Origin of the sequence: Nocardia sp. NPDC049190, assembly GCF_040648115.1 — a bacterium.
Lineage (GTDB): Bacteria > Actinomycetota > Actinomycetes > Mycobacteriales > Mycobacteriaceae > Nocardia.
This window is the reverse complement of record NZ_JBEZDE010000012.1, coordinates 82,470-139,332: the sequence shown is the minus strand read 5'-3', so window position 1 is coordinate 139,332 and position 56,863 is coordinate 82,470. Positions and strand designations below refer to the sequence as shown.

Below are 56,863 nucleotides of genomic sequence, written 5' to 3'. Positions count from 1 at the left end.
CCTCGGCGCCGTCGTGGACGACGTCCACGGCAAAACCCTCGGCGGACAACCCCTTTGCGAGGGCGAGAGCAAGGCGCTTCTCGTCCTCCACGATCAGCAGACGCATCCACCTAGCGTGGCAGACCGTTGCTGAAACGGGCTTCAGCCGGGTTCAGCTCTGCTTCAGCTTCGCCTTGCCGCAGTGGTGACCGATCCCAGAGCAGCACTCCCGCAGGAGGTTTCACCATGACTACCGTTCTCCGCCGCGCATTCGCCGGTCTTCGTTGGGTGATTGTCGGCGCTACCGCCGCTGTTGTCGTCGCCGGCGGGAGCCTCGCCCTCGCCGCCTTCGCGACCGGCGGCAATTACTGGAACACGGTCTCTTTCGAGCCGTCCGAATCGAACTGGTCGCTCGTCGCGAACTCGACCGTCACCCGGCAGCAGGCCATCGACACAGCGGTCGACGCTGTGCCGGGCGGCCGGGTGACGTCCGCCGAGATCGACAAGGAAGCCGGCACCGCGGTGTGGGAGGTCGAGCTCACCAGCCCCGATGGTGTGGAGCACGAAGTGATCATCGACGCGAGCAGCGGCAAGGTGCTCTCCACTGTCAACCACGACTGATCACCCCGCGCGGGTCGGTAGGCCCCCAACCGATCCGACAGCATTGTCGAGCCGCCGTGCGGCCGAGACCACCGCAGGAGGTCATCGGCTACTCGAGACCCTGGACTCCGGTCGGTGACGGGACTGTCACCGACCGGAGTCTCCGGTTTGCCGTGTCGTAGCTGATTTCGCACTCATGTGCTCCGCGCGGGGGTAGCCTCAAAGAGTCCGCTCGAGGAATCGGGGCTGCGATGCACGAAATGGCTATCACCCAGAGCGTCATCGAGGCAGTGTGCGAGCACGCCGCGGGACGGCAGGTGCGTTCGGTCACCGTCGAGGTCGGCGCGCTGTGCGCGGTGGTGCCCGAGGCGATGCGCTTCTGCTTCGATCTGGTCGCCGAGACGACGGTGGCGGCGGGGGCGGAGCTGATCCTGGTGGAGATTCCGGGCGTCGCGGCGTGCCGGACCTGTGACGCCGAATTCCGTCTTGCCGATCCGATCCTGCTCTGTCCCTGCGGTAGCGCCGACGTGGAGATCCGGTCCGGGCGCGAGCTTCGTATCCGATCGATGGAGGTGAGCGAGACATGTGCGCAACCTGTGGATGTGGCGACAACGCCGCAGCGGTGATTCGCGTCCCGCACGACCGGCGCCATGAGGACGGCCACGACCACTCGTCCGGGCACGACCATGGTCACCACGACCACGACCACGCGCACGGCCCCGGCGCCGACCATGTCCATCTGCCCGCCACCGAGACGGTCAACTTGGAGTTGAAGGTCCTGGCCAAAAACGACGAACTGGCGCAGCGCAACCGCGCCTGGCTGGCCGATCGCGACATTCTCGCATTCAATATGACCAGTTCGCCGGGCGCGGGCAAGACGACGCTGCTGGAGCGGACCATCCGTGAACTCGGCGAGACGCCGATCGCGGTGATCGAGGGTGACCAGGAGACGCAGCTGGATGCCGAGCGGATCCAGGCGACCGGCTGCCGCGTCGTCCAGGTCAATACCGGCGCGGGATGCCACCTCGATGCCGAGATGATGTCGCACGCGCTGGAGACCCTCGATCCGGCGCCGGGCACGCTGCTGTTCGTCGAGAACGTCGGCAATCTGGTCTGCCCGGCGCTGTTCGATCTCGGCGAGCAGGACAAGGTCGTGGTCATCTCGGTGACCGAGGGGACCGACAAGCCACTGAAATACCCCCACATGTTCCAGGCGGCCGGCCTGGTGCTCGTGAACAAGATTGATCTGCTGCCCTACGTCGATTTCGACCTGGACAGATGTCGTGCCTACGCCGCCTCGGTACACCCCGGTATCGAGGTCATCCCGCTCTCGGCGACCACCGGAGAAGGGTTGTCGCGCTGGTACGACTGGCTCGCGGCGAAGCGCCGCGCAGCCAGATCGGCGGCTCTTGAGGAAGCCGCCGGGCGGGCCTAATATGACGTGACCAGGATCACAATCTTGGGCGGCCGTCTTCGAGAAAGGGGAGATCGGCTCCCGGTGGTCCACTGCGGAAGGTGGCAGTCAGATGCCCACTCGAGAAGCAGTACAAGCCGAAGACACACTGATCCACGTTCTCTGGATCAATGCAGGACTCAGCTGTGACGGTGACTCGGTCGCCTTGACCGCGGCCACCCAGCCGAGCATCGAAGAAATCGCTCTCGGCGCTCTTCCCGGTCTACCGAAAATCGCGGTGCACTGGCCGCTCATCGACTTCGAGTGCGGCCCGAACGGTGGCGCCGACGACTTTCTGGAGTGGTTCTTCAAGGCCGACCGTGGCGAACTCGATCCGTTCGTCCTGGTGGTGGAGGGGTCTATCCCGAACGAGCAACTCCACGAGGACGGCTACTGGTGCGGGTTCGGCAATAATCCTGCGACCGGCCAGCCCATGACGACCAGCCAGTGGCTGGACCGTCTCGCGCCGAAGGCGACCGCCATCGTGGCAGCCGGCACCTGCGCGACCTACGGCGGCATCCACGCGATGGCGGGTAACCCGACCGGAGCGATGGGTGTGCCGGATTATCTCGGCTGGGAGTGGAAGAGCAAGGCGGGAATTCCGATCGTCTGCGTTCCCGGCTGCCCGATCCAGCCGGACAATCTGTCGGAGACGCTCACCTATCTGCTCTATATGGCGACCGGACAGGCGCCGATGATCCCGCTCGACGAAGCGCTCCGGCCCAAGTGGCTGTTCGGCGCGACCGTGCACGAGGGTTGCGACCGCGCGGGTTACTACGAGCAAGGGGAATTCGCCACCGAGTACGGCTCGCCGACCTGCATTGTGAAGCTGGGATGTTGGGGCCCGGTGGTCAAGTGCAACGTGCCCAAGCGTGGGTGGATCAACGGCGTCGGCGGCTGCCCGAACGTCGGCGGCATCTGCATCGGATGCACCATGCCGGGTTTCCCGGACAAGTTCATGCCGTTCATGGACGAACCGCCCGGCGGAAAGCTCTCGTCCACCGCGTCCGGGCTCTACGGATCGGTGATCCGCAGCCTTCGGCACATCACCGGCCGCACGGTCGACAAGGAGCCGCACTGGCGGCACAAAGGTCAGAAGCTCGACACCGGCGCGACTCGAACCTGGTAGGAGGATCTCCGATGACACAGATCATCCCCGAGCCGTCGCACCGAACGATCGATCCGGACCGTCTTGTCGAGATGGCCTGGGACCCGATCACTCGCATCGTCGGCAGCCTCGGCATCTACACCAAGATCGACTTCGAGAACCGGGAAGTGGTCGAATGCCACAGCACGTCGTCCATCTTCCGCGGCTACTCGATCTTCATGCGTGGCAAGGATCCGCGGGACGCGCACTTCATCACCAGCCGCATCTGCGGCATCTGCGGTGACAACCACGCGACCTGTTCGTGCTACTGCCAGAACATGGCCTACGGGGTGAAACCGCCGCATCTCGGCGAGTGGATCGTCAATCTGGGCGAGGCCGCCGAGTACATGTTCGACCACAACATCTTCCAGGAGAACCTGGTCGGCGTGGACTTCTGCGAGAAGATGGTCGCCGAGACCAATCCCGGTGTGCTGGCCAAGGCGGAGAACACCGACGCGCCGCACGCCGGTGACCACGGCTACCGCAAGATCGCCGACATCATGCGCGCGCTCAACCCGTTCACCGGCGAGTTCTACCGGGAGGCGCTGCAGGTCAGCCGCTATACCCGGGAGATGTTCTGCCTGATGGAAGGCAGGCACGTGCACCCGTCGACGCTCTACCCCGGTGGCGTCGGCACCGTCGCGACGATTCAGCTGATGACCGACTACACGTCCCGGCTGATGCGCTACGTCGAGTTCATGAAGAAGGTCGTGCCGATGCACGACGACCTGTTCGACTTCTTCTACGAGGCGTTGCCCGGTTACGACCAGGTCGGCCTGCGGCGTACGCTGCTGGGTTGCTGGGGCTCGTTCCAAGACCCCGAGTTCTGCAACTTCTCCTACAAGGATATGGAGGACTGGGGCCGCAAGATGTTCGTCACCCCGGGTGTCGTGGTGGACGGCAAGCTGCTCACCACGTCCCTGGTCGACATCAACCTCGGCATCCGAATCCACCTGGGCAGTTCGTATTACGAGGACTGGACCGACCAGGAGATGTTCGTCTCGAACGATCCGCTCGGCAACCCGGTGGACCGGCGCCACCCGTGGAACCAGCACACCAATCCCCGGCCGCAGAAGCGCGATCTCGAGGACAAGTACAGCTGGGTGATGTCGCCGCGCTGGTTCGACGGCACGAACCACCTCGCCCTGGACACCGGTGGCGGCCCGCTGGCGCGGCTGTGGTCGACGGCGTTGGCCAATGTGGTCGACATCGGCTATGTGAAATCGACCGGGAACAGCGTGCAGATCAACCTGCCCAAGACCGCGCTGAAAGGTCCGGTCACTTTGGAATGGAAGATCCCCGCGTACGGCAGCAACACCATCGAACGCAACCGGGCCCGCACCTACTTCCAGGCATACGCGGCGGCGTGCGCGTTGCACTTCGCAGAGAAGGCCCTCGCGGAGATCCGGGCCGGCCACACCAAGACCTGGGAAAAATTCGAGGTGCCGGATGAGGGCATCGGCTGCGGCTTCACCGAGGCGGTGCGCGGCGTGCTGTCCCACCACATGGTGATCCGGGACGGGAAGATCGCGAATTACCACCCCTACCCGCCGACGCCGTGGAACGCCAGCCCGCGCGACAGCTATGGCACGCCGGGTCCGTACGAGGACGCGGTGCAGGGCCAGCCGATCTTCGAGGAGAACAACCGCGACAACTTCAAAGGCATCGACATCATGCGCACCGTGCGCAGCTTCGATCCCTGCCTGCCCTGCGGCGTGCACATGTACCTCGGCAACGGGCAGACGTTGGAGAAGCTGCACTCCCCGACACAGACGCTGACCGGGGAGTGAGTCCATCGGGCGAAGCGACGGGAGGTGACGGTGGACGATCCACGCAACGATCACGATGACGCGACGACCGACGACCGTTGGCGCGAGGCAGGTGATCGGATCGAGACCCTGCTGGAGGCGACTGCGGCCGGTGGCACCTCGGCCCGTGAGCGTGCCGAACGGTTGGTGCGCGAGGTCGCCGAACTCTACGGAGCGGGCCTGACTCGGATAGTCCGGGTGCTGGACCCGGCGGCGATCGAGCGGCTGACCCGTGACGATCTGGTCGCGAGTCTGCTGCTGGTGCATGGGCTGCATCCACACGACGTGCACACCAGGGTGCGCACGGCGCTGGATAGCGTGCGCCCGTACCTCGGGTCGCACGGCGGCGATGTCAGCTTGGTCGACATCGTCGACGGCGTGGTGCGTCTGGAGCTGGCGGGCAGCTGCCGCAGTTGCCCGTCGTCGTCGGTGACACTGGAGCTGGCGGTCGAGGACGCGGTGCGGGCGGCGGCGCCGGAGATCGAGTCCATCGAAGTCGTTGCCGCGCAGGCGGAGCCGACGGGGCTGATCGCTTCCGACTCGCTGTTCTCCCATGTGCACGCGGATCACCAACAATCCGGCAGCTGGATCGCGGCCCCCGAACTGGGCGAGTTGGACCCCGGCGAGGTGGGCGGGTACGCGATCGGCGGGCTTACGGTGCTGGCCTGTCGGGTGGGTGACACGGTGTTCGCCTACCGAGACCACTGCCCGGCGTGCGATAACTCACTCGCCGGCGCCGTGCTGCATCGCCGCCTCGGCTTCGCGGTCGGCGACGCGGTCCTGCGCTGTCCGACCTGCGGCGCGCACTTCGACGTCGTGCACGCCGGTGCGCGGGTGGATGGCGACGGACACCTCGAGCCGCTTCCGGTGCTCGTGCGCTCCGGCGAACTGTCGGTGGCGGTGCCGGTGGGGGTGCATGGGTGAACACACCGTTTCAGGTCCTGCAACGCATCACCGCGGACCGCCCACCCGCGCCGCGGGTGGGTGATCGGTGTGAGATGTGCGCCGAGCCGATCGCCGACGAGCATCAGCATGTCGTGAATGTCGAAGGCAGACAACTGATGTGTGTCTGCCGTAGCTGTTATCTGCTGTTCGTCGACCAGCAGGCCGCCCTGCGTTATCGGGCGGTGCCGGATCGGTATCTCGCGTTTCCCGGATTCACGATCAGTCAAGGGGAGTGGGACGCGTTGGAGATCCCGGTGGGCCTCGCGTTCTTCTTCCGCAACTCCATGCTGGACCGGACCGTCGCGTTCTATCCGGGGCCGGCGGGCGCAACCGAATCGGAACTCCCGCTGGCGGAGTGGAATTCGATTCTGGCTCGGCACCCCGAACTGGACGTGCTCGCCGCCGACGTCGAGGCGTTGCTGATCCGGGTGCCCGAACGTGGGACCGCGGCGGCCAGCTGTCTGCTGCTGCCGATCGACACGTGCTATGAGTTCGTCGGCCGGATGCGGATGCTGTGGCGCGGCTTCGACGGAGGGCAGGACGTGCGGCACTACCTGGACGAGTTCTTCGATACCGTGTCGGCCCGCGCTCGACCGGGTGGTGCGGCATGAGCCCGGTCTATTCGACAACATTCGCCGTGCTGGGAATGAAGCCGGAGCCGTACGCCGTTGCGCCGATCTTGTCCGCCCGGGTCGGTATCGCCGCGCTCGTGGAGGAACCCGTGCACGCGATCGCGCTGCGCGCGCAGGTGCGCATAGAGCCGTTCCGGCGCGGCTACTCGGAAGAGGAGAGCGCGGGATTGGTCGACCTGTTCGGTCCGCGCGAGCGTTGGCGCGACACGCAGCGATCATTCCTCTGGATGCACTGCGCCACGATGGTTCCCGGCTTCACCGGCGGCGCCGAGGTGGACCTGCCGATGCCGTGTACGTATGACTTCGAGGTAACCGGGTCGAAGTATCTGCACGCGCTGCGCGAGGGCACGGTGCCGCTGCTGTTCCTGTTCAGTGGCACGGTCTTCATCAAGGGCAGCACTGGATTCGCGATCCAGCAGATTCCCTGGGACCGTGACGACCGGTTCGACATGCCGGTCTCGGTCTGGCACGACCTCATGGCGGCCCACTTCCCGAATACCGGCTGGCTACGCCTGCACCGCGACACTCTCGGCGCGCTTGCCACCTACAAGGCCGGGCACGGCCTGCTCGGGTTCGACGAGACGGTGCACAAGCTGCTGGCCGCTTCGGCGGAGCTACCATGACCGCCGCCGATCCCCGAGTCAGGGCTCGCGCTGTCGCCGACGCGGTGCTCTACGAGGGCTATCTGCTCTATCCCTATCGGGCGAACTCGCGCAAGAACCAGTCGCGCTGGCAGTTCGGTGTGTTGGGACCGGATGGGGCCGCGGCGACCGGGCTCGGTGAGGAGTCCTCGATATCGGCGCAGTGTCTGATCGATCCCGGCGCGGACCCCGTGCTCACCATGACTATCCGGTTTCTCCAGCTACAACGGAGGCAGGTGGTGGACGGCGCAGGCACTCCAGTCTCGGAACTGAGCCTCGGCGCGCAGTCGTGGTTGTCCTGGGACGAGGCGGTCGCGCAAGAACTCGTCGTCGGCCCGCTGACGCCGGCAGCCCTCACCCGGCCACTGCAGGTGCCGGGTGGAACCGACACCGACGAGATCACCGACTCGTCAGGGCGGGCGGTAGGGGCATTCGTCCGGACCAGGCTGCCGCTCGCCGGCGAACTCGAGCTGGCGGTCGACCACGACGGCCGGTATCGCCGGCTCACGGTGACGGTCCGCAACGTGGGCCCGGCCGCGACCGACAAACAGGACGCCATCGCCCGCTCACTGATCGGCGCGCATGTCATCGCGGACATCGTCGACGGGCAGTTCGTCTCGCTGCTCGAACCACCGCCCGACGCAACGGCCGCGGCGCAACGCTGTACTCGGCACCGCTGCTTTCCCGTGCTCGCCGGACCGCCTGGCGATGACAGCGTGCTGCTGATCTCGCCGATCATCCTCTACGACCACCCGGAAATAGCCGAGCAGAGCGAGGGACCGTTGTTCGACTCCACCGAGATCGACGAGATCCTCACCCTGCGCGTGATGACGATGACCGACGAGGAGAAGGCACAGGCGCGCGCGACCGATCCGCGCGCCGCCGAGATCATCGACCGCTGCGACAGCATGACGCCCGAGGCGATGCGGCAACTGCACGGCGTCCTGCGTGACCCGCATCTCGACCGGCCGCAACTGATTCCGGAGATACCGGACGGCATAGATTGGTGGGACCCGTTGGCCGACAACGCCGTTCGTCCCGATTCCGATGCGGTGGCGGTCGGGGGCGTGCTGGTGCGCAAGGGCAGCCGGGTCCGGTTGCGTCCGTCCCGGCGGGCCGACGCCCAGGATCTGTTCTTCGACGGCAAGCCCGCCCGGGTCATCTCGGTACACGAAGACGTGGACGGACAGGCGCACGTCGGGGTCGTGCTGGATGACGACCCCGCGGCCGATCTGCACGAGTGGTATGGCCGCTACCTCTATTTCGCGCCCGACGAACTGGAACCACTCGACAGCCCCGAGAAGTGAAAGGAAGTCCGCTATGGAAACGGTGGGAGTGATCTCGACGGCCGTTGTGGCCGTGCTGGCGGTGTCCGGTCTGTACCTCGGCTTGCGTTCGATACCGGATATCCGGCGCTACCTGAAGATCCGACACATGTAGCGGTCGACCGGAAGGGAATCACCATGGGTAACCAACGAGAAGAGCCCCAAGCCGCACGCGGCGAGCCAGGGTCGCGCGACACCGGCTCGGACACCGTATCCGGCGGCCCGAGCGGTCGCGAACCGGGCGATATCGAACACGAAGAGACGACCTCCGCGCACGGCACCGACGATGAACGCCGGACGGAGTTCACTACGACGCCCTCCTCCGGCGCCGGGTCACCGACCCCGCCGTACGAGGGACGCAAACAGACCGCGAACGATCCGAGCGAGACGGCGACCGGCAAGGTCGACGACGCAGATGTCGGCGGTGCGACGGCGCCGACCGACGGGGAGGGGTGAGCCGACGGCCAGGGTGCTGATCGCCGGGATCGGCAACATATTCCTCGGCGACGACGGATTCGGACCCGAGGTGGTGCGGCGGCTGCCGCACCACCCCGACCTCGACGTGCGCGTGGTGGACTACGGCATTCGCGGTATGCACCTCGCCTACGACCTGCTCGATGCCTGGGACGCGCTGGTGCTGATCGACGCGCTGCCCGATCGTGACGCGCCGGGCACCGTCGAGGTATTCCGCGCCGTCCCCGAGGATGCCGACACCGCGCAACTCGACGCGCACGCCATGACCCCGGCTGCCGTGTTCGCGGGGGTGCGGGCACTGGGCGGCGCGCTGCCGCCGACCGTCGTCGTCGGCTGCCAGGTCGCCTCGGTGGCGGAGGGGATCGGCCTGTCCGGGCCCGTCGCCGCCGCGGTGGACGCCGCGGTGGACGCCGTCGGCCGTGTGCTCGCCGACCTGGTGTCGGTCGATGGTCGGCCCGGAGCGACTGCGCAGGTCGGCGCGGCCCCCGACTGCGAGACGCCGCCGTCACCGGCCACGGTGCGACAGGAGGAATGACCGATGTGTCTTGGCATCCCGGGACGAGTGGTGGACATTCCAGACGGCTACCACGGCCAGATCGCGCTCGTCGACGTGTCCGGCGAGCGGCGAAAGGTCAATATCGGCCTCCTCGACGACGACCCGGCGCAGCCGGGGGACTGGGTGATCATCCACATGGGCTTCGTCGTGGAGAAAACCGATGAGGCGGGCGCCGCGGCGGCACTGGACGGCCTGCGTCTGCTGCAGCGCGGAGACCAGCCATGACCGTCGAGCGGTTGCGCCGCCGCTTGCTCGTGCGTGGCGTGGTGCAGGGAGTCGGATTCCGGCCGTTCGTCTACACCACCGCCGCTGAACTGGCGCTGTCCGGCAGCGTGGGCAATGACAGCAGCGGCGTGATCATCGAAATCGAAGGCGCGCGAGCGGCTCTGGACGCCTTCGCGGAGCGGCTACGCCGGCGGCCGCCGTCACTGGCGGTAGTCGAATCGGTCGACCAGACAGATATTCCGGTGCGCGGCGGTACCGGATTCCACATTGCCGACACCACCCACGACGGCGGTGGACGCACGCTTGCCTCACCCGATGTCGCGCTCTGCGTGGACTGCGAGCGTGAACTACGCGATCCGGCCGATCGCCGCTACCGCCACCCGTTCGTCAACTGCACCAATTGCGGCCCGCGGTTCACCATCATCGCGAGCTTGCCCTACGACCGAGAACGGACTTCGATGGCGGACTTCGCGATGTGCGAGCGCTGCGCTCGCGAATACGCGGACCCGGCCGACCGCCGTTTTCACGCCCAGCCGATCGCTTGCCCTGATTGCGGCCCGACGCTGGCGTATTCGGGGCCCGGCTCCGGCGATCCGCTGTCCGCCGCGCGAGAGCTGCTGCGCGCGGGCGGAATTCTCGCGGTCAAAGGTATCGGTGGCTATCACCTCGCGTGCGACGCCGGCAACGAGGCGGCGGTGGCCGAGCTGCGCAGGCGTAAACGCCGCGGCGACAAGCCCTTCGCGGTCATGGCTCCCGATCTGGCCACGGCTCGAACCATCGTCGCGGTGGACGATGCCGCCGCCGCGCTGCTGACCGGCCCGGCGCGGCCGATCGTGCTGCTTCCCCGCCGGTCGGCGCCCGCGGGAGTCCGTCGGGCCGACGACGATCCGGCGGCCTCCGGGTACGCTGCCGAATCCGTGGCGCCAGGCAATCCGGACCTGGGCGTACTGCTCGCTTACACCCCGCTACACCTGTTGCTGTTCGGCCTAGCCGGTGATCCGCCTGGTCCACGGGTATTGGTGATGACATCGGGCAATCTCGGCGGCGAGCCGATTTGTTATGCGGACGGCGACGCGCGCACTCGACTCGCCGGGTTGGCCGACGGGTGGCTGTCGCACAACCGGCGGATCCTGGTGCCCTGCGATGACTCGGTGGTGCGGGTACTCGACGGCCACGAGCTGCCCGTTCGTCGTTCGCGCGGTTACGCGCCGCTGCCGCTCGCGCTGCCGGTCGCGGTGGCGCCGACGCTCGCGGTCGGCGCCGATCTGAAGAACACCTGCGCCGTGGCCGACGGCCGCTACGCCTGGCTGAGCCAGCACATCGGCGATATGGACGACCTGGCCACGCTGCGGTCCTTCGATGCCGCGCAGCGGCATCTGGAAGAGCTCACCGGGGTGCGCCCGGTGCAGTTGGTCGCCGACGCGCATCCGGGATACCGCTCCGCCGCATGGGCGCGCAGGCACGCGGGCGAGCGCGCGGTGTACACCGTGCAGCACCACCACGCGCATATCGCCGCCGTGATGGGCGAACACGGACTCGCCGCCACCGACCAGGTCGTCGGCATCGCCTTCGACGGCACCGGATTCGGTCCGGACGGCGCGGTGTGGGGCGGCGAGGTCCTGCTGGCCGGCTACAAGGGGTACCGGAGGCTGGCCCACCTGAAATACGTGCCGCTTGCCGGGGGAGATCTCGCGGTCCACCGGCCCTACCGTATGGCGTTGGCGCATTTGTGGGCGGCCGGCCTCGACTGGACCGAGGAGATTCCCGCGGTCGCGGCCTGCCCGGCCGAGGAAAGGCGGGTGCTGGCTCACCAATTCGAGACCGGGCTGGGCTGCGCACCCACCTCCAGCATGGGGAGGTTGTTCGACGCGGTCTCCTCGGTGATCGGGGTGCGGCACGTGGTGGACTACGAAGCCCAGGCGGCGATCGAGTTGGAAGGGCTGTCCCGCGGCGCGGTCGCGGGCGCGACCGACTATCGGTTTTCCTACGGCGCGGGCGATCCCGCCGTGCTCGATGCCGGGCCCGTAGTCGCGGCCGTATCAGCCGATGTCCGCCGCGGCGTGCCCGCCGCCGTGGTCGGCGCGCGGTTTCATGCGGCAGTCGCCCGGCTGGTGCTCGACTTGGCGCTGCGCTACGCCGCGCCTGCGACCGCCGTCGCGCTGTCCGGCGGCGTCTTCCAGAACGCCCTGCTGCTCACGCGGTCGTGTGCGCTGCTGCGAGACAACGGATTCACCGTGATCAGCCATCGCCGAGTGCCGCCCAACGACGGCGGCCTCGCGTTCGGCCAACTCCTCGCGTGCGGCGCGGGATGAGGGAAGGAGAGCAACGATGTGTCTAGCGGTACCAGGGAAAGTGCTCAGCCTGCACGAACGGGACGGCACGTTGATGTCGGTCGTCGACTTCGGCGGCGTGCACAAGGACGTGTGCTTGCAATACATCCCGGACGCGGCCGTCGGCGACTACGTCGTGGTCCACGTCGGCTTCGCGATCCAGCGACTGGACGAGGAGTCCGCGCTGAAGACACTGGCCGAGTTCGAGCACCTCGGGGTACTGAATGAGGAATTCGGCGACGGCTTCGCCATCGCCGCCAAACAGGCGGGTCTCGACAATCCAGCGGCCGAGCCGCGAAGCGAGCGACCAGAGGTGACGCCATGAAGTATCTGGACGAATTCAGCAATCCCGAGCTGGCCCAGCGTTTGCTCGATCGGATCCGCGCCGCGACGAGCAGGCGCTGGGCCATCATGGAAGTCTGTGGCGGGCAAACGCATTCGATCATCCGGCACGGCATCGACCAGTTGCTGCCCGATCAGATCGAGATGATTCACGGCCCTGGCTGCCCCGTGTGCGTCACGCCGCTCGAGGTGATCGACAAGGCGCTGGAGATCGCCGCTCGGCCCGGCGTGATCTTCTGCTCGTTCGGCGACATGCTGCGCGTGCCGGGCAGCAGCAAGGATCTGTTCCGGGTCAAGAGCGAAGGCGGTGACGTCCGGGTGGTCTACTCGCCACTGGACGCGCTCAACCTGGCCAAGGAGAACCCTGATCGCGAGGTCGTGTTCTTCGGCATCGGTTTCGAGACCACGGCACCCGCGAACGCCATGACGGTCTACCAGGCGAAACGGCTCGGCATTCGGAACTTCTCGCTGCTGGTGTCGCATGTGCTCGTGCCGCCGGCCATCGCCGCGATCATGGAGTCGCCCAGCTGTCGGGTGCAGGGATTCCTCGCGGCCGGGCACGTCTGCACCGTGATGGGCACCGCGGAATACCCACCGCTGGCCGAGAAATATCGGGTCCCCCTGGTGGTCACCGGATTCGAGCCGCTGGACATCCTGGAGGGCATCCGCCGCACCGTGCTGCAACTGGAAGCGGGTCGGCACGAACTGGAAAACGCCTATCCACGGGCGGTCGCCGCGGCGGGCAACCCGGCCGCGAAAGCCATGCTGCAGGATGTGTTCGAAGTGACCGACCGGGCATGGCGCGGCATCGGAATGATCCCGAGCAGCGGCTGGCGGCTGTCGGAGCGCTATCGCGAGTTCGACGCCGAACACCGCTTCTCGGTAGGCGACCTGCACACCGCCGAGTCCTCGATCTGTCGTTCGGGCGAGGTGCTGCAGGGACTCATCAAACCGCACGAGTGCGCGGCCTTCGGTAAGCAGTGCACGCCGCGAAACCCGCTGGGCGCCACCATGGTGTCCTCGGAGGGCGCGTGCGCCGCGTATTACCTGTACCGCCGGCTCGATCTCCCGGCGGAGGTGGCGCATGCCTGAGCACGGCACGGCTCCCGTCGCCGTCGACATGGAGGGCTGGGTGTGCCCGATGCCGCTGCGGGATTCGCCGACCATCGTGATGGGACACGGCGGTGGCGGTGCGATGTCCGGCGAACTGATCGAGCATCTGTTCCTGCCCGCGTTCGGCTCGGCGGCGCACGCGGAGATGGGCGATTCCGCGGTGGTCACGCTCGGCGGTGCCCGGCTGGCGTTCTCCACGGACTCGTTCGTGGTCAAGCCGCTCGTGTTCCCCGGCGGCACGATCGGCGAACTCGCGGTCAACGGCACGGTGAACGACCTGGCCATGGCCGGTGCGCGGCCCATGGTGCTGTCGACCGCGTTCATTCTGGAGGAGGGCACCGCGCTGGCCGACATCGCGCGTATCGCGCAGGCGGTGGGCACCGCGGCTTTGGCGGCAGGGGTCCAGTTGGTCACCGGGGACACCAAGGTGGTCGACGCGGGTCACGGTGACGGGATCTACCTCAACACCGCGGGCATCGGTCTGGTCGACCCCGGTGTCGACATTCGTCCGCAGCGCGCGACACCGGGCGACGTCGTGCTGGTCAGCGGTGACATCGGGGTACACGGTGTCGCGGTGCTGAGCTGCCGTGCCGGATTGGAGTTCGGCACGACCGTGCTCAGCGACACCGCTGCTCTGCACGGATTGGTCGCGGCGATGCTGGCGACCGGCGCCGACGTGCACGTGCTGCGCGATCCCACCCGCGGCGGCGTCGCCGCGTCGCTCAACGAGATCGCTCGGGCCGCGAAGGTCGGCGTGGCGCTGGATGAGCGGCAGCTTCCGGTTCCGGACGGGGTGCGCGACGCGTGCGGGTTGCTCGGGTTGGACCCGATGTATGTGGCCAACGAGGGCAAACTCCTCGCGTTCGTCGCCCCCGAGGACGCCGATCGGGTGCTCGCGGCGATGCGGGAACACCCGCTGGGTGCACAGGCCGCGGCAATCGGTCGTTGCGTCGACGAGCATCCCGGGATGGTGGTGGCCCGCACGGCCCTCGGCGGCACCCGTGTGGTGGACCTGCCCGCGGGAGAGCAGCTGCCGCGTATCTGTTGAGACGGCGGGCGTCGCCGTTGGGAGCGAGAAGGCGAGGTGGTGGTCATCGTCGAGGTCGCCGACACTTCTGCGGCGCCGCGTGTCGCGCCGGCCGGGCTGGACCGGTGGCGCGGTGGCGCGGTGGCGATCGTCGTCGTCGCGCTCGGGATCGGCGCACAGCGGATGAGCTCGATCTTGGCCGGCCGACCCGGCGACACCGACAGTCGGGCGGCGTGGATCGATGCTCTCGATCTCGGTGCGCTCGGTCTGCTCGTCGTTGGCCGTTTCCTCCCTACCTGGGTGATCGCTCCTACCTGGGTGATCGCTGTCCGCGCGTGGCGATTCGGCGTGCCGCAGCAGCGGCGGTGCGTCTACCGCGGCGACCTGGGGCGGGACTGATGACAAGCGGCGGAGCGGAGATGTTCGCCCGGTATGCGTATGCCCCAAACCGGCTCGGTTACTGCGGGCCGCCCGATGCGGCGGCGCTGCGGGACGGGTCGGACGACGAGGTGCGGGCGCTGGCGCGGCATTTCACCGGTGCGTGGCCGTACCTGCGGGCGATGGCGACGATGACCGGGATCGCCGACCCGCTGGATCGCCGCCTTGTGGAGTCCTACTGGCTGGGTGGCGGCATCGGGGTGGACCTGGACCCCGCCGAGTTCACCGCCGAGTTGCTGGCATTACTGGGCCCGGCTGCGGGCGGGTACTGGACGCATCTGGGTCCGGAGTTGGCCGACGAGGCCGCGGCCAACCACTGCTTTCACGTCTTCGGCGTGTACCCGTGGTCGCGGCTGGTCGGGCAGGGCAATGGACATCCGGTGCACGTGCTCGACAGTTGCCGGATCACCTGGGGGACGGTGCTGGATAGCACCGAGACCGAGATCGCGCTGCGCTGTCGTGGTCTGAGTTGGGATGGACGGCGGCTGGGGCTCTCGGCGGAAACGGTGCGGTCGGTGCCGGTCGGGGTGGACGGCTACCCGGCGGCGCCGGTCTCAGCCGGCGATCAGGTCGCGCTGCATTGGGGGCGGCTGTGCGGACAGCTGGACGACGCCCAAGTGCGCGCCCTCGCGGCGAGCACGGAGCGTCAGTTGGAGGTCACCAATCGGCGACTGGCGACGCGCTGAGCCGAGAGGTCGGTGGCCGACCACGGGACAGTGACACCGATCGCTACAGCCTTACCGGTGATCTCGTCACCGCGCTGTACCGGGGACGCCGACTCCGATACTCAGGGGCGGGCTGCCGCGTAGAGGATCTCGCGCATGCCGGGCAGCGATTCCTGGTCTGCTCGCCAGACCAGCCGCAGGCTGAGATCCGGCAGTGGGATGTCGAGGGGGACCAGGGTGCCGGCGCGGAGACTGTCGTCGACCGCGAACCGGGGAAGTAGCGAGATTCCGAGTCCGTGCTCGGCCCATGCGCGCATCACCGGGACTCCGCCGACTTTGATTCGCTGGGGACCGGAACCGAGGATTTCGGTCCCCGCCATCCAGAACGAGCACTCCGGGACGTTGACCAATAGTCGCTCGTTGTCGAGGTCGCCCGGGATCAGCCCGACTCGCGCAGCCAGCGGGTGGGTCGGTGCGGACACCAGGACGAGGGGGACTGGGTCGAGGTCGAGAAAGGTGAGTGGTTCCACGGGTGCGGGGAAGCCGAGACCGCCGATGTCAGCACCCGAGTCCAGCAGCAGGGCCGCGTCGAGTCGTCCCCCGATCAGGTCGGCGAGGAGTCCGTCCCGGGCGCGTTCGGAGTGGATCTCGACGTCGATATCGGGTCGGCGTTCGGCGAGCCGTGCGAGGACATGCGGCACATGCGACCCGGCCAGGGTTTCCAGTGCGCCGAGCCGTAGTAGCGGCCGTTGGCCTCGGACATCGCGGATGGCCTGCGCGGCCTGGTCGAGCAGCGACCGTGCCCAGACCTGCAGCCGTTGCCCGGCCGGGGTCGGCTGCATTCCCTTGGCACTGCGCACGAACAAGGCGACGCCGAGTGCACCTTCGAGGGTCCGGATCTGCTGGGAGACGGACGAGGGTGCGAGGTCGAGCGCGACGGCGGCGTCGGTCACGGTCCGGTGCCGCACGACAGCTTCGAAGGTCTCGAGATGGCGTAGTTCCACGCGCCATGGAACTGCGCCGAGCATTCGGAAATTCCGAACGGCCTGTGCAGCCCTCGCGGTGGAGTCACCGGTCTGCCGAAATGCACAGTGAGTCCCGTGATCCCACCACCTGTGTCTTCGGGAGCTGTCTCAGACATGATCAATGTGAATACACCCGCGCCGGTGTCGTCGAATCCCCGTCCCGGAGGGGGTCGTACCCGCATGCTGGCGGGCATTTCGCTCGGCTACTTCATGGTGCTGCTGGATATGACGGTGCTGTCGGTCGCCGAGCCTGATCTGGCATCGTCGCTACGCACCTCGATGGCGGGGCTGCAGTGGACGACCACCGGCTACACCGTGGCGTTCGCAGCGCTGCTGCTGTCGGCCGGGGCCGCGGCGGATCGCTTCGGTGCCGAACGGCTCTTCCGGGCCGGGATCACGGTCTTCACCGCCGCGTCCCTACTCAGTGCGTTCGCCCCTGGGCTGTGGGGCTTGGTCATTCTGCGTGCGCTCTCGGGCGTTGCCGCGGCGGTGTGCGTGCCCGCGTCGATGGCGATGATCGCCCAGCTCTATCCGGAGTCCGCGGCGCGGGCGCGCGCGGTCTCGACGTGGACCGCGATCAGCGGTGCGGCCGTCGCGGCCGGTCCGATCGTGGGCGGCGCGCTGGTGGCCGTCGCTGGATGGCGGTCGGTCTTCTTGATCAACGTGCCGATCGGTCTGATCGTGCTGATCTCGACATTCGGCCGGGCAGTGGCCCGTTCGCGCAGTGACCGCCGGATCGACTGGCCCGCTCAGTTGGCGGCAGCCGTAGTGCTGGCCCTGTGCACGGACACGCTGATCGCTGCCGGCGCGCAGGCATGGACGCACGCCGCATGGTCGTTGGCGGGGCTCGGCGCCTCGGTGCTGACGTTCCGGGGCTTGGAACGCCGGAGCGCGACACCGGTGCTGAATCGGGCTCTGCTGCGGTCCATTCGGGTGCGGGCGGGGCTGCTTGCCGCCGCGGTGGTGAACTTCGCGCTGACCGGAGCGCTGTTCGTCCTGCCGCTGCTGTTACAGCGGGAAAGGCACCTGGACCCACTGGAGACCGGACTTGCCTTCCTGCCGCTGACTATTCCCTTTGCCGCCAACCCGCCGTTCACGGGCAAAATCGTGGCGCGAGTCGGTCCTCGTCGTCCGATTCTGGCCGGTCTTGCGTTGCTCGCCGGTGGAGGCGCCGTGCTGGCCGGTGTGGTCTTCGCCGACGGGAGCTACCCGTGGCTCGCGGCAGGCCTGTTGCTGACCGGCCTCGGCGTCTCCTACGCTTTGCCCGCTCTGGTCGTGGCCATGGTCGACGTTGCACCGGCCGGGACGGCCGGTGCGGTCGGCGGCCTGCTCAACGCCGTGCGCCAAGTCGGTGCGACCGTCGGTGTCGCCGTCATGGGTGCCGCGGTCGCCGCAGGTACCGGATGGGCTCTGCTGCTGTCGGCCGCGGTCTGCACGGTCGGCTGGTTCGTCTTCGCCATCGCGGGCCGTGCTGAGAGGAGCGGATGAGGCCGAACCGGGACGAACGGAGCCATTGATTCAGCAACGCCCCGCGCCTGCGCGCGTGATCAGTGCATTGATTCCCTGAGTCTTCGGCGAGACGAGTGGCCGTCCACGACAGCGCATCGGTCCGCGAAAGTCGACGGGGTTGTCCACGATGTCGCGCCAGCAGGCGCGACGACGCACGACGTCGGCCGCAGTCGCGATCCGGGTGAGCCGGGCCTCCCGTCGAGGCGTTGCTTGCCAGCGACCCGTCGACGCGCGCGGTCCCCCTGTCCGAGGGGTATGGCGCCGGTGCTGCCATGGGACTTGCGAGCCGAGCGAGAGCGCCACGGCGGTCCGCTCGCGTCCCCCGACCGAAGGTCGGGCACAATGCCGCTGCTCGACTTGTAGCGTTCGCCGCCGCGTCGAGTGACCGGCGTCCAACAGTTCCCCGGCAAGACACGGGCGCGTCTTGGACTTGTCGTCATCGATGGCCATGACTCCCAAGCCTGTCGCGCACCGCAGCCGGTCAGTGAGACGGGCCAGTCAGGTCGTAGACCGCGACGTTGCCGATGTGCACCGATGCGTAGTGTGCCGAGACCCAGTCGGCGATGTCCTTGTGCCCGGTCGGCCGCCACCATCCGTCTGACTGGTCGGTCCGCCCCGCGCCGGGTAGAGCTGTCGACTGAGCATGCACGCGCCACGAGTCGGGCAGCCGTACCTCCTGCACGAGATAATAGGTCACCTGGTGGGTGCGGACCATGGTGCGGAACTCGTCTAGCGTGGGAACCGGGTCGTCGGAGGTGAAGCCGCCGATCGCAATGACCGGGGTACGGCTGGCGAGTTCCAGGGTCGCGGCGACCGAGGAGCGGTCCACTGCGGCGGACCAGGTGGTCGTGGTGGCACGCAGCAACGCGGCCAAGGGCGGTTCGGTGTCTCCGTTCACGAACGACATCACCTCTTGGCGCGGATCATTCACCCGATCAGGCCGATCGGGCTCGGCGGGACCGACCGTCGGGTTGCCGCCGGTGTGCGCCTGCGGCAGGGTGGCCGCGGCGTACGCGGTCGAGCCGCCGATCCCGGCGAGCACGCCGACGACGACCAACACCGAGACCGACCTGGCCCGCACCCGCCGCGACACGGCGGGGAATGCGGTGGCGACCAGAGTGAGAGCCACCAATACCGAAACCACCGCGAGCGCCCAGCGCAAGCACGGCAGCCAGGTGGCATTGCGGTTCAGCAGCACGAACGCCCACAGGCCGGATGCGAGCACCAGTGCGGCAGCACCGATTCGGCCGAACGCGTCGTCGCGCCGACGCCACGCCTCGGCCACGCCGATCGAGAACATTCCGGCGACGGCGGGACCGATCGCCAGCGTGTAGTAGGCGTGCATGCCACCGCGCATCGTGGTGAACGCGACGCCGTCGATGATCAGCCACAGTCCGAACAGCAGCGCGGCCCCCCGCACCAGGTCGGTGCGCGGTGCGCGCCCGCGCGAGGCGAGGACCAGCGCGAAGGCGATCAGGGCAGCGGGAAGCAGCCAGGAGATCTCGAAGCCGATCTCACCGGTGAACAGCCGGGCCGGACCTGGCGCGCCGAATCCGCCGAACCCGCCGCGCTGCCCGACCGTGTGCGGCATCTCGTACCCGGCCGGCAGTGCGAATCGGTTCCCGCCGTGGTGGTTGTGCCCGAGGAAACGGGCGAAGCCGTTGTAGCCCAGTACCAGATCGAGGAACGTGTTGTTCGTCGACCCGGCCAGATACGGCCGCGACGACGCGGGCCACAGGATCGTCAGCAGCACGTACCAACCCGACGAGATGACCAGTGCCACCGCGGCGGCGAGCACATGGAGCAAGCGGTTTCGCAGCGAGGTCGGCGCCACGATCACATAGGCGAGCGCCAGCGCCGGCAGCACCATGAGCCCTTCGAGCATCTTCGCCAGGAACGCGAACCCGAGCGCCACGCCCGCCAGCATCAGCCAGCGGGCACTCGCCCGGCGCAACGATGCGGTCGTGCAGTACGCGCCCGCGGTCATCAGCAGCACCATCACCGCGTCCGGATTGTTGAACCGAAACATCAACGCCACCACCGGCGTCGCCGCCAGCACGGCGCCGGCCAACAGGCCCGCGCCTCGGCGTGCGGTCGCGGTGGTCACCGTCGCGTACAGCAGCGCGACCGCGGCAACGGCCATCAGTGCCTGTGGCACGAGCATGCTCGCGCTGCTGAACCCGAACAGCTGCCCCGACACTCCCATCACCCATTGCGAAACCGGCGGTTTGTCGACGGTGAGGAAGTTGCCCGGATCCAGCGAACCGAACAGCAGCGCCTTCCAGTCCTGCGCGCCGGACCAGGCGGCCGCGGCGTAGAAACCGTTGCCCATGCCGTTGACCGTGATCCGCCACAGATACGCGAAGGCGGTGCCGATCAGGAGTGCCGCCAGCCCGGCGCGCTCCCACCGTCGAACCGGGAGGAGTTCGACGGAATCGGGACGTGCGGGTGTCGTCTTCGCGTCGGGCAGGGCCGCGCCGGCACTGATCGCTGTCACCGCGGCAGTTTCGCAGGCGTCCTGGTGGGTTCGCTGCGTGTCGGCTGGCAATCAGCTGTGAGGCGCCTAGTTCGTCGGCGTGGTGGCGGCGGGATCGGATGTGGCACAGCGCAAGACGGACGATGGCCGCGCGGATCAACCGAGCGGCCATCGGTCTGCACACCGTGGATCGTCAGATCTTGCGGATGACCGTGACGACCTTGCCGAGGATCTGAGCATCGTTGCCGGGGATCGGTTCGAACACCGGGTTGTGCGGCATCAGCCAGACGTCCTTACCGGTGCGCTTGAACGTCTTCACCGTCGCTTCGCCGTCGATCATGGCGGCGACGATGTCGCCGTTGTCGGCCACGTTCTGCTGCCGGACGACCACCCAGTCACCGTCGCAGATCGCCGCGTCGATCATGGACTGGCCGACGACCTTCAGCAGGAACAGCGAGCCGTCACCGACCAGTTCGCGGGGGAGTGGGAAGACGTCTTCCACGGCCTGCTCGGCCAGGATCGGCCCGCCGGCGGCGATGCGTCCGAGCACCGGAACGAAGGTGGGCACCGGGTGCGCGGCGTCGACGGTGCTGTCGGCATCGTCGACGCCGCCGTCCACCACGGCGCCGGGCAGACCGGTCACCGAACGCACCACCTCGTCCAGGCCGCGAACATCTACCGCACGTGGACGATTCGGGTCGCGGCGCAGATAGCCCTTGCGCTCTAAGGCGCGCAGCTGATGGGCGACCGACGAGGTGGACGTCAGGCCGACGGCGTCGCCGATCTCGCGGATGCTCGGCGGGTAGCCGCGCTCGCTCACCGAGGTGCGGATCACCTCCAGCACATTGCGCTGACGCACGGTGAGATCCGCCCCGGTACCCGCCGAGTCGGCGCCGCTTCCGGTCTCGTCACCCGTGTCGTCTGTGTGCCTCACCGCAACCGCCCTTCCTGCTGCGCCGGGTCGATCTCTGCCCGGCCTGTGTTGTCATCGCCTGTCGTGTCTTCGGTAGTTCGAATCTAGTCGGGTCAGGCCGCGGGATCAAACATCTGTTCGACGCATGTCGGGCGTTTCTGCTGACTTTGTCGGTGGGGCGTGGTAGAAATCGTACGCAAATCCTTCGAACACTTGATCGAATATGTGCGGAACTCGTGTTCGAACAGGAACACCGCCTCGAACAGCTCGAACGGCTCGAACGATGACGGAGCACCCACCCTGGAGGTTTGTCCGATGAGCACTGCGATCAGCGACACCATCACATCGATCGGCGCGGCAGAAGCGGAGTTCGATCACCGTGCCGCCGCGGCGGTCGCGGCGGGAGTCGGTCCCGGGTACGACTCGATCCCGCGCCGACGGCGCGGCGGCGTGCACTCGCAGGCCCTGGGGTCCGCGCGTCGATCCGCCGTCGATCGGCGCCCGGGCCGCGCGCGTCCCGCGGGCGCCGCGATCGGATACGACCACGGCGCACGACCTTCCGCGGTCCGGAGGGCACAGGGTGTGCATCCGATGGCGCGGGTCGAGCAGGCGCAGGTCGGTTTCGCCGTGCTTGCCGTGACGGCGCTGCTGACCGCCATCGTGGTGTCGGGGCTGATCGTGGTCGCGCACCTGCGGGCCGGCGACTTGGGTGGCCGGCCGGAGGGTTCGGTGCCCGCCGTGATCGACGGCCGAAGCGGGCTGGGCGGCGCGGACACGCAACCACCACGCTGAGGGCGGAAGGTGTAGTCGACAGTCCTGATCCGCAACTGGAACATGTTGCTATTGTGCTGAATACGTGATCAGGGCAGCACAGCCCGAACGATGTCGGGGGGGTCGTTCCGAATTGACACTTCTCGCTGCCGGATCGGCCCGAGTTTTCGTCCGGGTCGCCGGGTTGTCACTCTGCCTCGTCTTCGGGCTCGGTGCGCACCCGGCCGCCGTACGGGCCGAACCGGCATATGGCGCCTATCTCGATCTTCCGGTCGTCAACGGTGACGGCATGGCTGGTGGCCTCAATGCGGTTCCGCCGCTGGATGAAGCGGTGCTGTCGGAGGCGGTGCAGCGGGCGCGGGCCGACGGTGTGACGCCGCGCCGGTACGCCACACTCCTGCATCAGTATTGGCTGGTGGGTCGCCACCAGTGATGCCGGCATCGATCTTGCGCAATGGGATCCGCAGCGAGGGGCGCCGGCCGACGAACGTGCCTTCAACTTGGTGTATGTCAACTATTTCCGGCTCGCCACTCAGCATCCCGAGTTCTACTGGTCGGGATCGGCGGATATCGCGGGCGGATCGTTTGTGACTTGCGGCAGAAAGTGGCGGTGTTCTCGCGCCGTCAAGTGGCGTATCGGTGACTGCGGTCAGGTTGTGCCGATGACGAGGGTGCTGCGGGCGGTTTCGACGACGTCGGCGGTGATGGTGTGGAGTTCGTTGATTTTCATGATGCGGTGGATTCGGGCGAACAGTCGTTGCAGGAGGCGGAAGTTGCCGCTGGTGATGCGGGCGACGGCGGCGACGGCTTGGGCGTCGGTGAAGTCGTCGGGGTCCAGGTCGAGGCCGAGTTTGCGCCAGTGCCGGGTCAGGACGAAGGTGAGTTCTTCGCCGGTCAGGGGCCGGTAGTGGTGGGCGAATCCGACGCGACTGTAGAGCTGCGGGTAGCGGGAGAAGGTTTTCTCGATACCGGGCATGCCGATGAACAGCAGGCCGTGGTCGCCGCGGTCGTACTGGTCGCGCAGGTGTTCTATGGCGGTGCCGGTCAGGCGTTCGGATTCGTCGATGACGAGCAGTTCGATGTAGTCGGCCGGCCGGTACTTACGGACACCGGCGTTGATGTGCTGGTCGATGCAGATATTGACCCGGTTGTAGAGCAGTTTGAGATCGTCGCGTAGTTCGCGCAGGGTCGCCGGCGACGGTGGGGGTGTAGAACACGGTGCGCGCGCGGGCCAGCGCGGCGTAGACGTCCTTGTCGGAGTCCTCGCGGGGACCCCAGGTGCGTAGCAGGTGCCCGGCTTTGTCCCAGCGCGCGTAGCGGGAGGCGGACAGGGTTTTCCCGATTCCTGCTGCGCCGTAGCAGATTCCGATGGTCCGGTCGCGGCGGACGGTGTCGGCGAACTCGACGAACCGGCGGTGCTCCTTGGTGGCGATGAACGGCCAGTTCCGTGGCGGCGGCATGGTCAGTCCTCCTGGTAGGCGCGTAACCGCGGCCGGGGCGCAGCCGCCGGGGCCAGTTCCGGCGGTGCGGGTGCGGATCCCTGTGTGGGGAGGTAGTCGGTGACCACGGGGATGCGTTCGTTGATCTGCTCACGCAGCCGGCGCCGGTAGGCGCGGCGGGCGGCCTGGATGTCTTTGAGCCCGATGGTGTCTCCGGCGTGGTCGGGACTGACGGCCTTGCACAGGAACCGGATCTTGTGGAAGACGCGGATCTCGGTGATGTCGCGCGGGTCGTAGCGGACGGTGACCGGCTCGCGGACATAGGCGGCCAAGGTGGGATGCAGGTAACGCAGGCCCTGGAAATGGATACCGTCACGGTGCACCACGCGCGGCGTGGCGACCGTGACCAGCAGCAGATCGCGCTGTTCCAGATCCTCGGGCATGCGCGGCAGCCACCCGTCCGCGACCCACGCCTGCTGGGGTGAGACGCCGATCTCGGAGTGAACCCGCGGGTGGTAGACGCCGGTGATATACCGCCCGATCGCCTCGTCGAACTGGCGCAGCGAGAGTGCCGGCGCGGTGACAGGTTTGCCACCGAGGAGATGGCAGGGCACCTCGGTGAGCAGTTCAGTGTTGATGCTGCCAAACAGCCGTTCCACTTTCCCACGGCCCTGCGGCCGGGCCACGGTGGAATGCACGATCGCGAACTTCAGATCGGCCGCGACCTGGGCGAGGTGGTCGCTGATGAAGTCACTGCCGTGGTCGACGTAGAGGATCTCGGGGATCCCGCACATCGGCCAGCCCGGATCGGATTTGGTCCAGATCGCCTGCCGCAACGCCAATGAGGTGTTCAACGCCGACGGCGCACCCAGGTTCACCGTGTAGCCGGGCACCGCGCGGGAACAGTCGTCCAGTACCACGGTCAGCCACGGGCGCCGGTGCTTGCCGCCCTCGACAACAAGGATGTCGAGTTGGGTGTGATCGGCCTGCCACATCACGTTCGGGCGCTCGGCGCGGCGACGGTACACCAACTCGTAAGTGTCTCGGAAAACCGCGGCACCCTCGTGGGCCAGGGTGAGCATCGCCGGGTCGAGAGCGGTGACGATGGAGCGGACGGTGGTGTAGGACACCGGAACCCACCCCTGCTCAGCGGCGACGCGGGCCGCCCGGCGGGTGATCACCGCCAGCGACGGACGCGGCCGCCGCAAAGCCATGCCCTCGATCAGCCGCACCAGCTCCGGGTCGGTGCGCCGACCGGTGGATTTGCGCCGGGCCGGTGCCAGCGCGGCCAGGCGTCCGGTCCGGTAGCGGTGCGGCCACCTCTGGGCCGTTTGTAACGACACACCGGTCTCGGCGGCGGTGCTGGTGAGCGGCACATCGTCTTCGAGGTGAGGCCGCAGCACCTCGAACCGGCGCATCGCCTGCCGCCGGTCGGCCTCGGTCAACCCGGTCAGCCAGCTACCCGCCACGGCTCACCCCACTTCCGCGTGCACGCGAACTCACGTGCCCTGGGTCACATTGTCGCGCCCGAGGCGGACAGATGCCGGTAGATCGTGGGACGAGTGACACCGAACTCGGCGGCGATCTGCGCGACGGTGTAATGGCGCTTGCCGGCCTGATCGAGTTCGTCGTACATCTGCCGCGCCAGCTGTACCTGCTGCGGCCCGAGTTTGGGTTTCTGCCCACCGGTGCGGCCCCGGGCGCGGGCGGCAGCCAGCCCGTCGCGGGTGCGCTCGCTCATCAGAGCATGCTCGAATTCGGCTATGGAGCCCAGGATCTGGAAGAACATCCGGCCCAGCGCGGTGGAGGTATCGACTTTCTGGTCGAGCACCACCAGATCCACCCCACGCCCCTCAAGGGTCCTCGACAGATCGATCAGGTGCTCCAACGAGCGGCCGAGTCGGTCGAGTTTGGTGACGACCAGTTGATCGCCGGTGCGGTTGGCCGACAGCAGCGCCTTGTCCAGTTCCGGCCGGGTCGCGAGCTTGCCGGACGCCTTATCGACGAAGATCTTCTCGCAGCCGGCCGCGGTCAACGCGTCGTGTTGTGCTTCGGGGTGCTGATCGCGGGTGGAACCCGCCCGTAGCCGATTCGCATGGCGCGGAGTGTATTGCGAACCCCCGACAGATTGACATGCCGCGTACACGGCAACCGTTACAGAACTAGCCTGCGGAAACGTCATGCCGCGCAGGGTGTCTCGCGAACGATCGTTATCGACCCACCCCGGCCGCACGCCATACGGAAGAATCGGACATTCGCCGACACGCCAAGCGGCACGGGGTGCGTTTCGCTTCGCTACAGGTGATCAACCACGAAAACCGTTGTGAAAGATAGTGATCAACGCCTCTGGTCGTATCGTCTTCGGTCGGTCGCTGACCTGCCCATCGCCGAGTTCCACCAACCGCCATACTCCATCAGCACGTAGAGCGAAGTCAGCTGTTACGAACGGGAGACCAAGACGAGCGATGGCATGCCCGACCACGGTCGGATCGAGTTCAGTAGCGGGCATGTCCTCCGGGGTGTCGGGGTGCGGTCCGATCAACCGGCATCTGCCGTCGACCCACCACGTACGAACCTCGGCCGAGAGGAAATTCTCGAACTGACGGACAACGAATCCGCCTGTCATGTCTTCTCCGCGAAGCTCGTGGAATCTGTTCGCCACGCGCCAGGCACCGTCTGCGTCGCCCACCTCGGGAACGAACGCCGCCTCGTGCCAGTAATGCTTCATCGACTTGGTGTAGTCACGGAGCACGGCAGGCCCGGATCCCAGTTCTCGCAGCGCGCGGTCGAATGCGGTGCGATCATTCCCGGTGGTCCATGCCGACCGAGGTGTCAGGCCGGAGAGCTCGGAGTACCAGCGAGGTAGCTCATGGGCGTGCCGGTACTGCTCGGCGCTGGTTCGCAGTATGACGTTTCGACATCGCAATGCTTGATCGAATGCTGCGTACTGGTCGCTGCGCAGCATCCAGCCGCGGTAAACCGCCTCACCTTGTGCTCGAACGCGGCGAACGGCTTTGTCCGCATCATCTGGACGGGTCAGCGCATCATGGTCGACCAAAGCCACATCCATACCCGCAGCGCGGGCGGCATCCGCCTCAGCGGTGAAATGCTCATCGACACGGGATGCGTGTATCACGTCGGCCGGCACGAGAAGAATCACAGAACGTAGCCTCCCACTCACCCAGCCCACCTCCAACCGGTTTCCGTGTTCGGCGTACCCCGCGAAGGTGTCTGGAGCTTCGACAGCCTCCCGCGTTGGAAACGCCGCGCACCATCGCGCCAGGCCACCGATCCCGCAACCATCGGCATTACCGGATGTCCGAGAACGCCTGCATCCTGACACAGGGACCGCACCCGGCCAGATTTACACTGCGGCTCGGGGCCACGGACCTACGTTCGGCCTCGTCTGCGCCACCTGACAACGCGAAATCACCGCCACTTACCGCTGCGAGTCACAGGATCGTTCGCCTCAGGGGTCTTCGATATGAGCGATGTGGGTGTCGCGTTCGATGTCCCCGGTATGCACCGGCTCGGCGTGGCGGTCGTTGACCTGTAGCGTGGCGCCCCGGAGGAATTGGCGGCTGCGTTGCCGGCGGACCTCCGACTGCTGGCCACCGCGGGTACTCGGCTCAGCGCCGAGGACATCGTCTGGTACCGGGCCCGACTGATGATCATGCAGAAGCACATCTTCACCGACCTGGTGCCGATACGCGAGGCCTACGTCGCACCCGGCCTGCGCGGGATCGACGAACTGTACGCAGCGGGTGTGCTCGACGACGACATGCGCACCGCCTGGCAGTCCCTCGCCACGAATACCTGTGACGGCTCTGTCGACGCACTGATCCGAATGATCGACCCTGAGCAGAACCAGGTCATCGCCGACCAATGGGACGCGATATCGGCCGGGCGCGCGCCAATCGGTCGCGTACTCACCTACGTCAGGACTCTCTTCGGAAAGCCCGCCGTCCCCGGGGCCCGCGCTCCTGGCGTCTTCGCCTCGACCGTGGTCCGCGCCGACGTCGCCGGTCGCAGCCTTGCGCTGCGCACTTCGCTGCCCGACTTCAACTGGGCCGACCGCGACAGCAGATGGACCTACATCATCGGTGACCTGGTCCCGCGTCACGTCGATCTGGAGACCGACCCGGCGCTTGCGGCGGCCGCACTGGGCGAGTCCTTCGGGGCCGTACTCGCCCGCGGCCGCGTTGTGGCGCGGCTGCCGGACCTCCTTGCGGACCTGACCGCGCACTGGGAGATCGTCGAATGATCAGGTGACTCGGCGGTAGCGCGGGGTGAGTGCGACAACTAGAGGACTCGGACGGGTATCCTCGAACTGTTATGCAGGTATTTCTCGTTTCGATGGGGAATACCTGGTGCCGAGGTGCAGACCTCGGTACAGATGCTCGCCGGATCGGAGGCGGTCCGGACGCGAGCACTCGCATCGACGAAGGATTTCTCGGATGCATTGCCCGTACTGCCGACACCCCGACTCCCGGGTGGTGGACTCGCGCGAGGCCGACGAAGGCGCGGCCATCCGTCGTCGTCGCGCCTGCCCGCAGTGTGGGCGGCGGTTCACCACGGTCGAGACCGCCATCCTGTCGGTGGTCAAGCGCAGCGGAGTCACCGAGCCGTTCAGTCGCGAGAAGGTTATCCGGGGCGTACGTCGTGCCTGCCAGGGCCGTGAAGTCGACGACGATGCGCTGAACCTGCTCGCGCAGCAGGTGGAAGACGCGGTGCGGGCCAAAGGCTCTCCTGAAGTACCCAGCCACGAGGTCGGCCTGGCTATTCTGGGCCCGCTGCGTGACCTCGACGAGGTCGCCTATCTCCGGTTCGCCTCGGTCTACCGGTCGTTCACCTCTGCCGAGGATTTCGAACGTGAGATCGAGGAGATGCGCCAGGCGCGCGCCGCGGCGCTGACCCCCGCCGACTGACTAGCGCCGGACGGCGGCGATCGCTTTCTCGATCCGCTTGGCGGACACCGGGAACGGGGTGCCGAGTTGTTGGGCGAACAGACTGACCCGGAATTCCTCGATCATCCACCAGATGTCGGTGACCGCCTGCGCATTCCTGCGCTGCTCCGGCAGTGCCCCGATCAGGCGGTCGTAGCCGGCCAGCGCTCGATCGAGTTCGGCCATACCGTGGCGATCGCGGACCGCCGAGCCCGGCAACGCCGCCAAACGCATCATCGCTGCCCGCAGATAGCGGGGTAGCTCGCGTAACCGGGTGCCGCCCCACTCGGAAACGAAGCCGCGGAATACCAAGTTGTCGAGCTGGTCGGCGACATCGTCGGCGATGTCGCGCTCGCTGGTCTCGGTGAGCGCGGCCGAAACCTGGTGGGCGCCGGCCAGAATCGGTACGACCAAGCGCACGAGGCGGGTGACGGCGGCGGCGAAATCGGGGCGGATCCGGGCGACGAGCGCGTCGAACTCCGCCGGGCCGCGTACTGGACCGCCCGCGGCCTCGATGAGTTCATCGGCGGCCGCCGCGCGGCAATCCTCGACGAGCGCGTCCAGCGAACCGTACGGATTCTGGGTCAGCGTGAGACGATCCGTCGCCGAGAGCCCCCCGGTGACGGACCGGGCCGAGGTGGGCAGCGCGTGCAGCACCAGCGCCCGGGTACCCAACCACATCGCCGCCGCCTGCTCGGCGGGGGAGCTGAGCACCCGGACCGCTACACCGTCGCCCTCGGCGACCAGCGCGGGATACCCGGTGACGGTCTGTCCGGCCACGTCGCGGCGCACCGTCGGCGCGACGTGGCCGAGAGATTCCGCGGTCCACACCCTGGCCGGCGGGCGTTCGGCGCCCGCGGTGGCGCGGGCGACCGAGGCGGAAACCTGGTCGGCCAGCGCGGTTTTCAACGCGGCCAGGCTCTTACCGCGGGCGAGGGTTGTTCCGTCTGCGTCGACGGCGGCGAAGGTCATGCGCAGGTAGTCGGGCAGCGCGGACGGATCGAAGTCGGTGGGCGCGATGGGGACCGAACCGAGCCGGGACAACTCGCGCGCCAGCCCGGTGCGCAGCGGCTCCGCGCGCGGGGTCAGCGCGGTCAGCGCAGCCGCGGCGAAGTCGGGCGCCGGAACCACGCTGCGGCGCACCGTCTTCGGCAGCGTCTTGATCAATGCGGTGGCCAGCTCGTCGCGCATGCCGGGCACCAGCCAGTCGAACCCGACGGCACGGACGTGGGCGAGCTGTTCGACCGGGATGCGCACGGTGACGCCGTCGTCCTCGGTGCCCGGTTCGAACTGGTAGCCGAGGGGAAAGCTGAGTTCGCCTTGGCGCCAGGAGTCGGGGAAATCGGAGGGGTCGAGTGCGGCCGCTCCCTCGTTGACCACGGTGGTGGTCGAGAAGTCCAGCAGCGTGCGGTCGGTACGCCGCGCGGTGCGCCACCAGCTGTCGAAGTGGCGCACCGACACGATGTCCGCGGGCAGCCGTCGGTCATAGAACTCGAACAGCACCTCATCGTCGACGAGGATGTCGCGGCGGCGTGCGCGGTGCTCCAGATCGGCGACATCGTCGAGTAACTCACGATTGCGGTGGAAGAACTCGTGCCGGGTCTGCCACTCGCCCTGCACGAGGGCGTGGCGGATGAACAATTCCCGGGCCAGCTCCGGATCGATTCGTCCGTAGTCGACGAGTCTGCCGGTGACCAGCGGGATACCGTAGAGAGTGACCCGCTCGTAGGCGCGCGCGGCGCCGCGCTTGGCCGACCAATGCGGTTCGGAGTACGTGCGTTTGACCAGATCCGCGGCCAGCCGCTCGGCCCACTCGGGTTCGATCTCGGCGGCCATCCGGCCCCACAGTCGTGAGGTCTCGACCAACTCGGCGGCCATCACCCAGCGCGGCGGCTTCTTCGCCAGCGAGGAGCCGGGAAAAATCATGAACTTGGCGCCGCGCGCGCCGAGGAACTCGCGCGTTTCCGCTTCCCGGACCCCGATGTGCGACAGCATGCCGGCCAACAACGCCTGGTGAATGGCGGTGGAATCCCAGCGGGCGCCCTCCGGCTCGGTGACCGCGGGTGGGCTACCGGCCTGTCCGCGCTGGGATGATGACCGCGGATCGGCGTCGGGTGCGCGCGAGTGCTCGGTGCGGCGTGCTCGCCGGTCGCCCTTGCGGCTCCGGTTGTCGGCGCCGCGGTCCGGCGCCGCGGCGGCCGGACCACTGTGTGTGCCCTCGTTCGCCACCGCGACCGACCAGCCGAGGCCCTTGGCGATCGTGCGCAGCTGTCCGTGCAGGTCCTGCCACTCCCTGATCCGCAGGTAATGCAGGAACTCCTCTCGGCACATGCGCCGAAACCGATTGGACGACAGGGATGTGCGTTGTCCGCCGAGGTACTCCCACAGTGTCAGGTAGCTCAGGAAGTCCGAGCCCTCGACAGTGAACCTCGCGTGCGCGGTATCGGCAGCCTGCTGATGCTCGGCAGGCCGTTCGCGGACATCCTGAATCGAGAGCGCCGCGACGATGACGAGCACGTCGGCCAGGCAGCCGGTGCGATGGGCCTCCACCAGCATGCGCGCCATCCGGGGATCGACCGGAAGCTGGGCCATCTCGCGCCCCGTCGGCGTCAGTGCCAGCGCGGCATCGTTCTCGCGGGTGCTCGCCGTGGTGTGACTCACCGCGCCGGAGGCGCCATCCGATCGTGTGACGTCCTGCGCCACCGCGATATCCGCCCGCGGCCCGGGCCTCCCGGCACGTCGTACCAGCGCGCCGAGCTCTTCGAGCAAGGCGATGCCGTCGCGAATGGCGCGGCGGTCCGGAGCCTCGACGAAGGGGAAGTTCTCGATATCACCGAGCCCGAGCGCGGTCATCTGAAGGATGACCGCCGCCAGGTTGGTCCGCAGGATCTCGGGTTCGGTGAAGGCGGGCCTGGATTCGAAGTCGTCCTCGGAGTACAGCCGGATGCAGATGCCGTCGGCGACCCGACCGCAGCGTCCGGATCGCTGGCGCGCCGAGGCCTGCGATACCGGTTCGATCGGCAGCCGCTGCACTTTCGTCCGCATCGAGTACCGCGAAATGCGCGCCGTCCCCGGGTCGATGACATACCGGATTCCCGGCACTGTCAGCGAGGTCTCCGCGACGTTGGTCGCCAGGACCACCCGCCGACCGGTGTGCGGAGCGAACACCCGATGTTGCTCGGCGGTGGACAGTCGCGCGTACAGCGGCAGGATCTCGGTGCGCGGCAGTCGTAGATCGCGCAGCGCGTCGGCGGTGTCGCGGATCTCGCGTTCGCCGGACAGGAACACCAGCACATCGCCATCGCCCGAGGCGAACAGTTCGGTGACCGCCTCGCCGATCGCGTCCACCGGGTCGCGGTCGACGATCCGAGTGTCCTCCGCATCGTCGTCGTCGGCTGTCTGGAGTTCTCGCGCGAGCGGCCGATACCGGATTTCCACCGGGTATGAGCGACCGGAGACTTCGACAATCGGTGCGGGAACGCCGTTGTCGTCCGCGAAGTGCCTGGCGAACAGCTCCGGATCGATGGTCGCCGAGGTGATGATCACTGTGAGATCGGGTCGCCGTGGCAGCAACTGCCGGAGGTAGCCGAGCAGGAAGTCGATGTTGAGGCTGCGTTCATGCGCCTCGTCGATGATGATCGTGTCGTAGCGGCGCAGAAGCCGATCACGCTGGATCTCGGCGAGCAGGATGCCGTCGGTCATCAGTTTGACCAGCGTCTGCTCGGAGGCATGGTCGGTGAATCGCACGGTATAGCCGACGACGTCGCCGACTTCGGTGCCCAGTTCCTCCGCGATCCGCTCGGCGACGGTGCGCGCGGCCAGCCTGCGCGGCTGGGTGTGCCCGATGGTGCCGCGGATGCCGCGGCCGAGTTCGAGGCAGATCTTCGGAATCTGGGTGGTCTTGCCCGAACCGGTTTCGCCCGCGACGATCACCACTTGATGCTCGGCGATGGCGGCGGCGATATCCGCCCGGCGCGCGGTGACCGGCAGCTGCTGCGGGTAGCCGATCTCCGGCACCGCGGCGCGGCGAGCGGCGACGCGCTGCTCGGCCGCCGCGATCTCCGCTTCGACCTCGCCGAGGTCGCCACCGCGTGCCCGGTCCAGTCTGCGCCGCAGTCGGTGTTCGTCGCGGAAGGAGAGATTCGCCAGGCGGGTGCGGAGCTCGCGGGGATCGGTAGCTGCTGTCCTGGTCATTGCATCGACAAGCCTAGCGAAGCCCGCCACCGGATATTTCGGTCAGGCGGTCGGACGGTGTTTGCCAATCGGATGCTGCAGGCTCGTGATCGTCCAATCGCCGGCCGCTCGTATGCGAGGATCGTGGCATGAACGCGGAGGCGGGCACGGCATGGGTGGTGCGTGGTCTGCGGATCGTTTTCGGGGTCCTCGGTGCGGTGGCGCTGGCCTGGATTCCGCTGCGTAGCGTCGACATCGACAGCTTTCCGATCGCGAACTATCTCAGCTACTTCACTGTCGAGTCCGCCGCGTTCGGTGTGCTCGTTCTGCTCATCGGCGGCCTGCGCGACCCGCGGGGCCGACGCTGGCAGCTGATTCGGGGCGCGAGCACTCTCTACCTGCTCACCACCGGCGTGGTGTACGCGGTGTTGTTGTCCGACTCCGCCATGATTCTCGCCGATCGCTGGATCAACGACGTACTGCACGGAGCGCTGCCGCTCGTGCTGGTAGCCGACTGGGTGCTGGGTGCCGGACGTGAACGCCTCGGCCCGGCCGCGGGCGTGATCGGTGCCTGGTTGGTCTATCCCGCCGCCTATGGCGCCTACACCCTCATCCGCGGCCTCGTCAACGGTTGGTACCCGTACCCCTTTTTGGACCCCCGCCAACGGGGGTACGCGTCGGTGATCACCGGGCTGGTCGCCCTTGCCTGCGTTTTCGTCTTCTCGGCTGTGGCTGTCGCCGCCGTCGGCGGGATGCTCCGACGCCGCGTGGGCAACACCCGAAGTGGACGGGGCGGGCTCGTTGCCGACGCGGCGCGCGAAATCCGGTAAAGGTGGAAGACATGAACTCGCTCTGGCATGGATTCGCCGACATGGGCGCCGTCGAACGAGACGGGGCGTTCGTGGTCGCCCGCGGCGAGGGCAGCTATATCTTCGACCAGGCGGGTAACCGCTATCTGGACGCGACCGCGGGCCTGTGGTTCACGAATATCGGACACGGCCGCGGCGAGATCGCCGACGCGGTCGCCGCCCAGCTGCGCACGATCGCGCACTACTCCAATTTCGGTGACATCACCGAACCCGCCACTCAGGAACTGGCCGAGCGGCTCGCGGCGATGGCTCCGGTGTCGGGCAGCAAGATCTTCTTCACCTCCGGCGGCTCCGACTCTGTCGAGACCGCGACCAAGCTCGCCCGCCGGTACTGGCACGAGCTCGGACGGCCCGGCAAGACGATCGTGGTCGGGCGGCGGATGGGCTACCACGGCATGCATGTCGCGGGCACGGCGCTGGCGGGTATCCCGGTGAACCGCGAAGGCTACGGCGACATGATGCCGGAAGCGCGCACGGTCGAGTGGAACGACGCGAAAGCGCTGCTGGCCCTGATCGAGGAGGTCGGCGCCGAGCGCATCGCCGCCTTCTTCTGCGAACCCGTCATCGGTGCGGGCGGGGTCCACCCGCCGCCGGCGGGCTACCTCGCCGAGGTGCGGCGCGTGTGTCGCGACAACAACATCCTCTTCGTCGCCGACGAGGTCGTCACCGGTTTCGGCCGGATCGGCGGAGCGTGGTTCGCCTCGAGCCGATTCGATCTCGCACCCGATCTCATGACCACCGCGAAGGGTCTGACCTCGGGCTACCTGCCGATGGGTGCGGTATTCATCGCGCCCCACATCGCGGAACCGTTCTTCGCGGGCGGTATCTGGTGGCGGCACGGCTACACCTACGGCGGCCACGCCGGTGCCGCCGCCGCACTGGCGAACTTGGACGTCATCGAGCGCGAAGGTTTGCTCGATGCCGCCCTACACCTGGAATCCGGCTTGCACGAACGGCTTTCGGTGCTGGCCGACCATCCTCGGGTCGCCGAGGTGCGCAGCGGACTCGGCGCGGTTGCCGCGATCCAGCTGGTTGCTCCTGCCGAAGCTCCTCCTATGGTCAAAGCCCTACGCGCGCAGGGCATCTCCAGCCGCGCGGTCGGCCAGGGAGCACTGCAGGTCTCCCCGCCGTTCATCATGACCGACGACCAGGTCGGCGAGCTCGTCGCCGGGTTCACCCGCGCACTCGGCTGACGCTCCGGGCCCCGGCGATCACGAGAGCGGGAACTGCGTTCGCCTCATGCCATCGTTGTGCGGTCAGGCGGTAGTCGGTCAGCCGGGAAGTCGTGATGACGCCCACCCGAGTACGACGCACCTGCGACGTCGGGCGTCGCGATGGTGCTACACCACCTCCGCTGTCGTATCGGGTGTTCCGCTGGTCCGCGGCCGCCCGCCCGCGACCTTCTGGGCCGTGCGTCCGGGGCCCCATGGGAGAAAAGGGCACCCTTATCGATTCGGGATGCGAGCATGGAAGGGCGACGACCGCGGTCGCCGTGTCGAGAGGTGGTGGGGTGTGGCGGAGTTCGTGCAGGAGTACGCCGTCTTGCGCTGGACGGTCGCGGCGGCGTTCCTGATCGCGTTGGGGGTCGTGTTGGCGCGGTTGCCGGCGCCTACGGTCTCGGTGGTGCCTGGTCGGGATTCGATCCCACCGACCCGGGAAGCGTCGAAATGACCACGCAGCGACCGCCTATCTCGATTACCACCGAACACCCCGAGTCCGATGCGGCGCACCTGGTGATGTGCTTGGTCATGCTCGGTATGCTGCTGTTCCCCTCGGGTGTGCGTCCGGCCGCGCTGCGCGGTGTGCTGACGGCGCTGATCGTGGTCTTCGCCGTCCTCCTGGTGACCCGGATCCTGGAGTCTTCCGCACATCCTCGTCCGCGTCCGATCGACCGGATGGTCCCGCTCGGCTATCACATCGTGGCCGCCGCCGCCATGCTCTACGCGATGTCCGGCCATTCGGCCTCCGGTCACGCGGGCGGACCTGCAGTGGGTCCCGCGCTCGGCCTCGCGGTGCTGTTTCTGCTCGACGCACTCCTCGTCGCGCTGGCGGCACTCGCGGGCGGGACGCGCGGGGACCACGTGGAGTTCTGGTGCGCTCCGGCGGATGCGTGGCCGCCCTTACCGGCGCTGCCATACCGTGGGCGGCGGTGCCACACGTGGTGATGGCTACCGGCACTACGTACATGCTGGTGGCCGCAGTCTGGACTTGATCGGTCCGCAGACCCATCCGCTTCCCTGTGCATACCGAACCCCTGTCTATGCAGGCAGGGGATTCGGCCATGAGAAATGAGGACGGTTCTGCTTCAGCACATCGATTCGGCGATCCGGTGCCGGATAGGGACGACGACAAGGCACTCGCGTGCCCAGTACCCACCGGATACGAGCGACGGCGGGCAACACTCGCCACCCGCAGGCTGGTCGCCCTGCTCGTGGCGACCGGTGCGGGTGACCGGGCTGCGTTCACGGAGTTCTACCAGCTCACCAGCCCGCGAGTGTTCGGGATCACGGTGCGCATCCTGCGTAGCCACGCCGCCGCCGAAGAGGTCACCCAGGAGGTCTACCTCCAGGTGTGGTCGATGGCCGACCGCTACGATGCCACGCTCGCCAGCCCGCTCGGCTGGATCCTGATGCTCGCGCACCGTCGCGCGGTGGACCGAGTGCGCGCGGAGAGTTCAGCCACTTCCCGGGATCTGGTGTACGCGCACGCGCACCTGGGTCGCGACCACGATGTCGTCGCCGAGTCGGTGGCGCAGCGCATCGAGGAACAGCAGGTGGCAGGATGTCTGGACGCCCTGACCCCGACGCAGCGCGAGGCGATCGCCCTCGCGTATTACAGCGGGTACACCTACCGTGAAGTGGCCGATCGCCTTGCGGTTCCGCTGCCCACCGTCAAGACCCGCATCCGTGACGGATTGAAAAGATTGGAGAAGTGCTTGTCCGGGGAAGGCGCCGATGGCTGACACTCCACCGCGATCGGATACCGATCTGCTGGACCTTGCCTATCCGTGCGCGCTGGACGCGGTCGCCGATATCGAACGCAGACACATCGATGCCCGCCTGGCGTCCGCGGACCCCGCCGTGCGGCGGGAGTTCTCCGACACCGTGTGGCAGGTGCGCGAGGTGATGGGACGGCTCGCGGTGCTCGACGAGCTGGCGCCGCCTCCGGGCTTGGAGTCTCGGATCCTGGCGGCATTGCCCGACACCGGTACCGCTGCCGTCAGGTCGGTCACGCATCCCCTGTCCCTTCGGCGGCTGCGATGGGCAGTGCCGATGGCTGCGATCACCTGTCTGATTTTCGGCGGAAGCGTGGTCGCTGAGCGGGTCGCCGACCATCCGCCGATTCCGCCTGTCGTCGAGCAGATACACGGCCAGCGAGATGTGCGGACCGTACTGGAGCCGGTCAGCGGTGGTGGCTCGCTCGTGGTGGAGGCCTCGCTGCGGCTCGGCCGCGCGGTGATCGCGTTCGATGGGGTCGCACCCCCGCCCACCGATCGGGTCTATCAAGTATGGCTGGTGACCGCTGCGGGGCAGCCGCGGTCTGCTGGAGTCCTGGCCGACTTGCCATCGTCGGATCGCCCTTTCGTGACGCCGTACCAGTCGGGTGAGTTGCTGGCGGTGAGCGTCGAACCGCCTGGTGGTTCGGACACGCCGAGCACCGAGCCGATCGTCGGGGTGGCGCTGCCGTGAGTGAGCAGGTCTAGATCTCCAAGGATTGGTCGGCGACGACCCGCCCACCCAGGCGCACCCAGCCGTCGGAGTCCCACTCGGTGAACAGCTGCGAGCCCTTGCCCTGCGTGATGACCAGACTCTGCCGCAGCAGCGCTGTCAACGCGACGGCCGCCGCCCCGGTCGCCTCGTCCTCGGCGACGCCCATGGTCGGTGCGAACATGCGTGCGCGCAACGCGCCGCGGTGCTCGTCGGTCCACGTCCACAGATAATGGGGTCCGCCGGGGAACTCGTCCGGTCGAACGGTCGCCAGCTCCGGTACGTCGGTCAGTTGGTGGAAGGTGAACGGCGGCGCCCATTCGCCGCGAGCGGTGATCCAGGTCAGTCCGTCGATGAGTTGCACCGCCACGGGGCCGGCAGGGACGTCCAGTGTGTGCACCGGGATGCTGCGTGCCGCGAACCACCACGCGGTCCCCACCGACGGGTGCCCAGCGAAAGGGAGTTCCACCGCGGGGGTATAGATCCGCACCCTGGCGACCTCGTCCACCGGCTCGTCGACCACCACCGTCTCGCTGTAACCCACCTTCGCCGCCAGCGCCTGTGGGTCGACTCGGGCCACGTCCGCGGCCCGAGCGATCCCCAGCTCGTTCCCGAACCGTCCGGCTGCGTCGGTGAACACCCGCACCACATCGACCCGTGTCCCCATGGTTGCCGAGCCTACCCGGGCGCACCACGCCGAGTTGTCGCTTGGACCAACACCGGGAATACGACGAGGCCCCGTCCGACGGACGGGGCCTCGGTCGATCGGCGATCAGATCGTGGCAGCGCTCAGGGCCTCCGTCGACTGCACCGCCTGGCCGACACCGGCCACGATGGCGGCGGCACGCAGCGACTCGAAGATCACCTCGCGGGACACGCCAGCCTCGCGCAGCGTGTGCTCGTGCGCTTCCAGACAGTGTGCGCAGCCGTTGACCGAGGAGACCGCGAACGACCAGAGTTCGAAATCGACCTTGTCGACGCCAGGCGTGCCGATGATCTGCATGCGCAGCCCCGCCCGCAGGTCGTCGTAGCGACCGCCGAGGAAGGACTTGCCTCGGTAGAACACGTTGTTCATGCCCATGATCGAGGCGGCGCCGAGCGCGGCGTTGTACGCTTCCGCCGACAGCACGCCGGCGGCTTCCTCGCCGATCTCGCGCAGCGTGGTCGTCGACCGGGTCGCGGCGGCCGCCGCCAGCAGGGTGCCCCACAACTGCTGCTGGTTCAGCACCGTGGTGCGTGCGATCGATGACAGGTTGAGCTTGAGGTCCTTGGCGTACTCGGGGAGGGAGTTCTTCAGGTTCTCAATGCTCATTCGGCGTTCCTCTGTTCGGATCGGTCCCGGAGGTGTCCCGGGGTAGGTTGGTCGTGTTGTCGATGGTGACATCGCCGCGCCCGAATTCTCGGGCGCGGCATGGCTTGTCAGACGCTGGCAGCCAGCAGCTCACCGGCGTTGATGGTCGGGTCGCCCTTCTTCCAGTTGCAGGCGCACAACTCATCGGACTGCAGCGCGTCCAGCACGCGCAGTACCTCGTCCACGTTGCGACCCACCGAACCCGCGGTGACCGAGACGAACTGGATCTCGTTGTTCGGATCGACGATGAAGGTCGCGCGGTCGGCAACCCCGTCGGCGTTGAGCACGCCGGTGGCCGTGGCCAGTTCGCGCTTCAGATCCGAGAGCATCGGGAACGGAAGGGTCTTGAGGTCCTCGTGCTGGGCGCGCCACTGGAAGTGCACGAACTCGTTGTCGACCGACGCTCCGAGCACCTGCGCGTCCCGGTCCTCGAACTCCTCGTTGAGTTTGCCGAACGCGGCGATCTCCGTCGGGCACACGAAGGTGAAGTCCTTCGGCCAGAAGAAGACGATCCGCCACTTGCCGGCGTGGTCGTCGCTGGTGATCGTGGTGAAGTAATCGTCAGGCTGCTGAGCGTCGACCTTCGACAGGTCACCGCCGATCACAGCGGTGAGGTGGTATGCCGGGAATTGGTCGCCGATGGTCAGCAGGGCCATGCTCATCTCCTCGTCATGTTGGTTTGCTAGCGCGTGTGAAAAGCTCACAGGCGATCTTGCCGAAGCGTCGGTGAAAGGTAAAGGTGATCAGTCGCACTACACTGATAGGCGTGACTGATCAGACTTATCAGCCGACCCTGTCACAGCTGCGTGCGTTCGTAGCGATCGCGGAGTATCGCCATTTCGGCACCGCGGCCGCGCGGCTCGGTGTGAGCCAGCCCACGCTATCGCAGGCGTTGGCCGCGCTCGAAAACGGGCTCGGGCTACAGCTGATCGAACGGAGTACCCGGCGAGTGCTGGTGACGGCCGCCGGAATGCGCTTGCTGCCCAAAGCGATGGCGACGCTGGAGGCAGCCGACCGCTTCGTGGCTTCGGCGACCGGCGACGCGCTCGGCGGCACGCTGCGGATGGGCATCATCCCGACGGTCGCCCCCTATGTGTTACCCGGCCTGTTGCCCGAGCTGCGAAAGAAGTTGCCCGCGCTGCATCCGCACATCGTCGAGGATCAGACCGCGCGACTGCTGGACGGGCTGCGCACCGGCGTGCTGGACGTCGCACTGGTCGCGCTACCCACACAGGTACCCGGCCTGGTCGAGATCGCGCTCTACCCAGAGGAATTCGTGCTGGTCACGCCGCGTGGCCACGAACTCGCCGGGCGGACGGACCTCACGGCGTCGGCCCTGGACGCGCTGCCTTTGCTGCTGTTGGACGAGGGGCACTGTCTGCGTGATCAGACGCTGGACGTATGCCGCTCGGCCGACGCTCATCCTGCGGCGGTCGGTGACACCAGGGCCGCTTCCTTGGCGACCGTGGTGCAGTGCGTCGCGGGCGGGCTCGGCGTGACTCTCATCCCGGAGATGGCCGTCGCCGCCGAAACCGCGCGCGGCACGCTGGATATCGCGCATTTCGCCGCGCCCGTTCCGGGGCGCACCATCGGCCTGGCCTTCCGTGCCTCCACTGCTCGAGCTGACGATTACGAGTATCTGGCTGCCATCATCCGCACCAAGCGTCCGATGTAATCGGGTGGAGATGTGGCCGGGTGATAGGAAAGTAGACACAGTCGTGAACATGGGATGACGTGAACGTGGGATGAGGGGAGAGGCGAATGAGATCGTCGGAGGGTGGCCTGTCGCGGCTGACCGGGCTCGTCGGTCCGGGGCATGCGCTGTTCGCCTACGGCACGCTGCAGTTTCCCGAGGTGCTCGAGGTGCTGCTCGGGCGGGTTCCGTCGCTCGAAGTGGCCGAGCTTCCCGGTTGGCGTGCGGCGATGCTGCCGCGGCGGGTCTATCCGGGTTTGGTCATGGCCGACGGTGGGCTGGCTCGCGGCTCCGTGCTGGGCGATCTCACCGCGGCGGAATGGGCGATCCTGGACGCGTTCGAGGATGACGAGTACGACTTGCGTCAGGTGTGCGTTGCCGGCCGGAGTGAACCGGTGTGGACCTACGTTTGGACGGCCGACACCGATCCCGGTGACTGGCACCGAGATCGGTTCGCCGCCGATCACCTCGTGAGTTTCGCCGCTCGGTCGGTGCGGTGGCGTTGCGCGCCGGTGGAGGTTGTCGACCCGGGGGCGTCGGTGGGGTCCGAGTCCGCCGGAGGGTAGGTGTAACTACCGCGTGCGGGAACGGAGCCGCTGCCCGGCTTGCATTCCAAGACGACCGGTCGTATATTCGCGGCATGGCGCGAACTCGACGTAGTGCGGACACTCGGCAACTTCTGGTCGAAGCCGGTGCCGCCGGGTTCCTGACCAACGGGTATCACGGCACCGGAATCAAGCAGATCCTCGATGAGGTCGGCGTGCCGAAGGGTTCGTTCTACAACTACTTCGACAGCAAGGAGAGCTTCGGTCACGCGATCATCGAGCATCATTCGCTCTGTGTGCAGCGGAACCTGACCGAGGCGTTCGGCGACGCCTCCGACCCGGTGAGTGGGCTGCGCGTGTTCTTCGGGCGACTGATGGACGATTTTGTCGCTGCCGAGTTCACCGGCGGCTGCCTGATCGCCAATTTGGGTGGTGAGCTGGAAGGGAGTGCGCTGCTGCGGGAATCGCTGTCCGGCGCATGGGGCGCGTGGCGCGACCGCATCGCGCAGCAACTGGCGCAGGGTCAACGGCTCGGCATGATCCGTTCCGACATCGACGCCATCGAACTGGCTGATCTGCTGCTCGAATCGTGGGAGGGCGCGGTGATCCGGATGAAGATCGACCACACCCTGGCTCCGTTGCACAAATGCCTGGATCGTCTGCTGGACGACTACTTCCGGCCCTGACGCCGGCCTTCGCTTCCGGCGTCCTCGCATACCCCATTAAAGACGACCGGTCGTATCAAAGATGAGGAGAGAAATGGTGAAGACAGTGATCGTGACGGGGTCCTCGAGCGGGATCGGGCGCGACGTCGCGCGGGCGTTGCTGGAACGCGGCGACAACGTCGTGCTCAATGGGCGCGACGAGGACAAGCTCGCGGAGGTGGCCGCGGGACTGGGCGCACCGGATCGGGTGGCAGCGGTCGCGGGTGACATCGGTGTTCCCGCCACGGGGGTCGCGCTGGTACGCGCCGCCGTCGAGCGGTTCGGCGGGGTGGATGTACTCGTCAACAATGCGGGCATCTTCGGCGCCAAGCCGTTCGTAGACGTCACCGAGCAAGATCTGGACAGTTACCTGAACGGGAACCTCAAAGGCACCTACTTCACTACGCAGGCCGTGGTTCGGCTGCTGCGCGAGCAGGCGAGGGGCGGCAGCATCGTGAATATCGGCACGGTGCTGATCGACCATGCCCTCGCGGGCGTACCCGCCTCGGCGGCGCTGGTCAGCAAAGGCGGCATCCACGCGCTGACCACCAGCCTCGCGGCAGAACTCGCCGCGGACGGCATCCGAGTCAACGCCGTGGCCCCCGGATTCATCCGCACACCCTTGTTCGGCGACGGTGACGAGACAGCCACCGGCAGGTTCGCGCTGTTGAATCGGATCGGCGAAGTCGCCGAGACCACAGCCGCGGTCCTCTACCTCGTGGACGCCGCGTTCACCACCGGTCACATCTTCCCGGTCGACGGCGGGTACCTCTCGGGAAGGGCGGCCTGATGCCGTACGTGAACATCAAGGTCACCGACGAGGGCGTGACCAGGGAACAGAAGGCGCAACTGATCAAAGGCGTCACCGATCTGCTGTCCACTGTGCTCGGCAAAGCCCCCGCGAGCACCTACGTCGTCATCGACGAGGTCGCGCTGACCGACTGGGGCGTCGGCGGAGTCGACGCCGGGGAATGGCGGCGGCAGCAGAACGGCACGGTTCTCGATCCGGGTGGAGCGGCGGCACCGAGGTAGACGAGCCCCGGCTGACCGGTTCGGCTCCGGGCCGCCCTACGCGGACACGCCGAACGGCACCGGTTCCATCGGAACCGGTGCCGTTCGGCGGGGGGTCGACTACTCCCGCAGCGCGTGCGGTTCGATGGTGCCGCGCATCAGCGCTCGCGCGTCGATGGTCTTCGGTCGGTACGGCAACAGCGCGAGTCGATCGCTCATCCCCGTGCCGGGGTCGTCGATCTCGTCGACCAAGCCGAACAGAAACGACCATTCGTGTTCGTCGCTGCCGTAATGCACAACGGTGCCGAACTGTTCGTGAAAGCGCTGCCAGGACCGTTTCAATGTCTCATTACGCCACATGGTCGCGCACCCGGCTTGAGCGGTCAGCACACCACCCGGCGCGAGCACCGCGCGACATCGGGACAGGAACTCCGCCTCATACAGGCGGTTGTGCTGGGCATCCTCCACGCGCTCGTCGGGCAGGTCGATCACGATGACGTCATAGCGGGTGCCCGTCTCGGCGGCGCTGGCGAGGAAATCCCACCCGTCGGCGTAGTGCACCGTGATCGGGCCCTCGCCCTGGACTGCGGCCGCCAGCTCCTGGCTGGTGTAGCCGTAGGGCAGGTGCTCGGCACACAACTCCACTTCGAGTTGGTCGATATCGACGTGGTCGACGTGGCTGGCGCCTGCCGCGATCGACATCTGGCTGGCCACACCCTCACCCGAGCCGATGATCAGCACATTGTCCAGCTTCTCGGCCAGCACGAAGGCCGGAACCATCATTGCCTCGTGGTAGGTCAGTTGGGAGAACTCGGTGGACTGACGGTCGTCGTCGGAGAACAGGCTGATGCCTTGCTCGGTGCGCGCGATGACCATGTGCTGGAACGGCGTGTCGGTATCGACGATCACCTCGTGGAGATCCCAGATCCGGGTCAGGCCCGCGCCCACCGGCTCTTCGATCCGTTGCCCACCGTGCCCTCTACGGATGACCTGCATACGAACATCCTTGGGGGACAACGCATCCCGGAGGAGTTCCACCGCCTTCGTGGCGCCTGCGCCGATGCCGCCGCAGGTGAAGACGTCGACGAAGATGTCGCCGGACTCCGGATAGGTGTGAATCGAGGCGTGCGACTCCGACAACAGCGCGAGGACGGTCACCCCCTGCGGTTCGAACCTCTTGTGTACGACATCGCAGATGGTGACGCCCGCCGCAATCAGAGACTTGCGCAGCGCCGATTCGAGTCGTTCGAGATCGTCGCAGAGATCCGCGTCGACGCCACCGAACTCGGCCAGCACATGCCAGCCGGTGAATTCCGCCGTCATGGGCAAACTCACTCTCGCTCAATCGCCCGAGACATGAACGGTCAAGGGCGGAAAACCATTGAAGGACACCGACGAATAGCTCGCGGTATAGGCGCCGGTGTCGGGGATTCGAATGCGATCACCGGCTCGCAACGTGGTCGGTAGGAGGACTCGCGTGCGTTGATACAGTACATCGTCACCGTCGCAGGTAGGACCAGCAACCACCGCCTCGTCGACGGGGTCGCCGTCCCGGTCCGTGACGAACCGGTAGGCGATGTATTCGTTCTCGGTCTCGGCCATTCCGTTGTACCGGCCGACGTCGAGATACACCCAGCGTCGTCCGTCCGGCGCAGTGCGAACCGACACGACCTCGGTGTGGATGGTGCCCGCCGACCCGACCAGTGCTCGACCGGGTTCGACGACCAATCCGGTATCTCCGGACAGGAATTCGGCTGCGGCGCGGTTTATCACCGCAGCGATATCACCCAGGGCGGGTGCGGGATCGGCGTAGGGGATCGGCAGTCCGCCACCGATGTTCACCGATGTGACGGGAATTTCTTTGTCCGCGAGCGCTTCCGAGATCCGCCCAGCCTGCTCGATGCCGATCCGCCACGCGTCGGGATCCAACTGCTGCGAGCCGACGTGGAAGTACGGCCCCGCGACGACGAGCCCGAGATCTCTGGCCCGCACCAGCAGCCGGAAGGCCTCGCCCGGTGTGCAGCCGAACTTGACTCCGAACGGGGTGCGCGACTCCGGGGCGGCGGCGAGAAATCGGCACTCCACCTCCGATCCTGGGGCATGTTCGACGATACGCAGCAGGTCGTCCTCGGTGTCGAAGGCGAAGCGGCGCACGCCGAGCGCGAAGGCGCGGGCGATATCGGCGGCTTTCTTGATCGGGTTGCCGTAGCAGAGTTTGCCCACCGCGACGCCGAGCCCGAGGCATAGATCGATCTCGCCGATGCTGGCGACGTCGAACTCCGCGCCCTCCTCATCGAGAAGTCGCACGATCTCCGGCACCGGGCCGGCCTTGACCGCGAAGCGGATTCTCGGTGCCGTGCCGCTGCCCGCGGACATGGCGGCACGGAGCGCGCGGTAGTTCTCGCGCACTCGCTCGGGGTATATGACAAGAAATGGTGATTCGGGCATAGTAGATCTTTCGCTTCGCCAGCGGGGGAGAGAGTATCAGCGCCCACTACCCGGAAACGAATCCGCCAAACCTCGAATTCTCATCTTGGCCGCAGGACCCCCGAGCTTGGGCGGGATAGAGCCGTTGACCAGCGCGAATGCGAGGCTGTGACCAGCGTGGATACGGGCTGTCGAGCAGTGCGGGTTCAGCCGGCCGACACGGAGACGTCGTCGAAGACGACTTCGCCTGCGGCGTCGGACTCTGCCAGGTCGACGGTCGCATCGATCGACCAGCCGTGGTCGCCCGCCGGATCGTCCAGTACCTGTCGCACCTGCCAGAATCCCGGTCTTCGTTCCACCTGGAACAGCTGGGGCCCCCGGGCGTCGGGCCCGGTACCGATCCGCTCGTACTCCGCGAAGTAGTCCGCGAGCGCGGCCGCCCAGTCCGGGCCGGGGCTCAGCTCGGCCAACGCGTCCCAGCGTCGCAGCGCGGCCAGTTCGACGCGGCGGATCATGGCGTTGCGGACCATCACCCGGAAGGCGCGCTCGTTCGCGGAGATCGGGCGCACGGTCTCCGCGCCGAAGGCGATCTGGTCGACGTCGGTCTCCGCGCCCGGATTGGTCAGTTGCTCCCATTCGTCCAGCAGACTCGAATCGACCTGGCGGACGAGCTCACCGAGCCACTCGGTGAGATCGTCGAGTTCCTCGGTGCGGGCGGACTCGGGCACCGTCCGGCGCAAAGCGCGGTAGGCGTCGGCGAGATAGCGCAGCACGACGCCCTCGGAACGCGCCAGTTCGTAGAACGAGATCAGTTCCGCGAAGGTCATCGCGCGCTCGATCATGTCGCGCACCACCGATTTCGGCGCGGGCGCGAATTCCGAGACCCACGGGTGCCCGCCGCGGTAGGTCTCGAAGGCCGGTTCGATCAGCTCGGCAAGGGGTTTGGGCCAGGTCACGTCTTCGAGCAGTTCCATCCGCTCGTCGTAATCGATGCCGTCGGCTTTCATCTCGGCGATCGCCTCGCCGCGCGCCTTGTGCTGCTGTGCCATGAGCAGCTGACGTGGATCCTCCAGGGTTGATTCGATGAGCGACACCACATCGAGGGTATAGCTCGCGGATTCTTTGTCCAGTAGCTCGAGCGCGGCCAGTGCGAATGGCGACAGCGGCTGGTCGAGGGCGAAGTCCCGTTGCAGGTCGACGGTCAGCCGGGCGCGGCGACCTCGGGGGTCGGGTTCCGGCAGCTGCTGAACTACCCCGGCATCGCGCAGCGCCCGGTACAGGCGGATGGCGCGCAGAATGTGTTTGCGCTGCGCCGCACGTGGCTCATGATTGTCTTCGAGCAGATGGCGCATGGCGTCGAAACAGTTTCCGGGCCGGGCGATCACGTTCAGCAGCATGGCATTGGTCACGGCGAAGCGCGACACCATCGGTTCCGGCGCAGCCACGACGAGGCGGTCGAAGGTCTCCTCGCTCCAGGAGACGAATCCTTCCGGCGGTTTGCGCCGCTGCACCTTGCGCTGCTTCTTCGGGTCATCGCCCGCCTTGGCCAGCAAACGGGTGTTCTCGACCTCGTGGTCGGGCGCCTGCACGACGACGGTGCCCATGGTGTCGTAGCCCGCGCGGCCCGCGCGGCCCGCGATCTGATGGAACTCACGGGCTTTCAGCCTGCGGGTGCGCACGCCGTCGAACTTCGTCAGTCCGGTGAGTAGCACCGTGCGGATGGGCACGTTGATGCCGACGCCGAGGGTGTCGGTGCCGCACACCACCTTCAACAGCCCTTCCTGGGCCAGTCGCTCCACGAGGCGTCGGTACTTCGGCAGCATTCCGGCATGATGCACGCCGATCCCGTGCCGAATGAGCCGCGACAGCGTCTTGCCGAAGCCTGCGGCGAACCGGAACTCGCCGAGTGCTTCGGCAATCGCGTCCTTCTCCGCGCGGGTGGCAAAATTCACGCTGGTGAGAGCTTGGGCGCGTTCGAGGGCGGCGGCTTGGGTGAAGTGCACGACGTAGACCGGAGCCTGGTGGGTGGTGACCAGTTCTTCCAGGGTCTCGGTGATGGGGGTGCGGGCATAGGAGAAGCTCAGCGGCACCGGGCGTTCGGTACCCGCGACGACCGCGGTGGGTCGGCCGGTGCGGCGCTCGAGGTCGGTGGCGAAGAAGTCCACCGCACCGAGCGTCGCCGACATGAGCAGGAATTGCGCATTGGGTAGTTCCAGCAGCGGGACCTGCCAGGCCCAGCCGCGGTCGGGGTCGGCGTAGAAGTGGAATTCGTCCATCACGACTTGGCCGACGTCGGCGTCCGCGCCCTCGCGCAGCGCCAGGTTCGCCAGGATTTCCGCGGTGGCGCAGATGATCGGTGCGTCCGGGTTCACCGCGGCGTCACCGGTGACCATTCCGACGCGCTCGGCGCCGAACACTTCGCACAGCGCGAAGAATTTTTCGCTGACCAGAGCCTTGATCGGGGCGGTGTAATAGGCGCGCTTGCCCTGCACGAGGGCGAACAGATGGGCGCCGACCGCCACGAGTGACTTTCCCGAACCGGTGGGCGTGGCGAGGATGACGTGGGACCCGGACGCCAGTTCCAACAGCGCTTCGTCCTGCGCGGGGTACAGCGGAGTGCCGTGCTCGGCGGCCCACATCCCGAACGACTCGTAGAGCGCATCGGCGTCGGTACCCGGGATGTCGAGCAGTTCGGTCAGATCCACTCCGACCACCCTACGGCGTCGCCCCCGGCGGCCCGTGCAGGGGCGATCGGGCTACCGGTATCGCCGTGTGGTCAGTTCTGCTCGCCTTTGTCGTCGCCGTGGTAGCCGCCCTGCTCGGCGAGGAACCGCTCGAACTCGGCGCCGAGCTCGTCGCCACTGGGCAGTTCGCCCTCACCGACCAGCAGGCTCGATTGCCGTTCCTGCGCGGTGACGAAGCTGTCGTACTGGCGCTCCAGGGCGTGCACGACGGTCTCCACCTCGGAGTTGCCCGCGATGTGCTCGTTGACCTGTTCGCGCACCCGGGCCGCCGCCTCGCCGAGCGCGGCGAGCGGAATCTGCAGGCCCGCATTGTCGGCGACATTCTCCAGCAGTGTCTGTGCGGCCTCCGGATAGGCGGTCTGCGTGAGGTAGTGCGGCACATGCACCGAGAAGCCGATGGACTCGTGACCATGCTGGGCCATCCGGAATTCCAGCAGCGAGGACGCGCTGCCCGGCACCTGGAGTTCACCCGGCCAACGCTGATTCTCGGAGATCAGGTCGCGATCGGACGAATGTGCGGTTACTCCGAGCGGGCGGGTGTGCGGAATCGCCATCGGAATCGCGCTCAGGCCGATGGTGCGGCGCACGCCGAGCTGTTCGGCGAGCAGGCGAACCGCGGTGGTGAACTTCTCCCAGCGCAGGTCCGGTTCCAGGCCGGCGAGCAACAGGAACGGGGTGCCCGTCGTGTCGCGCAGCGCCCACAGGCTCAACTCCGGCTCGGCGTAGTCGGAGAAGTGGTCGGTCTTGAACGTCATGAGTGGACGACGTGATCGGTAGTCCACTAGTTCGTCGACGTCGAACGAGGCGACCAGTTCGCTTTCGAGGCTCTCGCGCAGGTGCGTCGTGGCCAGCCGCACCGCGTGCCCGGCATCGGTGAAACCTTCCAGCCCGTGTACCAGGACCGGACCCGCGCCGTCGGCGGACGACAGCTGTGGAGCGGGGAACTCCAGTTCGTACATTCGCGACTCGTAGTCCATCGCGTACTCCTTCCTGCGCGGTGCCTCCGACCCGGGCGAGCGCTCTTGGCACACCTGGTGTGGTTGCGTGCTCGGCCTTTCACCATCGCGGTGGCTACAGACAAGCAGTTCTTCGAGACGGGCACCATTGTCCATTGTCCCCCATGCCGGTGACAGCCATCGCGCACGGCCGGACATCGACCCATACGACGAGCCAACAGCGCCGGAGCCCCAGGCATTCCCGGTCCGGCGGCGTGGCGGCGTGGGTGGGCATGGAGGAGTTTGGCACAGTGGGTACGTGACCGTGGCGGATTCGATGCGTACGCGGCTGAGCTGTGCGTCGCTCGGCTGCGCGGTGCTGCTCACCGGGTGCGGGTCGGTGGTGTCCGGGCGCCCGGTCTCGTCGGCGCCGAGCGCGGTGACCCGGCACGTGCGCGCCGAACTGTCGACGCTGCTGCCGGATCCGGCGCAGTTCCCTGCGCGATATCCTGCCGTGGTGCTGCCGCCCGAGGCTGTGGCCCAAGCCGCTGGTGACCTGGACGGAATGGGGCGCGGAGCGAGTGTGCAGCCGAGTTCCTGCGTGCCGCCGACTCGGCAGTTGGGGCCCGATCAGGCGGCGATGGCGGTCGGCACCGACAACGACACGCGCGCCACGATCACCGTCGAGTTGACCCGTACCGACGAGCCGATGGCGGAGCTGCACACGAGGCTGGCGAAATGCGGGTCGGTGCGGGTGAGCCGCGCTGGCGCGACGAGCACCGTGAGGACCGAGCTGGATCCGCCGCCGCAGATCGACGCCGACGACACCCTGGCGCTGCGCAGGACCGTGGTACCTGAGGTGGGCGGCGCGGGACTGACCCAGTCCATGCGGACGCTCATCGGTCAGATCGGGGACGTCCGAATCTCTGTGACATACATGTCGTTCTCCGGTGGGGAACCGGACACGGCGGCCGTGCGCGAGTCCTTCACCACCGCCGTGCGGAAGGTGCGCAACGGGTAGTGAATCGGGTCCACGACGTGCCCTGAATCGGGGTCGGGCCCGACGCGGCACGATAGCAGGCGGCACCGACAAAGACGTCGCTCCGGACGGCTGGTGAGCAGGCCGCGTCCACAGCGCGACGCCAATTCCCCAGCCTCTCCGAATCGCCTGCTCGTAGTCGGCACTGCAATGGCGCGAAGCGCAGGCTCGACGCATGACCACTTCCGCGACCCCGTTTCACGCCTCCGAACCGCCCGATCCTGACCAGCACGTGGCCCAGGACAGCACCTTCTGCGTACGTCTGCGCAGGCAGTCGGCGCTGCCGTGCGATTCTCCCGCCGGCGTCAAGGCGCGTGCGGCCGGTGGTCGCGCGGCCGCCGGGCACCCGGCGCCTTCGAGTGAAACGGCGGAAACCGCGGGAGATAGCGCGCGCGGTCGTGCCGACCGGGCCCGCTGTGCCGAGGATCCGCCGCCGTACGGCCGGGACATGCGGGACATGCGAGATATTTCGGAGCACATTGTGCGCGTAAATGATCCGGGCGAGCTGATCGCTGCCGTGCCCGCGATGGTGGGATTCACCCCGGAGCGGTCGGTGGTCGTGCTCGTCCTTCGGCACGGGGATGCCCGCGGCGCCCTGGTCGACGCGGTGGTGCGGTTCGATCTGGAAGCGCCGGATGGGCGCCGAGTGCGGGCCGCAACGCTGGCCGGATGCGTGGCGCGTTTCTGCGCGCATGACGAGGCGGTGGAGGTGCTCGCCGTCATCGTCGACGATCGCGCCGAAGAACCGACATCCGAGGGGGACGCCGAGCGCCCCCGCTGTGCCGCGGGACGGTTCGATGCGCTGGTCGGTGCGCTCGCCAGACGCCTGGCCGCGTGCGATATCTCGCTCGGTGGTGTGTGGGCAGTGGCCGTGCTCGCTGCAGGGGAGCCCTGGTGGACGCTGTCAGGCCCGGACCTCCGTGGGGTGCTGCGGGATCCGGCCACCTCGGTGGTTGCCCTGACCCACGTGCTGGATGGCAGGCCGATCCGGAGTTCCAGGTCCGAGCTCACCGCTCTGGTCGCCGTGGATCCGCTCGCGCGGGCTCAGGTGGCAGCACAACTGGAAGACGCTCTGGCGCTGGCACGGGAGCGTTACGCGCGTGCCGCCCGCCGAGGCGACCCGAACAGCTACAGCAGACAAGCGCTCGACTACGTGCTGTGGCAGGTCGCCAACATGGCGTCGGGTGCGGCGCTCCTAGCGCCCGAACTCGCGAAATTAGCCGCTGCCCTGCGGGATCGCGCGGTCCGGGACACCATGTTCGCGGTGGCCGTCGGTGACCACGCAGCCGCGGCGGAGGCGCTGTGGGGCGCGCTGGCCCGCGCCCTATCCGGTGCGGATCGCGCCGAAGCTGCCGCCTTGCTCGGCTACAGCGCGTATGTCCACGGCGATGGTCCCCTCGCCGGCGTCGCCCTGGACGCCGCTCTGGACGCGGATCCGGACCATCCGATGGCGGTTCTGTTGGACACCGCGCTGCGGATGGGCATGCGTCCGGAACACCTGCGCCGCCTCGCTCGCAGCGGCTACCACACGGCCGCCGGACTGGGTGTCGATCTCGGGACGCCGGCGCCATGAACAATCGTGTCCGCGTCAGTGTTTCGACTGAGGCCCGGGCGTCGCACGCCGACAGTGGGCCGTTGCGTGGCCACTTCGGTCGCCGAAGGTTTCGATTGGCCCCGAGAAGTGCTCGTTCCGTGGCAGTGCCCATTGCCCCCGACACGCCGGCGGGGTCGCACACGTCCGAGCTGGGCAACGATCGGCGCGGGTGCGACGGTGTGGCTTACCCCGCGGTGGTTACCTCGCGCTGTGTGCGCGAGGTCCGAGCGACTGCAGGAAAGCCCAGGCGTCGGTGACGATCTCATCGAGGTCGTTGTGTTCGGGGCGCCAGCCGAGTTCCGCGATCGCGCGCTCGCTGGAGGCGATCAGCGTCGCGGGGTCACCAGGACGGCGCGGCGCGTCCACCGCGGCGATCGACAGGCCGGTGACACGTTCGCAGGCCGAGATCACCTCGCGGACGGAGAATCCGGTACCGCTGCCGAGGTTGTAGATCCGATGGGCGCCCGCCTCCGCGGTGGCCAGTGCCAGCAGATGGGCCTGGGCGAGATCGCGGATGTGGATGTAGTCGCGGACCGCAGTGCCGTCCGGGGTCGGCCAATCGGTGCCGAACACCGAAATCGCCTTGCGGTGCCCGGCGGCGACCTGCAGAACCAGCGGAATGAGATGGGTTTCCACGACACGGTTTTCGCCGAGACCGCCATAGGCGCCCGCGACATTGAAATACCGCAGGCTGGTCGCTGCCAGTCCGTGCGCGATCGCGTAGGAGGTGATCGCGTGATCGATGGCCAGTTTCGACGCACCGTAGGGATTGGTCGGCCTGGTCGGCGCCGCCTCGGTGATCGGTACCTGCTCCGGCTCGCCGTAGACGGCCGCGGTGGAAGAGAACACCAGGCGCGGCGTCCCGGCCTGCCGCATCGCCTCCAGCAGTTCGAACGTCTTCACCACGTTGCCGTGCCAGTATTTCTCCGGTTGCTGCACCGACTCGCCGACCAGCGACTGCGCCGCGAAATGCAGGACACCGTCGAAAGGTTCGGCGGCGAGCAACGCAGAAGCGATTACCGCCACATCACCCGCGACGAACCGGGCGCCGGACGGCACCCCATCGGCGTTGCCGGTGGACAGGTCGTCGACCACGACGACTTCGTGTCCCGCTTCGAGCAGAACCTGTGCGCAGACGCCCCCGACGTACCCTGCGCCACCTGTGACCAGAAGTTTCACGCGTCAGACCAGCTTCACCTGGACGGCGTGCGCCATCTCGTCCGACAACTCGAAGCCGCCGTGCCCCGGCACGGTGATGACCACCGAACCCGGTTTGGTCTCGACCGTCACTCGTGCGTCCGGCACCACGCCGGCCTCGCGCAGTTGGCCGATGACCTCGGGATCGGTCTGGATGTGCTCGGCGAGTCTGCGTACCACGACAGCGTGCACCTGGTCGTGCGGCAGATCCGACAATCGCACCAGCGTCTCGTGGGCGGCCGTCGAGGGCACCACACCCAACTCGTCGAGTCCGGGAATGGGGTTGCCGTAGGGGGAGGTGGTCGGGTGGTTGAGCACCTCGACCAGACGCCGCTCGACATCCTCGCTCATCACATGCTCCCAGCGGCATGCCTCGGCGTGCACATTTTGCCAGTCGAGCCCGATGATGTCGACGAGCAGCCGCTCGGCCAGCCGGTGTTTGCGCATCACCGCGACTGCCATGCTGCGGCCCTTGTCGGTCAGCTGCAGGTGACGGTCTCCGGCGACCATCAGCAGGCCGTCGCGCTCCATCCGCGCTACCGTCTGGCTCACCGTCGGGCCACTCTGCTCGAGGCGCTCGGCGATCCGGGCGCGCAGGGGCACCACGCCCTCCTCCTCGAGGTCGTAGATGGTACGGAGGTACATCTCCGTGGTGTCGACCAGATCCTTCACCTGTTACCCCTTCGTCGGCACGAATTCTACCCACGCACCACGGCACCCCCGACTGCCGGATCGCGTCGCTTGATGACGTGCGACATCGCCGACGACACCGGGGAAAGCCGACCGGCGGACGGCGGGCAGCCGCGATCGCACTTGCTTGTATTTGTACTGCATGGGAACGTTCTACGGGGTCGCTTGCTTCCCGCTAGCGTTGCGAACATGGCCACTGCACCGCGCAGCGAACCCCCGGCGCCGACGTCATCCGCCAGGGGCCACGCGGGAACGGTCGTCTGGACCGACCGTTTCCTCGACTACACCTGGACTCCGGAGCATCCGATGAAACCGGCGCGCCTGAAGTTCACCATGGCGTTGGCGGAAAGTCTCGGATTGCTCGACGGTGTCGAACTGCTCGAGCCCGCTTCTGCCGAGCTTCCGGACCTGTTGCGTATCCACACGGCCCCTTACATCGAGGCGGTCCAGCATGCCGTGCCCCCGGTCGACACGGCGACCGCGCCCCCCTACGGTCTGGGCTCGTCGGACAATCCGGTCTTCCCGCGTATGCATCAGGCGGCGTCCACGATCGTCGGCGGTACCTTGGCCGCTGCCCGCGAAATCGCGGAGGGCCGCGCGAAGCGAGCAGTGAGCATCGGCGGCGGCATGCACCACGCGATGGCCGATTCGGCCGCCGGATTCTGCGTGTACAACGACCTTGCCATCGCCATTTCCTGGCTGCTGGACCACGGTTTCGACCGCATCGCCTACATCGATGTCGACGTGCACCACGGCGACGGTGTGCAACGGGCGTTCTACGGCGACCCCAGGGTGCTCACCATCTCGCTGCACCAGCACCCGGCGACCCTGTGGCCCAACACCGGATGGCCGGAGGAGATCGGCACCGGTGCGGCAGAGGGCACCTCGATCAACCTGGCGCTGCTGCCGGGCACCCGGGATACGCAGTGGCTGCGTGGTTTCCACGCGGTCGTGCCCAGTGTGGTCGAAGCGTTTCACCCGCAGATCGTGGTCAGCCAGTGTGGTGTGGACACCCACCGCGAGGATCCCCTCGCCGATCTGGACCTCACCGTGGACGGTCAGCGGGCAGCCTTCCGCGCCATGCGCGACCTCGCCGACCAGCATGCCGAAGGGCGCTGGCTCGCCGTCGGCGGCGGCGGATACGGTCTGCTCCGCGTGGTGCCGAGGGCTTGGACTCACCTCCTCGCCACCGCGTTGGACCGCACGGTCGAGCCGACGACCGCGATCCCGCAGAACTGGATCGAACGGATCCGCGCCGAAGCGCCGCAGGCGGACCCGCCGCGCACCATGGGGGACGGTGGTGACGTGAAGTACCGTCCATGGGACGGACCCGGTGGTACCGGGGAGACCGGGGACGCGCGTTTCGACCACGCGCAGCGTGCTGTCGATATGGCCGTGCTGGCAACCCGACGAGCGACTTTCGGGTTGCTGGGTCTCGATTCGGAGGATCCCCGTGACTGACGTGCCCGATACTCCGGACAGCCACGCTTTCCCACCTCTGCCGCACCACTGGTTCGCCGACGTGCTGGCCGCCGACGGCGGAGTCGTGCGACTGCGCCCGATTACACCCGACGACGCGGACCGGCTTCAAGAGTTCCACGCCGCGCTGTCCGACCGCACTCGGTACCTGCGGTATTTCGGCCCATACCCGCGAATTTCGCCCAAGGACCTGTACCGGACCACCCATATCGACTATCACGACCGGGTCGCGCTGGTGCTCGAGCTGGGTGCGGCGATCGTGGCTGTGGGGCGCTACGACCTGCTGGACCGGGTCGGCCCACGTGCGGCGGAGGTCGCGTTCGTGGTGGCCGACGGGCATCAGGGGCGTGGGCTCGGCTCGGTCCTGCTGGAGCATTTGGCCGGCGCTGCCGCCGAGAACAACATCGAAACCTTCGTCGCCGAGGTGCTCGCGGAGAACACCGTGATGGTGACCGTGTTCCGTGAGGCGGGCTATCAGATCGAACGCAGCAGAGACGGGTCGGTACTGCATCTGGAGTTCGCCATCGACCCCACCGAAGCGCTCCTTTCCGTGCGAGATTCGCGCGAGCGGGCGTCGGAGGCCCGCAGTGTGGGCAACCTACTCGCCCCACGGTCGGTTGCTGTGATCGGCGCCACCCCGGCGGCGGGCCGGGTCGGCGGGGTGGTGTTGGCGAACCTCTTGTCCGGCGCGTTCCAGGGACCGGTGTTCCCGGTGAACCCGAACCGCACATCGGTGCGGGGAGTACGCGCCTATGCGACGGTCCGGGAGATCCCGGACGAGGTCGATCTCGCCGTAGTCGCGGTCCCGACCGCCGCGATCGGATCGGTGCTCGACGACTGTATGGCCAAAGGCGTCAAGGGACTCGTGGTGCTGACGGCAGGTTTCGCCGAGACCGGCCAGGGCGGTGTGGAAGCCGAACACGAGCTGGTCGCCGCCGCCCGTGGTCACGGCATGCGGGTGGTCGGACCGAGCGCGCTCGGTATCGCGAACACCGACCCGACGGTGGCCATGAACGCGACCCTGGCCTCGGTGCTGCCTGGGCGTGGTCGTATCGGCTTCTTCTGCCAGTCAGGACCGCTGGGAGCTCCCATTCTGGGCGAGGCCGCCGCGCGCAATCTGGGGCTTTCGACCTTCGTGTCGGCGGGCAATCGCGCCGATGTCTCCGGCAACGACCTGCTGCAGTACTGGGACAGTGATCCGGACACCGATGTCGTACTGCTGTATCTGGAGAGTTTCGGCAATCCGCGCAAATTCTCCCGGATCGCGCGTCGGGTGGCCAGAACCAAACCGATCGTCGCGGTGAGCAGCGGCCGCTCGGCGGCTCAGCCGGCCGGCGTCATGGATCGGTCGATCGTGCGGGACCTGTTCGCGCAGGCAGGCATCGTCCAAGTCGACTCGATCTCCGAACTCTTCGATTGCGCCGCCCTACTCGGCTATCAGCCGCTGCCGGGTGGTTCGCGACTAGCGGTGATCGGCAACAGCACCGCGTTGAACTGGCTGGCCGTCGATGCGGCCCGGAGCGAGGGGCTGACGGTCGGCGATTCGGTGAACCTCGGGCCGCAGGCGATGCCGGGCGCCTACTTGGACGCCATGGTCACGGCCCTGCGATCGGACGAGATCGACGCCGTCATCGTGGTGTTCGCGCCTCCGGTGCCGCAGCCGACCGGCGGGTTCGCCGATGCCATCCGCGCTGCGGCAGCCGCCGTGCCCGAGGCAGAGAAACCTATCCTCACCACGTTCGTTGCCGAGCAGGGAATTCCGAATCTGCTCGCGGTGCGCGGCGCCGGCGCCACCGCGGTGCGTGGATCGATCCCGTCCTATCCCGACCCTGAGCGCGCCGCACGGGCGCTGGCCAGGGTCCGCCGCTACGCCGAGTGGCGGACCAGGCCCGTCTCGACGGTGGCGCGGCCCGGGGGCATCGACAC

General features: G+C 67.6%; 57 protein-coding genes (2 of these 57 only partly in view). 39 read left to right on the top strand and 18 right to left on the bottom strand.

The genetic code is table 11. The features are described from left to right. Positions 1-106, bottom strand: the start of a protein-coding gene (locus AB0B25_RS13675) for a response regulator transcription factor (RefSeq protein WP_357178104.1). The gene continues 572 nt to the left of window position 1, outside the view; 106 of the gene's 678 nt are visible here — the first part of the coding sequence; it begins with the start codon at positions 104-106; its stop codon lies off the left edge, out of view. Positions 107-225: 119 nt separating this feature from the next. Here AB0B25_RS13675 and AB0B25_RS13670 point away from each other — a divergent pair, with 119 nt between their 5' ends. The 18 genes from AB0B25_RS13670 to AB0B25_RS13585 all read left to right on the top strand — a co-directional run bounded on the left by AB0B25_RS13670 (position 226) and on the right by AB0B25_RS13585 (position 15,721). Beyond that, on the top strand, positions 226-600 hold the full coding sequence (locus AB0B25_RS13670) for a PepSY domain-containing protein (protein ID WP_357178102.1): 375 nt from the start codon (positions 226-228) through the stop codon (positions 598-600). A gap of 230 nt (positions 601-830) precedes the next feature. After that, on the top strand, positions 831-1,205 hold the full coding sequence (hypA, locus tag AB0B25_RS13665; RefSeq protein WP_357178099.1) for a hydrogenase maturation nickel metallochaperone HypA: 375 nt from the start codon (positions 831-833) through the stop codon (positions 1,203-1,205). Beyond that, a complete protein-coding gene (hypB, locus tag AB0B25_RS13660; RefSeq protein ID WP_357178096.1) occupies positions 1,163-2,014 on the top strand; it encodes a hydrogenase nickel incorporation protein HypB in 852 nt (283 codons plus the stop codon). The genes hypA and hypB overlap by 43 nt, the downstream gene beginning before the upstream one ends. Before the next feature lie 91 nt (positions 2,015-2,105). Further along, a complete protein-coding gene (locus tag AB0B25_RS13655) occupies positions 2,106-3,161 on the top strand; it encodes a hydrogenase expression protein HypE (protein WP_357178093.1) in 1,056 nt (351 codons plus the stop codon). A gap of 11 nt (positions 3,162-3,172) precedes the next feature. Continuing rightward, entirely contained in the window at positions 3,173-4,969 is a 1,797-nt protein-coding gene (locus tag AB0B25_RS13650; RefSeq protein WP_357178090.1) for a nickel-dependent hydrogenase large subunit, read from the top strand. 30 nt (positions 4,970-4,999) lie between these two features. Continuing rightward, positions 5,000-5,911, top strand: a complete 912-nt coding sequence (locus tag AB0B25_RS13645; RefSeq protein WP_357178087.1) for a NifU family protein — start codon at positions 5,000-5,002, stop codon at positions 5,909-5,911. Next, complete coding sequence (locus AB0B25_RS13640) at positions 5,908-6,543, top strand: DUF5947 family protein (RefSeq protein WP_357178084.1); 636 nt, start codon at positions 5,908-5,910, stop codon at positions 6,541-6,543. The genes AB0B25_RS13645 and AB0B25_RS13640 overlap by 4 nt, the downstream gene beginning before the upstream one ends. After that, complete coding sequence (locus AB0B25_RS13635; protein ID WP_357178081.1) at positions 6,540-7,187, top strand: DUF6084 family protein; 648 nt, start codon at positions 6,540-6,542, stop codon at positions 7,185-7,187. Before AB0B25_RS13640 ends, AB0B25_RS13635 begins: the two co-directional genes overlap by 4 nt. Beyond that, positions 7,184-8,512 (top strand): hypothetical protein, encoded by a 1,329-nt coding sequence (locus tag AB0B25_RS13630; protein WP_357178078.1) that lies wholly within the window; start codon positions 7,184-7,186, stop codon positions 8,510-8,512. Before AB0B25_RS13635 ends, AB0B25_RS13630 begins: the two co-directional genes overlap by 4 nt. 156 nt (positions 8,513-8,668) lie before the next feature. Next, entirely contained in the window at positions 8,669-8,986 is a 318-nt protein-coding gene (locus AB0B25_RS13625) for a hypothetical protein (RefSeq protein ID WP_357178075.1), read from the top strand. Beyond that, complete coding sequence (locus AB0B25_RS13620) at positions 8,946-9,539, top strand: hydrogenase maturation protease (RefSeq protein WP_357178072.1); 594 nt, start codon at positions 8,946-8,948, stop codon at positions 9,537-9,539. The genes AB0B25_RS13625 and AB0B25_RS13620 overlap by 41 nt, the downstream gene beginning before the upstream one ends. Positions 9,540-9,542: 3 nt before the next feature. Further along, positions 9,543-9,785: a HypC/HybG/HupF family hydrogenase formation chaperone gene (locus AB0B25_RS13615; RefSeq protein ID WP_357178070.1), complete on the top strand. Its 243-nt coding sequence runs from the start codon at positions 9,543-9,545 to the stop codon at positions 9,783-9,785. Further along, positions 9,782-12,097, top strand: a complete 2,316-nt coding sequence (gene hypF, locus AB0B25_RS13610; RefSeq protein ID WP_357178067.1) for a carbamoyltransferase HypF — start codon at positions 9,782-9,784, stop codon at positions 12,095-12,097. The genes AB0B25_RS13615 and hypF overlap by 4 nt, the downstream gene beginning before the upstream one ends. Before the next feature lie 16 nt (positions 12,098-12,113). After that, on the top strand, positions 12,114-12,440 hold the full coding sequence (locus AB0B25_RS13605; protein ID WP_357178064.1) for a HypC/HybG/HupF family hydrogenase formation chaperone: 327 nt from the start codon (positions 12,114-12,116) through the stop codon (positions 12,438-12,440). Further along, positions 12,437-13,549 (top strand): hydrogenase formation protein HypD, encoded by a 1,113-nt coding sequence (hypD, locus tag AB0B25_RS13600; protein ID WP_357178061.1) that lies wholly within the window; start codon positions 12,437-12,439, stop codon positions 13,547-13,549. The genes AB0B25_RS13605 and hypD overlap by 4 nt, the downstream gene beginning before the upstream one ends. After that, positions 13,542-14,618, top strand: coding sequence for a hydrogenase expression/formation protein HypE (gene hypE, locus AB0B25_RS13595; RefSeq protein ID WP_357178058.1), 1,077 nt, complete (start codon positions 13,542-13,544; stop codon positions 14,616-14,618). Before hypD ends, hypE begins: the two co-directional genes overlap by 8 nt. A 36-nt stretch (positions 14,619-14,654) precedes the next feature. Continuing rightward, positions 14,655-14,996 carry a hypothetical protein gene (locus AB0B25_RS13590; protein ID WP_357178056.1) on the top strand — a complete coding sequence of 114 codons (342 nt, stop codon included), beginning with the start codon at positions 14,655-14,657 and terminating at the stop codon, positions 14,994-14,996. Further along, the gene (locus AB0B25_RS13585) at positions 14,996-15,721 is read left to right on the top strand and encodes a DUF6390 family protein (RefSeq protein ID WP_357178053.1); all 726 of its coding nucleotides are present in this window, start codon (positions 14,996-14,998) and stop codon (positions 15,719-15,721) included. The genes AB0B25_RS13590 and AB0B25_RS13585 overlap by 1 nt, the downstream gene beginning before the upstream one ends. 101 nt (positions 15,722-15,822) lie before the next feature. Here the strand turns inward: AB0B25_RS13585 and AB0B25_RS13580 are convergent, their stop codons facing one another. After that, positions 15,823-16,728, bottom strand: coding sequence for a LysR family transcriptional regulator (locus AB0B25_RS13580; protein ID WP_357178050.1), 906 nt, complete (start codon positions 16,726-16,728; stop codon positions 15,823-15,825). 111 nt (positions 16,729-16,839) lie between these two features. Between AB0B25_RS13580 and AB0B25_RS13575 the strand changes: the two genes are divergently transcribed. Next, positions 16,840-18,213, top strand: coding sequence for an MFS transporter (locus tag AB0B25_RS13575; protein WP_357178047.1), 1,374 nt, complete (start codon positions 16,840-16,842; stop codon positions 18,211-18,213). Between the two features lie 502 nt (positions 18,214-18,715). Here the strand turns inward: AB0B25_RS13575 and AB0B25_RS13570 are convergent. Then, complete coding sequence (locus AB0B25_RS13570) at positions 18,716-20,731, bottom strand: glycosyltransferase family 39 protein (protein ID WP_357178044.1); 2,016 nt, start codon at positions 20,729-20,731, stop codon at positions 18,716-18,718. A gap of 172 nt (positions 20,732-20,903) precedes the next feature. Beyond that, positions 20,904-21,569, bottom strand: a complete 666-nt coding sequence (gene lexA / locus AB0B25_RS13565; RefSeq protein WP_357178199.1) for a transcriptional repressor LexA — start codon at positions 21,567-21,569, stop codon at positions 20,904-20,906. Positions 21,570-21,938: 369 nt separating this feature from the next. Between lexA and AB0B25_RS13560 the strand changes: the two genes are divergently transcribed. Both AB0B25_RS13560 and AB0B25_RS13555 read left to right on the top strand, forming a co-directional pair. Beyond that, complete coding sequence (locus tag AB0B25_RS13560; RefSeq protein ID WP_357178041.1) at positions 21,939-22,415, top strand: hypothetical protein; 477 nt, start codon at positions 21,939-21,941, stop codon at positions 22,413-22,415. A 112-nt stretch (positions 22,416-22,527) separates the two neighbouring features. Then, on the top strand, positions 22,528-22,827 hold the full coding sequence (locus tag AB0B25_RS13555; RefSeq protein ID WP_357178038.1) for a hypothetical protein: 300 nt from the start codon (positions 22,528-22,530) through the stop codon (positions 22,825-22,827). A gap of 216 nt (positions 22,828-23,043) precedes the next feature. Here the strand turns inward: AB0B25_RS13555 and AB0B25_RS13550 are convergent, their stop codons facing one another. From AB0B25_RS13550 to AB0B25_RS13535, 4 genes are all read right to left on the bottom strand, one after another. Further along, positions 23,044-23,514, bottom strand: coding sequence for an AAA family ATPase (locus AB0B25_RS13550; RefSeq protein WP_357178196.1), 471 nt, complete (start codon positions 23,512-23,514; stop codon positions 23,044-23,046). Positions 23,515-23,856: 342 nt separating this feature from the next. Continuing rightward, positions 23,857-25,302, bottom strand: coding sequence for a Mu transposase C-terminal domain-containing protein (locus AB0B25_RS13545; protein WP_357178035.1), 1,446 nt, complete (start codon positions 25,300-25,302; stop codon positions 23,857-23,859). A 44-nt stretch (positions 25,303-25,346) separates the two neighbouring features. After that, positions 25,347-25,868, bottom strand: coding sequence for a recombinase family protein (locus AB0B25_RS13540; RefSeq protein ID WP_357178032.1), 522 nt, complete (start codon positions 25,866-25,868; stop codon positions 25,347-25,349). 270 nt (positions 25,869-26,138) lie between these two features. Further along, positions 26,139-26,798, bottom strand: a complete 660-nt coding sequence (locus AB0B25_RS13535; RefSeq protein WP_357178193.1) for an ATP-grasp domain-containing protein — start codon at positions 26,796-26,798, stop codon at positions 26,139-26,141. Between AB0B25_RS13535 and AB0B25_RS13530 the strand changes: the two genes are divergently transcribed. The 3 genes from AB0B25_RS13530 (at position 26,703) to nrdR (ending at position 28,761) form a co-directional block, all read left to right on the top strand. Further along, positions 26,703-27,002, top strand: a complete 300-nt coding sequence (locus AB0B25_RS13530; protein WP_357178216.1) for a hypothetical protein — start codon at positions 26,703-26,705, stop codon at positions 27,000-27,002. The two genes, AB0B25_RS13535 and AB0B25_RS13530, sit on opposite strands and share 96 nt — an antisense overlap. A 417-nt stretch (positions 27,003-27,419) precedes the next feature. Then, positions 27,420-28,097 carry a hypothetical protein gene (locus AB0B25_RS13525; protein WP_357178029.1) on the top strand — a complete coding sequence of 226 codons (678 nt, stop codon included), beginning with the start codon at positions 27,420-27,422 and terminating at the stop codon, positions 28,095-28,097. A gap of 193 nt (positions 28,098-28,290) precedes the next feature. Continuing rightward, on the top strand, positions 28,291-28,761 hold the full coding sequence (gene nrdR / locus AB0B25_RS13520; protein ID WP_357178027.1) for a transcriptional regulator NrdR: 471 nt from the start codon (positions 28,291-28,293) through the stop codon (positions 28,759-28,761). Here the strand turns inward: nrdR and hrpA are convergent, their stop codons facing one another. Then, on the bottom strand, positions 28,762-32,973 hold the full coding sequence (hrpA, locus tag AB0B25_RS13515) for an ATP-dependent RNA helicase HrpA (RefSeq protein WP_357178024.1): 4,212 nt from the start codon (positions 32,971-32,973) through the stop codon (positions 28,762-28,764). It lies immediately after the preceding gene. Between the two features lie 128 nt (positions 32,974-33,101). Here hrpA and AB0B25_RS13510 point away from each other — a divergent pair, with 128 nt between their 5' ends. From AB0B25_RS13510 to AB0B25_RS13485, 6 genes are all read left to right on the top strand, one after another. Continuing rightward, on the top strand, positions 33,102-33,782 hold the full coding sequence (locus AB0B25_RS13510; RefSeq protein WP_357178021.1) for a Pr6Pr family membrane protein: 681 nt from the start codon (positions 33,102-33,104) through the stop codon (positions 33,780-33,782). 11 nt (positions 33,783-33,793) lie between these two features. After that, positions 33,794-35,014 carry an aminotransferase class III-fold pyridoxal phosphate-dependent enzyme gene (locus AB0B25_RS13505; protein WP_357178018.1) on the top strand — a complete coding sequence of 407 codons (1,221 nt, stop codon included), beginning with the start codon at positions 33,794-33,796 and terminating at the stop codon, positions 35,012-35,014. A 319-nt stretch (positions 35,015-35,333) separates the two neighbouring features. After that, positions 35,334-35,492 carry a hypothetical protein gene (locus AB0B25_RS13500; protein WP_357178016.1) on the top strand — a complete coding sequence of 53 codons (159 nt, stop codon included), beginning with the start codon at positions 35,334-35,336 and terminating at the stop codon, positions 35,490-35,492. Further along, positions 35,489-35,986, top strand: coding sequence for a DUF5134 domain-containing protein (locus AB0B25_RS13495; RefSeq protein ID WP_357178013.1), 498 nt, complete (start codon positions 35,489-35,491; stop codon positions 35,984-35,986). The genes AB0B25_RS13500 and AB0B25_RS13495 overlap by 4 nt, the downstream gene beginning before the upstream one ends. Before the next feature lie 116 nt (positions 35,987-36,102). Beyond that, positions 36,103-36,783, top strand: coding sequence for an ECF RNA polymerase sigma factor SigK (gene sigK, locus AB0B25_RS13490; RefSeq protein WP_357178010.1), 681 nt, complete (start codon positions 36,103-36,105; stop codon positions 36,781-36,783). Continuing rightward, positions 36,776-37,510: an anti-sigma factor gene (locus AB0B25_RS13485; RefSeq protein WP_357178007.1), complete on the top strand. Its 735-nt coding sequence runs from the start codon at positions 36,776-36,778 to the stop codon at positions 37,508-37,510. The genes sigK and AB0B25_RS13485 overlap by 8 nt, the downstream gene beginning before the upstream one ends. Before the next feature lie 10 nt (positions 37,511-37,520). Here the strand turns inward: AB0B25_RS13485 and AB0B25_RS13480 are convergent, their stop codons facing one another. The 3 genes from AB0B25_RS13480 to AB0B25_RS13470 form a co-directional block, all read right to left on the bottom strand. Continuing rightward, entirely contained in the window at positions 37,521-38,195 is a 675-nt protein-coding gene (locus AB0B25_RS13480; protein ID WP_357178004.1) for a PhzF family phenazine biosynthesis protein, read from the bottom strand. A gap of 105 nt (positions 38,196-38,300) precedes the next feature. Next, on the bottom strand, positions 38,301-38,840 hold the full coding sequence (locus tag AB0B25_RS13475) for a carboxymuconolactone decarboxylase family protein (protein ID WP_357178001.1): 540 nt from the start codon (positions 38,838-38,840) through the stop codon (positions 38,301-38,303). Between the two features lie 107 nt (positions 38,841-38,947). Next, positions 38,948-39,535: a peroxiredoxin gene (locus AB0B25_RS13470; RefSeq protein ID WP_357067400.1), complete on the bottom strand. Its 588-nt coding sequence runs from the start codon at positions 39,533-39,535 to the stop codon at positions 38,948-38,950. Positions 39,536-39,645: 110 nt separating this feature from the next. On the opposite strand from AB0B25_RS13470, the gene AB0B25_RS13465 reads away from it, so the two are divergent. From AB0B25_RS13465 to AB0B25_RS13445, 5 genes are all read left to right on the top strand, one after another. Next, positions 39,646-40,554 (top strand): hydrogen peroxide-inducible genes activator, encoded by a 909-nt coding sequence (locus tag AB0B25_RS13465; protein WP_357177999.1) that lies wholly within the window; start codon positions 39,646-39,648, stop codon positions 40,552-40,554. An 86-nt stretch (positions 40,555-40,640) separates the two neighbouring features. Beyond that, entirely contained in the window at positions 40,641-41,138 is a 498-nt protein-coding gene (locus AB0B25_RS13460) for a gamma-glutamylcyclotransferase family protein (RefSeq protein ID WP_357177997.1), read from the top strand. Positions 41,139-41,212: 74 nt separating this feature from the next. After that, a complete protein-coding gene (locus AB0B25_RS13455; protein ID WP_357177995.1) occupies positions 41,213-41,803 on the top strand; it encodes a TetR family transcriptional regulator C-terminal domain-containing protein in 591 nt (196 codons plus the stop codon). A gap of 73 nt (positions 41,804-41,876) precedes the next feature. Beyond that, positions 41,877-42,611 carry an SDR family NAD(P)-dependent oxidoreductase gene (locus tag AB0B25_RS13450; RefSeq protein WP_357177992.1) on the top strand — a complete coding sequence of 245 codons (735 nt, stop codon included), beginning with the start codon at positions 41,877-41,879 and terminating at the stop codon, positions 42,609-42,611. Then, positions 42,611-42,853: a 4-oxalocrotonate tautomerase family protein gene (locus AB0B25_RS13445; RefSeq protein ID WP_357177989.1), complete on the top strand. Its 243-nt coding sequence runs from the start codon at positions 42,611-42,613 to the stop codon at positions 42,851-42,853. The genes AB0B25_RS13450 and AB0B25_RS13445 overlap by 1 nt, the downstream gene beginning before the upstream one ends. Before the next feature lie 99 nt (positions 42,854-42,952). On the opposite strand, the gene speD is transcribed toward AB0B25_RS13445, so the two are convergent. The 4 genes from speD to AB0B25_RS13425 form a co-directional block, all read right to left on the bottom strand. Next, a complete protein-coding gene (gene speD / locus AB0B25_RS13440) occupies positions 42,953-44,155 on the bottom strand; it encodes an adenosylmethionine decarboxylase (RefSeq protein ID WP_357177987.1) in 1,203 nt (400 codons plus the stop codon). Between the two features lie 18 nt (positions 44,156-44,173). Then, complete coding sequence (locus tag AB0B25_RS13435; protein ID WP_357177984.1) at positions 44,174-45,280, bottom strand: type III PLP-dependent enzyme; 1,107 nt, start codon at positions 45,278-45,280, stop codon at positions 44,174-44,176. Between the two features lie 185 nt (positions 45,281-45,465). Beyond that, a complete protein-coding gene (locus tag AB0B25_RS13430; RefSeq protein ID WP_357177982.1) occupies positions 45,466-47,964 on the bottom strand; it encodes a DUF3516 domain-containing protein in 2,499 nt (832 codons plus the stop codon). A gap of 71 nt (positions 47,965-48,035) precedes the next feature. Beyond that, positions 48,036-48,980: a PAC2 family protein gene (locus AB0B25_RS13425; protein ID WP_357177979.1), complete on the bottom strand. Its 945-nt coding sequence runs from the start codon at positions 48,978-48,980 to the stop codon at positions 48,036-48,038. Between the two features lie 277 nt (positions 48,981-49,257). Between AB0B25_RS13425 and AB0B25_RS13420 the strand changes: the two genes are divergently transcribed. Further along, positions 49,258-49,959, top strand: coding sequence for a DUF5642 family protein (locus AB0B25_RS13420; RefSeq protein WP_357177976.1), 702 nt, complete (start codon positions 49,258-49,260; stop codon positions 49,957-49,959). 193 nt (positions 49,960-50,152) lie between these two features. Beyond that, a complete protein-coding gene (locus AB0B25_RS13415) occupies positions 50,153-51,550 on the top strand; it encodes a DUF4192 domain-containing protein (protein ID WP_357177973.1) in 1,398 nt (465 codons plus the stop codon). 219 nt (positions 51,551-51,769) lie between these two features. Here AB0B25_RS13415 and galE read toward each other — a convergent pair whose 3' ends face one another. Together galE and AB0B25_RS13405 are read right to left on the bottom strand one after the other, a co-directional pair. Further along, positions 51,770-52,750: a UDP-glucose 4-epimerase GalE gene (gene galE, locus AB0B25_RS13410; protein ID WP_357177970.1), complete on the bottom strand. Its 981-nt coding sequence runs from the start codon at positions 52,748-52,750 to the stop codon at positions 51,770-51,772. 3 nt (positions 52,751-52,753) lie between these two features. Further along, a complete protein-coding gene (locus AB0B25_RS13405; RefSeq protein ID WP_357177967.1) occupies positions 52,754-53,440 on the bottom strand; it encodes an iron dependent repressor, metal binding and dimerization domain protein in 687 nt (228 codons plus the stop codon). Positions 53,441-53,647: 207 nt separating this feature from the next. On the opposite strand from AB0B25_RS13405, the gene AB0B25_RS13400 reads away from it, so the two are divergent. Both AB0B25_RS13400 and AB0B25_RS13395 read left to right on the top strand, forming a co-directional pair. Next, positions 53,648-54,919: an acetoin utilization protein AcuC gene (locus tag AB0B25_RS13400; protein ID WP_357177964.1), complete on the top strand. Its 1,272-nt coding sequence runs from the start codon at positions 53,648-53,650 to the stop codon at positions 54,917-54,919. Continuing rightward, positions 54,912-56,863, top strand: the 5' portion of a protein-coding gene (locus tag AB0B25_RS13395) for a GNAT family N-acetyltransferase (RefSeq protein WP_357177961.1). It continues 718 nt past the right edge of the window; 1,952 of the gene's 2,670 nt are visible here — the first part of the coding sequence; it begins with the start codon at positions 54,912-54,914; the stop codon falls past the right edge of the window. The genes AB0B25_RS13400 and AB0B25_RS13395 overlap by 8 nt, the downstream gene beginning before the upstream one ends.

Coding starts and splice junctions, on each gene's coding strand:
- AB0B25_RS13670 (WP_357178102.1), top strand. CDS start 226: ATGACTACCGTTCTCCGCCGCGCATTCGCCGGTCTTCGTTGGGTGATT.
- hypA (WP_357178099.1), top strand. CDS start 831: ATGCACGAAATGGCTATCACCCAGAGCGTCATCGAGGCAGTGTGCGAG.
- hypB (WP_357178096.1), top strand. CDS start 1,163: ATGTGCGCAACCTGTGGATGTGGCGACAACGCCGCAGCGGTGATTCGC.
- AB0B25_RS13655 (WP_357178093.1), top strand. CDS start 2,106: ATGCCCACTCGAGAAGCAGTACAAGCCGAAGACACACTGATCCACGTT.
- AB0B25_RS13650 (WP_357178090.1), top strand. CDS start 3,173: ATGACACAGATCATCCCCGAGCCGTCGCACCGAACGATCGATCCGGAC.
- AB0B25_RS13635 (WP_357178081.1), top strand. CDS start 6,540: ATGAGCCCGGTCTATTCGACAACATTCGCCGTGCTGGGAATGAAGCCG.
- AB0B25_RS13630 (WP_357178078.1), top strand. CDS start 7,184: ATGACCGCCGCCGATCCCCGAGTCAGGGCTCGCGCTGTCGCCGACGCG.
- AB0B25_RS13625 (WP_357178075.1), top strand. CDS start 8,669: ATGGGTAACCAACGAGAAGAGCCCCAAGCCGCACGCGGCGAGCCAGGG.
- AB0B25_RS13620 (WP_357178072.1), top strand. CDS start 8,946: ATGTCGGCGGTGCGACGGCGCCGACCGACGGGGAGGGGTGAGCCGACG.
- AB0B25_RS13615 (WP_357178070.1), top strand. CDS start 9,543: ATGTGTCTTGGCATCCCGGGACGAGTGGTGGACATTCCAGACGGCTAC.
- hypF (WP_357178067.1), top strand. CDS start 9,782: ATGACCGTCGAGCGGTTGCGCCGCCGCTTGCTCGTGCGTGGCGTGGTG.
- AB0B25_RS13605 (WP_357178064.1), top strand. CDS start 12,114: ATGTGTCTAGCGGTACCAGGGAAAGTGCTCAGCCTGCACGAACGGGAC.
- hypD (WP_357178061.1), top strand. CDS start 12,437: ATGAAGTATCTGGACGAATTCAGCAATCCCGAGCTGGCCCAGCGTTTG.
- hypE (WP_357178058.1), top strand. CDS start 13,542: ATGCCTGAGCACGGCACGGCTCCCGTCGCCGTCGACATGGAGGGCTGG.
- AB0B25_RS13585 (WP_357178053.1), top strand. CDS start 14,996: ATGACAAGCGGCGGAGCGGAGATGTTCGCCCGGTATGCGTATGCCCCA.
- AB0B25_RS13580 (WP_357178050.1), bottom strand. CDS start 16,728: ATGCTCGGCGCAGTTCCATGGCGCGTGGAACTACGCCATCTCGAGACC.
- AB0B25_RS13575 (WP_357178047.1), top strand. CDS start 16,840: ATGATCAATGTGAATACACCCGCGCCGGTGTCGTCGAATCCCCGTCCC.
- AB0B25_RS13560 (WP_357178041.1), top strand. CDS start 21,939: ATGAGCACTGCGATCAGCGACACCATCACATCGATCGGCGCGGCAGAA.
- AB0B25_RS13530 (WP_357178216.1), top strand. CDS start 26,703: ATGGGCGTGCCGGTACTGCTCGGCGCTGGTTCGCAGTATGACGTTTCG.
- AB0B25_RS13535 (WP_357178193.1), bottom strand. CDS start 26,798: ATGCTGCGCAGCGACCAGTACGCAGCATTCGATCAAGCATTGCGATGT.
- nrdR (WP_357178027.1), top strand. CDS start 28,291: ATGCATTGCCCGTACTGCCGACACCCCGACTCCCGGGTGGTGGACTCG.
- hrpA (WP_357178024.1), bottom strand. CDS start 32,973: ATGACCAGGACAGCAGCTACCGATCCCCGCGAGCTCCGCACCCGCCTG.
- AB0B25_RS13510 (WP_357178021.1), top strand. CDS start 33,102: ATGAACGCGGAGGCGGGCACGGCATGGGTGGTGCGTGGTCTGCGGATC.
- AB0B25_RS13505 (WP_357178018.1), top strand. CDS start 33,794: ATGAACTCGCTCTGGCATGGATTCGCCGACATGGGCGCCGTCGAACGA.
- AB0B25_RS13495 (WP_357178013.1), top strand. CDS start 35,489: ATGACCACGCAGCGACCGCCTATCTCGATTACCACCGAACACCCCGAG.
- sigK (WP_357178010.1), top strand. CDS start 36,103: ATGAGAAATGAGGACGGTTCTGCTTCAGCACATCGATTCGGCGATCCG.
- AB0B25_RS13485 (WP_357178007.1), top strand. CDS start 36,776: ATGGCTGACACTCCACCGCGATCGGATACCGATCTGCTGGACCTTGCC.
- AB0B25_RS13480 (WP_357178004.1), bottom strand. CDS start 38,195: ATGGGGACACGGGTCGATGTGGTGCGGGTGTTCACCGACGCAGCCGGA.
- AB0B25_RS13475 (WP_357178001.1), bottom strand. CDS start 38,840: ATGAGCATTGAGAACCTGAAGAACTCCCTCCCCGAGTACGCCAAGGAC.
- AB0B25_RS13470 (WP_357067400.1), bottom strand. CDS start 39,535: ATGGCCCTGCTGACCATCGGCGACCAATTCCCGGCATACCACCTCACC.
- AB0B25_RS13460 (WP_357177997.1), top strand. CDS start 40,641: ATGAGATCGTCGGAGGGTGGCCTGTCGCGGCTGACCGGGCTCGTCGGT.
- AB0B25_RS13455 (WP_357177995.1), top strand. CDS start 41,213: ATGGCGCGAACTCGACGTAGTGCGGACACTCGGCAACTTCTGGTCGAA.
- AB0B25_RS13450 (WP_357177992.1), top strand. CDS start 41,877: ATGGTGAAGACAGTGATCGTGACGGGGTCCTCGAGCGGGATCGGGCGC.
- AB0B25_RS13445 (WP_357177989.1), top strand. CDS start 42,611: ATGCCGTACGTGAACATCAAGGTCACCGACGAGGGCGTGACCAGGGAA.
- speD (WP_357177987.1), bottom strand. CDS start 44,155: ATGACGGCGGAATTCACCGGCTGGCATGTGCTGGCCGAGTTCGGTGGC.
- AB0B25_RS13435 (WP_357177984.1), bottom strand. CDS start 45,280: ATGCCCGAATCACCATTTCTTGTCATATACCCCGAGCGAGTGCGCGAG.
- AB0B25_RS13425 (WP_357177979.1), bottom strand. CDS start 48,980: ATGGACTACGAGTCGCGAATGTACGAACTGGAGTTCCCCGCTCCACAG.
- AB0B25_RS13415 (WP_357177973.1), top strand. CDS start 50,153: ATGACCACTTCCGCGACCCCGTTTCACGCCTCCGAACCGCCCGATCCT.
- AB0B25_RS13400 (WP_357177964.1), top strand. CDS start 53,648: ATGGCCACTGCACCGCGCAGCGAACCCCCGGCGCCGACGTCATCCGCC.